The 53,844-nt window shown below is 62.6% G+C and carries 60 protein-coding genes and 4 pseudogenes (2 of these 64 only partly in view); 41 read left to right on the top strand and 23 right to left on the bottom strand.

The features are described 5' to 3' along the window. The 4 genes and pseudogenes from ACF8FB_RS19455 to ACF8FB_RS19440 all read left to right on the top strand — a co-directional run. Positions 1-239: pseudogene (locus ACF8FB_RS19455) on the top strand (excinuclease ABC subunit A); it begins 2,278 nt to the left of the window's first position. 88 nt (positions 240-327) lie between these two features. Then, complete coding sequence (locus ACF8FB_RS19450) at positions 328-834, top strand: sigma-70 family RNA polymerase sigma factor (RefSeq protein ID WP_010953984.1); 507 nt, start codon at positions 328-330, stop codon at positions 832-834. After that, the gene (locus ACF8FB_RS19445; RefSeq protein ID WP_392511692.1) at positions 834-1,796 is read left to right on the top strand and encodes a FecR domain-containing protein; all 963 of its coding nucleotides are present in this window, start codon (positions 834-836) and stop codon (positions 1,794-1,796) included. The genes ACF8FB_RS19450 and ACF8FB_RS19445 overlap by 1 nt, the downstream gene beginning before the upstream one ends. Positions 1,797-1,945: 149 nt before the next feature. Continuing rightward, entirely contained in the window at positions 1,946-4,363 is a 2,418-nt protein-coding gene (locus tag ACF8FB_RS19440; protein ID WP_392511691.1) for a TonB-dependent siderophore receptor, read from the top strand. 132 nt (positions 4,364-4,495) lie between these two features. On the opposite strand, the gene ACF8FB_RS19435 is transcribed toward ACF8FB_RS19440, so the two are convergent. Beyond that, a complete protein-coding gene (locus tag ACF8FB_RS19435; RefSeq protein ID WP_350297813.1) occupies positions 4,496-5,371 on the bottom strand; it encodes an AEC family transporter in 876 nt (291 codons plus the stop codon). Between the two features lie 426 nt (positions 5,372-5,797). Here ACF8FB_RS19435 and ACF8FB_RS19430 point away from each other — a divergent pair, with 426 nt between their 5' ends. From ACF8FB_RS19430 to ACF8FB_RS19360, 15 genes are all read left to right on the top strand, one after another. Continuing rightward, positions 5,798-7,096, top strand: a complete 1,299-nt coding sequence (locus ACF8FB_RS19430) for an MFS transporter (protein WP_020190937.1) — start codon at positions 5,798-5,800, stop codon at positions 7,094-7,096. Positions 7,097-7,177: 81 nt separating this feature from the next. Continuing rightward, positions 7,178-7,486 (top strand): hypothetical protein, encoded by a 309-nt coding sequence (locus ACF8FB_RS19425; RefSeq protein ID WP_019438461.1) that lies wholly within the window; start codon positions 7,178-7,180, stop codon positions 7,484-7,486. A 48-nt stretch (positions 7,487-7,534) separates the two neighbouring features. After that, the gene (locus tag ACF8FB_RS19420) at positions 7,535-8,086 is read left to right on the top strand and encodes a YbhB/YbcL family Raf kinase inhibitor-like protein (protein WP_350297812.1); all 552 of its coding nucleotides are present in this window, start codon (positions 7,535-7,537) and stop codon (positions 8,084-8,086) included. 554 nt (positions 8,087-8,640) lie between these two features. Further along, positions 8,641-9,702, top strand: a complete 1,062-nt coding sequence (locus tag ACF8FB_RS19415; RefSeq protein WP_392511690.1) for a 3-deoxy-7-phosphoheptulonate synthase — start codon at positions 8,641-8,643, stop codon at positions 9,700-9,702. An 80-nt stretch (positions 9,703-9,782) separates the two neighbouring features. Next, positions 9,783-10,064, top strand: coding sequence for a peptidylprolyl isomerase (locus ACF8FB_RS19410; protein ID WP_003248318.1), 282 nt, complete (start codon positions 9,783-9,785; stop codon positions 10,062-10,064). 142 nt (positions 10,065-10,206) lie between these two features. After that, complete coding sequence (locus ACF8FB_RS19405) at positions 10,207-12,006, top strand: extracellular solute-binding protein (protein ID WP_392510671.1); 1,800 nt, start codon at positions 10,207-10,209, stop codon at positions 12,004-12,006. Continuing rightward, positions 12,003-13,061 carry a microcin C ABC transporter permease YejB gene (locus ACF8FB_RS19400; RefSeq protein WP_064490558.1) on the top strand — a complete coding sequence of 353 codons (1,059 nt, stop codon included), beginning with the start codon at positions 12,003-12,005 and terminating at the stop codon, positions 13,059-13,061. The genes ACF8FB_RS19405 and ACF8FB_RS19400 overlap by 4 nt, the downstream gene beginning before the upstream one ends. Beyond that, a complete protein-coding gene (locus tag ACF8FB_RS19395; RefSeq protein WP_392511689.1) occupies positions 13,061-14,077 on the top strand; it encodes an ABC transporter permease in 1,017 nt (338 codons plus the stop codon). The genes ACF8FB_RS19400 and ACF8FB_RS19395 overlap by 1 nt, the downstream gene beginning before the upstream one ends. Positions 14,078-14,136: 59 nt before the next feature. Beyond that, on the top strand, positions 14,137-15,519 hold the full coding sequence (locus ACF8FB_RS19390; RefSeq protein ID WP_392510669.1) for a sigma-54 interaction domain-containing protein: 1,383 nt from the start codon (positions 14,137-14,139) through the stop codon (positions 15,517-15,519). A gap of 225 nt (positions 15,520-15,744) precedes the next feature. After that, entirely contained in the window at positions 15,745-17,136 is a 1,392-nt protein-coding gene (locus ACF8FB_RS19385) for a GntP family permease (protein ID WP_010953973.1), read from the top strand. Between the two features lie 10 nt (positions 17,137-17,146). After that, complete coding sequence (gene hbdH / locus ACF8FB_RS19380) at positions 17,147-17,917, top strand: 3-hydroxybutyrate dehydrogenase (protein ID WP_392511688.1); 771 nt, start codon at positions 17,147-17,149, stop codon at positions 17,915-17,917. 55 nt (positions 17,918-17,972) lie between these two features. Further along, entirely contained in the window at positions 17,973-18,452 is a 480-nt protein-coding gene (gene eco, locus ACF8FB_RS19375; protein WP_012052429.1) for a serine protease inhibitor ecotin, read from the top strand. Positions 18,453-18,544: 92 nt separating this feature from the next. Further along, positions 18,545-20,497, top strand: coding sequence for an acetoacetate--CoA ligase (locus ACF8FB_RS19370; protein ID WP_392511687.1), 1,953 nt, complete (start codon positions 18,545-18,547; stop codon positions 20,495-20,497). A 95-nt stretch (positions 20,498-20,592) separates the two neighbouring features. Continuing rightward, on the top strand, positions 20,593-20,868 hold the full coding sequence (locus ACF8FB_RS19365) for a peptidylprolyl isomerase (protein ID WP_004576651.1): 276 nt from the start codon (positions 20,593-20,595) through the stop codon (positions 20,866-20,868). Positions 20,869-20,980: 112 nt separating this feature from the next. Beyond that, positions 20,981-23,458 carry an autotransporter outer membrane beta-barrel domain-containing protein gene (locus tag ACF8FB_RS19360; RefSeq protein ID WP_392511686.1) on the top strand — a complete coding sequence of 826 codons (2,478 nt, stop codon included), beginning with the start codon at positions 20,981-20,983 and terminating at the stop codon, positions 23,456-23,458. Here the strand turns inward: ACF8FB_RS19360 and ACF8FB_RS19355 are convergent. Beyond that, positions 23,455-24,078: a LysE family translocator gene (locus tag ACF8FB_RS19355; RefSeq protein ID WP_012052432.1), complete on the bottom strand. Its 624-nt coding sequence runs from the start codon at positions 24,076-24,078 to the stop codon at positions 23,455-23,457. The two genes, ACF8FB_RS19360 and ACF8FB_RS19355, sit on opposite strands and share 4 nt — an antisense overlap. A 130-nt stretch (positions 24,079-24,208) precedes the next feature. On the opposite strand from ACF8FB_RS19355, the gene ACF8FB_RS19350 reads away from it, so the two are divergent. Beyond that, entirely contained in the window at positions 24,209-25,018 is an 810-nt protein-coding gene (locus tag ACF8FB_RS19350) for an AraC family transcriptional regulator (protein ID WP_392511685.1), read from the top strand. 83 nt (positions 25,019-25,101) lie between these two features. Further along, positions 25,102-25,716, top strand: a complete 615-nt coding sequence (locus ACF8FB_RS19345; protein ID WP_104887572.1) for a LysE family translocator — start codon at positions 25,102-25,104, stop codon at positions 25,714-25,716. Here the strand turns inward: ACF8FB_RS19345 and ACF8FB_RS19340 are convergent. Continuing rightward, positions 25,664-26,389 (bottom strand): serine/threonine protein phosphatase, encoded by a 726-nt coding sequence (locus ACF8FB_RS19340; protein WP_010953919.1) that lies wholly within the window; start codon positions 26,387-26,389, stop codon positions 25,664-25,666. The genes ACF8FB_RS19345 and ACF8FB_RS19340 overlap by 53 nt on opposite strands. A gap of 214 nt (positions 26,390-26,603) precedes the next feature. Here ACF8FB_RS19340 and ACF8FB_RS19335 point away from each other — a divergent pair, with 214 nt between their 5' ends. After that, the gene (locus tag ACF8FB_RS19335) at positions 26,604-27,347 is read left to right on the top strand and encodes a carbon-nitrogen hydrolase family protein (protein WP_010953918.1); all 744 of its coding nucleotides are present in this window, start codon (positions 26,604-26,606) and stop codon (positions 27,345-27,347) included. Continuing rightward, positions 27,344-27,586, top strand: coding sequence for a hypothetical protein (locus ACF8FB_RS19330; protein WP_010953917.1), 243 nt, complete (start codon positions 27,344-27,346; stop codon positions 27,584-27,586). The genes ACF8FB_RS19335 and ACF8FB_RS19330 overlap by 4 nt, the downstream gene beginning before the upstream one ends. A gap of 4 nt (positions 27,587-27,590) precedes the next feature. On the opposite strand, the gene ACF8FB_RS19325 is transcribed toward ACF8FB_RS19330, so the two are convergent. The 3 genes and pseudogenes from ACF8FB_RS19325 to ACF8FB_RS19315 form a co-directional block, all read right to left on the bottom strand. After that, complete coding sequence (locus tag ACF8FB_RS19325; protein WP_010953916.1) at positions 27,591-28,091, bottom strand: methylated-DNA--[protein]-cysteine S-methyltransferase; 501 nt, start codon at positions 28,089-28,091, stop codon at positions 27,591-27,593. A gap of 70 nt (positions 28,092-28,161) precedes the next feature. After that, positions 28,162-28,962, bottom strand: coding sequence for an LPS biosynthesis protein (locus ACF8FB_RS19320; protein WP_020192962.1), 801 nt, complete (start codon positions 28,960-28,962; stop codon positions 28,162-28,164). A 175-nt stretch (positions 28,963-29,137) separates the two neighbouring features. Further along, positions 29,138-29,296 (bottom strand): annotated as a pseudogene (locus tag ACF8FB_RS19315) (hypothetical protein); the annotation flags it as partial. Between the two features lie 157 nt (positions 29,297-29,453). Here ACF8FB_RS19315 and ACF8FB_RS19310 point away from each other — a divergent pair. Continuing rightward, a complete protein-coding gene (locus ACF8FB_RS19310) occupies positions 29,454-29,660 on the top strand; it encodes a hypothetical protein (RefSeq protein ID WP_020191128.1) in 207 nt (68 codons plus the stop codon). A gap of 42 nt (positions 29,661-29,702) precedes the next feature. Here ACF8FB_RS19310 and ACF8FB_RS19305 read toward each other — a convergent pair whose 3' ends face one another. After that, positions 29,703-30,062, bottom strand: a complete 360-nt coding sequence (locus ACF8FB_RS19305) for a hypothetical protein (RefSeq protein ID WP_010953913.1) — start codon at positions 30,060-30,062, stop codon at positions 29,703-29,705. A 169-nt stretch (positions 30,063-30,231) separates the two neighbouring features. Between ACF8FB_RS19305 and ACF8FB_RS19300 the strand changes: the two genes are divergently transcribed. Further along, positions 30,232-30,432, top strand: coding sequence for a hypothetical protein (locus tag ACF8FB_RS19300; RefSeq protein ID WP_049586128.1), 201 nt, complete (start codon positions 30,232-30,234; stop codon positions 30,430-30,432). A gap of 225 nt (positions 30,433-30,657) precedes the next feature. Here the strand turns inward: ACF8FB_RS19300 and ACF8FB_RS19295 are convergent, their stop codons facing one another. The 3 genes from ACF8FB_RS19295 to ACF8FB_RS19285 form a co-directional block, all read right to left on the bottom strand. Beyond that, a complete protein-coding gene (locus ACF8FB_RS19295) occupies positions 30,658-30,966 on the bottom strand; it encodes a hypothetical protein (protein ID WP_019438490.1) in 309 nt (102 codons plus the stop codon). A gap of 201 nt (positions 30,967-31,167) precedes the next feature. Continuing rightward, on the bottom strand, positions 31,168-31,536 hold the full coding sequence (locus ACF8FB_RS19290) for a hypothetical protein (RefSeq protein WP_350297806.1): 369 nt from the start codon (positions 31,534-31,536) through the stop codon (positions 31,168-31,170). Between the two features lie 402 nt (positions 31,537-31,938). Further along, positions 31,939-32,226, bottom strand: coding sequence for a hypothetical protein (locus ACF8FB_RS19285; RefSeq protein WP_392511684.1), 288 nt, complete (start codon positions 32,224-32,226; stop codon positions 31,939-31,941). 216 nt (positions 32,227-32,442) lie between these two features. On the opposite strand from ACF8FB_RS19285, the gene ACF8FB_RS19280 reads away from it, so the two are divergent. From ACF8FB_RS19280 to ACF8FB_RS19270, 3 genes are all read left to right on the top strand, one after another. Beyond that, entirely contained in the window at positions 32,443-32,970 is a 528-nt protein-coding gene (locus tag ACF8FB_RS19280; protein ID WP_392511683.1) for a DUF3455 domain-containing protein, read from the top strand. A gap of 103 nt (positions 32,971-33,073) precedes the next feature. Next, positions 33,074-33,622, top strand: a complete 549-nt coding sequence (locus ACF8FB_RS19275) for a sigma-70 family RNA polymerase sigma factor (protein ID WP_010953906.1) — start codon at positions 33,074-33,076, stop codon at positions 33,620-33,622. Beyond that, entirely contained in the window at positions 33,619-34,311 is a 693-nt protein-coding gene (locus ACF8FB_RS19270) for an anti-sigma factor domain-containing protein (RefSeq protein WP_350297805.1), read from the top strand. The genes ACF8FB_RS19275 and ACF8FB_RS19270 overlap by 4 nt, the downstream gene beginning before the upstream one ends. Before the next feature lie 52 nt (positions 34,312-34,363). Here the strand turns inward: ACF8FB_RS19270 and ACF8FB_RS19265 are convergent, their stop codons facing one another. The 7 genes from ACF8FB_RS19265 to ACF8FB_RS19235 form a co-directional block, all read right to left on the bottom strand. Next, on the bottom strand, positions 34,364-34,621 hold the full coding sequence (locus ACF8FB_RS19265; protein ID WP_014591103.1) for a hypothetical protein: 258 nt from the start codon (positions 34,619-34,621) through the stop codon (positions 34,364-34,366). A 241-nt stretch (positions 34,622-34,862) separates the two neighbouring features. After that, entirely contained in the window at positions 34,863-35,300 is a 438-nt protein-coding gene (gene aroQ / locus ACF8FB_RS19260; RefSeq protein ID WP_010953903.1) for a type II 3-dehydroquinate dehydratase, read from the bottom strand. Between the two features lie 4 nt (positions 35,301-35,304). After that, positions 35,305-36,123 carry a shikimate dehydrogenase gene (aroE, locus tag ACF8FB_RS19255; protein ID WP_010953902.1) on the bottom strand — a complete coding sequence of 273 codons (819 nt, stop codon included), beginning with the start codon at positions 36,121-36,123 and terminating at the stop codon, positions 35,305-35,307. After that, positions 36,120-37,352, bottom strand: coding sequence for a CaiB/BaiF CoA-transferase family protein (locus ACF8FB_RS19250; RefSeq protein WP_010953901.1), 1,233 nt, complete (start codon positions 37,350-37,352; stop codon positions 36,120-36,122). Before ACF8FB_RS19250 ends, aroE begins: the two co-directional genes overlap by 4 nt. Continuing rightward, on the bottom strand, positions 37,349-37,804 hold the full coding sequence (locus tag ACF8FB_RS19245; RefSeq protein WP_010953900.1) for a MaoC family dehydratase: 456 nt from the start codon (positions 37,802-37,804) through the stop codon (positions 37,349-37,351). Before ACF8FB_RS19245 ends, ACF8FB_RS19250 begins: the two co-directional genes overlap by 4 nt. Continuing rightward, the gene (locus ACF8FB_RS19240; protein WP_010953899.1) at positions 37,801-38,199 is read right to left on the bottom strand and encodes a VOC family protein; all 399 of its coding nucleotides are present in this window, start codon (positions 38,197-38,199) and stop codon (positions 37,801-37,803) included. Before ACF8FB_RS19240 ends, ACF8FB_RS19245 begins: the two co-directional genes overlap by 4 nt. Then, positions 38,196-39,143 (bottom strand): ketopantoate reductase family protein, encoded by a 948-nt coding sequence (locus ACF8FB_RS19235; protein ID WP_392511682.1) that lies wholly within the window; start codon positions 39,141-39,143, stop codon positions 38,196-38,198. Before ACF8FB_RS19235 ends, ACF8FB_RS19240 begins: the two co-directional genes overlap by 4 nt. Before the next feature lie 93 nt (positions 39,144-39,236). On the opposite strand from ACF8FB_RS19235, the gene ACF8FB_RS19230 reads away from it, so the two are divergent. Further along, positions 39,237-40,136, top strand: a complete 900-nt coding sequence (locus ACF8FB_RS19230) for a LysR family transcriptional regulator (RefSeq protein ID WP_392511681.1) — start codon at positions 39,237-39,239, stop codon at positions 40,134-40,136. Positions 40,137-40,459: 323 nt separating this feature from the next. Further along, the gene (locus tag ACF8FB_RS19225) at positions 40,460-40,939 is read left to right on the top strand and encodes a carboxymuconolactone decarboxylase family protein (RefSeq protein WP_392510661.1); all 480 of its coding nucleotides are present in this window, start codon (positions 40,460-40,462) and stop codon (positions 40,937-40,939) included. Here ACF8FB_RS19225 and ACF8FB_RS19220 read toward each other — a convergent pair. Beyond that, positions 40,932-42,365, bottom strand: coding sequence for a PLP-dependent aminotransferase family protein (locus tag ACF8FB_RS19220; protein WP_392510660.1), 1,434 nt, complete (start codon positions 42,363-42,365; stop codon positions 40,932-40,934). The genes ACF8FB_RS19225 and ACF8FB_RS19220 overlap by 8 nt on opposite strands. 91 nt (positions 42,366-42,456) lie before the next feature. Between ACF8FB_RS19220 and ACF8FB_RS19215 the strand changes: the two genes are divergently transcribed. The 3 genes from ACF8FB_RS19215 to ACF8FB_RS19205 are packed head-to-tail and all read left to right on the top strand — an operon-like array spanning position 42,457 to position 44,087. Beyond that, a complete protein-coding gene (locus ACF8FB_RS19215; RefSeq protein ID WP_392510659.1) occupies positions 42,457-42,939 on the top strand; it encodes a GNAT family N-acetyltransferase in 483 nt (160 codons plus the stop codon). A gap of 30 nt (positions 42,940-42,969) precedes the next feature. Beyond that, complete coding sequence (locus tag ACF8FB_RS19210; RefSeq protein WP_392511680.1) at positions 42,970-43,641, top strand: FMN-dependent NADH-azoreductase; 672 nt, start codon at positions 42,970-42,972, stop codon at positions 43,639-43,641. After that, positions 43,638-44,087 (top strand): carboxymuconolactone decarboxylase family protein, encoded by a 450-nt coding sequence (locus tag ACF8FB_RS19205; RefSeq protein WP_392510657.1) that lies wholly within the window; start codon positions 43,638-43,640, stop codon positions 44,085-44,087. Before ACF8FB_RS19210 ends, ACF8FB_RS19205 begins: the two co-directional genes overlap by 4 nt. A gap of 160 nt (positions 44,088-44,247) precedes the next feature. Here ACF8FB_RS19205 and ACF8FB_RS19200 read toward each other — a convergent pair. Beyond that, positions 44,248-44,676: pseudogene (locus ACF8FB_RS19200) on the bottom strand (diguanylate cyclase); the annotation flags it as partial. On the opposite strand from ACF8FB_RS19200, the pseudogene ACF8FB_RS19195 reads away from it, so the two are divergent. After that, a pseudogene (locus tag ACF8FB_RS19195) lies at positions 44,634-44,960 on the top strand (LysR substrate-binding domain-containing protein); the annotation flags it as partial. The pseudogenes ACF8FB_RS19200 and ACF8FB_RS19195 overlap by 43 nt on opposite strands. Positions 44,961-45,022: 62 nt before the next feature. On the opposite strand, the gene ACF8FB_RS19190 reads toward ACF8FB_RS19195, so the two are convergent. Further along, complete coding sequence (locus tag ACF8FB_RS19190) at positions 45,023-45,844, bottom strand: AraC family transcriptional regulator (protein WP_003248200.1); 822 nt, start codon at positions 45,842-45,844, stop codon at positions 45,023-45,025. 129 nt (positions 45,845-45,973) lie between these two features. Between ACF8FB_RS19190 and ACF8FB_RS19185 the strand changes: the two genes are divergently transcribed. Continuing rightward, positions 45,974-46,492 (top strand): carboxymuconolactone decarboxylase family protein, encoded by a 519-nt coding sequence (locus ACF8FB_RS19185; protein WP_010953859.1) that lies wholly within the window; start codon positions 45,974-45,976, stop codon positions 46,490-46,492. Between the two features lie 13 nt (positions 46,493-46,505). Further along, complete coding sequence (grxC, locus tag ACF8FB_RS19180) at positions 46,506-46,760, top strand: glutaredoxin 3 (RefSeq protein ID WP_010953858.1); 255 nt, start codon at positions 46,506-46,508, stop codon at positions 46,758-46,760. Between the two features lie 91 nt (positions 46,761-46,851). On the opposite strand, the gene ACF8FB_RS19175 is transcribed toward grxC, so the two are convergent. Beyond that, complete coding sequence (locus ACF8FB_RS19175; RefSeq protein ID WP_010953857.1) at positions 46,852-47,946, bottom strand: GNAT family N-acetyltransferase/peptidase C39 family protein; 1,095 nt, start codon at positions 47,944-47,946, stop codon at positions 46,852-46,854. A 94-nt stretch (positions 47,947-48,040) separates the two neighbouring features. On the opposite strand from ACF8FB_RS19175, the gene ACF8FB_RS19170 reads away from it, so the two are divergent. From ACF8FB_RS19170 to ACF8FB_RS19160, 3 genes are read left to right on the top strand one after another with little or no spacing between them, the layout of a single operon-like run. Further along, positions 48,041-49,621, top strand: a complete 1,581-nt coding sequence (locus ACF8FB_RS19170) for a RimK family alpha-L-glutamate ligase (protein ID WP_020190206.1) — start codon at positions 48,041-48,043, stop codon at positions 49,619-49,621. A 3-nt stretch (positions 49,622-49,624) separates the two neighbouring features. Next, positions 49,625-50,536 carry a magnesium transporter CorA family protein gene (locus ACF8FB_RS19165; RefSeq protein ID WP_392511679.1) on the top strand — a complete coding sequence of 304 codons (912 nt, stop codon included), beginning with the start codon at positions 49,625-49,627 and terminating at the stop codon, positions 50,534-50,536. A 56-nt stretch (positions 50,537-50,592) separates the two neighbouring features. After that, on the top strand, positions 50,593-50,736 hold the full coding sequence (locus ACF8FB_RS19160; RefSeq protein WP_061405635.1) for a hypothetical protein: 144 nt from the start codon (positions 50,593-50,595) through the stop codon (positions 50,734-50,736). 109 nt (positions 50,737-50,845) lie between these two features. On the opposite strand, the gene ACF8FB_RS19155 is transcribed toward ACF8FB_RS19160, so the two are convergent. Both ACF8FB_RS19155 and ACF8FB_RS19150 read right to left on the bottom strand, forming a co-directional pair. Next, on the bottom strand, positions 50,846-51,232 hold the full coding sequence (locus tag ACF8FB_RS19155) for a putative quinol monooxygenase (protein ID WP_010953854.1): 387 nt from the start codon (positions 51,230-51,232) through the stop codon (positions 50,846-50,848). A gap of 114 nt (positions 51,233-51,346) precedes the next feature. Next, entirely contained in the window at positions 51,347-52,354 is a 1,008-nt protein-coding gene (locus tag ACF8FB_RS19150) for a zinc-binding alcohol dehydrogenase family protein (protein ID WP_392511678.1), read from the bottom strand. Positions 52,355-52,459: 105 nt separating this feature from the next. On the opposite strand from ACF8FB_RS19150, the gene ACF8FB_RS19145 reads away from it, so the two are divergent. Both ACF8FB_RS19145 and ACF8FB_RS19140 read left to right on the top strand, forming a co-directional pair. Continuing rightward, positions 52,460-53,350 (top strand): LysR family transcriptional regulator, encoded by an 891-nt coding sequence (locus ACF8FB_RS19145; RefSeq protein ID WP_392511677.1) that lies wholly within the window; start codon positions 52,460-52,462, stop codon positions 53,348-53,350. Positions 53,351-53,475: 125 nt separating this feature from the next. After that, positions 53,476-53,844, top strand: the 5' portion of a protein-coding gene (locus tag ACF8FB_RS19140) for a TetR/AcrR family transcriptional regulator (RefSeq protein WP_010953851.1). 198 nt of this gene lie beyond the right edge of the window; 369 of the gene's 567 nt are visible here — the first part of the coding sequence; the start codon lies at positions 53,476-53,478; its stop codon lies off the right edge, out of view.

The following is a 53,844-nucleotide window of genomic DNA, read 5'->3' as shown; positions in this document are numbered from 1 at the left end:
GATTGCACCCGCAGGACATCGACCGGCTGCTGGTACAACTGAACCGCCTGGTAGAAAGCGGGCATAGCGTGGTGGTGGTCGAACACGACATGCGAGTGGTGGCGCAGAGCGACTGGGTGATCGATATCGGGCCGGGGGCTGGTGATGCCGGGGGCAAGGTGGTGGTCAGTGGCACGCCGCAGGTGGTGGCGGCATGTACCGACAGCCGCACGGCGACGTTTTTGGCAAAGGCCTTGTAACCCCTGCGCATTGCCAGTTTCCTGGGCCGCCGATTAGAATGCGATCAATTCTTGATTGCGCTCACGCTTCCGGAGCCTCGCGCCCGCCATGCCACCCGCCGAACCTAGCCTCAACCTGCAGGTCCAGACGCTGTACACCGAGCACCATGGCTGGCTGCAGGGTTGGCTGGGCCGTAAACTGGGCAATGCCTGCGATGCCGCCGACCTGGCTCACGACACGTTCGTGCGCCTGCTCAGCCGCCAAGGCAACCCCTACTTTGGCAACGAACCCCGGGCCTTGCTTACTCATATAGCCAAGGGCCTGGTGGTCGACCGCTGGCGCCGCCAGGATGTCGAGCGGGCCTACCTGGAGGCCATCGCCCATTTGCCGCAACCCGAGGTGCCTTCGCCGGAAACGCGCTGGCTGATCCTTGAAACCCTGTACCGCATCGACGCCATGCTGCGCGACATGCCGGCGCGGGTACGTCAGGTGTTCCTGCTGTCACAGCTGGACGGCCTGACCTACGCCCAAATCGCCGAACAGCTGCAGGTTTCGCTGATCACGATCAAGCGCGACATGCGTACGGCATTCCTTGCCTGCCTGAGCATCGAGTGATGGTGCAGCGCATTGACCCGCTGATCCTGGGCGAAGCGGCTGACTGGCTGGTGCAGCTACAATCGGGCACCGCCACTGAGGCCGACCACCGCGCCGTGCAGGCCTGGTGCAAGCGCAGTGCCCAGCACGCCCAGGCGTGGCAGCGTGCAGAGGCCATCCTCGGTGATTTCCGCCGCCTGCCCACACCGGTTACCGGTGAAACCCTGCGCCGTCTGAGCCGTAACGGCGCGGTAAGCCGTCGCCAAGCGCTGCATCGCCTGGGGCTGTGGCTGCTGGCAGCACCGGCAGCCTGGCTGGCCTGGCGCGAAACGCCGTGGCAGCAATGGACCGCCGATGCGCATACAGCGGTGGGCGAACAACGCACGTTGACGCTTGTCGACGGCAGCCAGGTGCTGCTTAACACTGACACCGCCATCGATATCACCTTTGACGCGCGACAGCGCCGCATTGACCTGCTGGCGGGCGAAATTCTACTGACCAGCGCCAAAGACCCTGCGACCCCGGCCCGGCCACTGTCAGTGCGCACCCCGCATGGGCAGGCAACTGCCAGGGGCACTCGCTTCAGCGTGCGTATCCATGGCCCGCTGACCCAGGTCGCCGTCCTGGAAGGCGCAGTCGACACTCGACCGCTGCATGCCGACAGCCTGTTGCTCAAGGCAGGCGAGCGCAGCGCTTTCGATGGGGACCGGGTGCTACCAGCCTCACCGCTGGAAACCGGTGACCTGGCCTGGGAGCACGGCATGCTGCTGGCTCGCGACATGCGCTTGGCCGACCTGCTGCAAGAGTTGGCCCGCTATCGCCCCGGCGTGCTGCGCTGCCACCCGGCAGTGCGAGAGCTGAAGGTGTCTGGCGCATTCCCGCTGGCCGACACCGATGCCAGCCTGCGGCTGCTGAGCGACACCCTGCCGGTGAACATTCAGGGCATGACCCGCTACTGGGTAACTGTGGAGCCACACGTGTGAAGCCCTGGCAACGCTCCCGGTGATCGCGCCAAGCTTCAACGTGTGAGCAGGACAGTTGTTCCCACGATGGGCAGCACGATTGATACCTTTTCCTGCGTCGTCCGGTGATGAGTGCAGAACCTTCATTTCTGCACCCACAGGACCCACGCATGACGCCTCGCCAGCCGTACCGCTTGCCTTTGAAGGCCCTGAGCCTAGCCATCGCCATGGCCGCCCTGGCCCCCACCGCGATGGCAGCCGACACCTCCGCGCGCACTTATCACCTGGCCGCAGGCCCGTTGGCCGATGTACTGGCGCGCTTTGCCGCCAACGCCGGGGTGGCGTTGTCATTCGACCCGGCCCTGCTCAGGGGCGTACAAAGCCAAGGCCTGGAGGGCAGCTACAGTATCGCGCAAGGCTTTGCCCGTCTGTTGGCCGGCAGTGGCTACAGCCTGATCACTACCGACAGTGGCGGTTATACCTTGGCGCCGACGGTCGACCTGGGCAATGCCGTGGAACTGGGCGCGACCACCATCAACAGCGACCTGGCCGCCAGCACCGATACCTGGCAAGGTGGCCAGGTAGCCCGTAGCGCCCGCCTGGGCGTGCTGGGCGACCAGGCAATCAGCGACGTGCCGTTCAGCGTTACCAGCTATACCGCCAAGACCATCGCCGACCAGCAGGCCCGTACCCTGGGTGACGTGCTGCTCAATGACGCGTCAGTGCGCCAGTCGGCGGGCTTTGGCAACTTTTCGCAGGTGTTCACCATTCGCGGTTTGCCGCTGAACACCGACGACATCAGCTATAACGGCCTGTACGGGGTGCTACCGAGGCAGATCGTGACGACCGAGGCACTCGAGCGGGTCGAAGTATTCAAGGGTTCCAGTGCTTTTCTCAATGGGGTCGCGCCACAGGGTAGCGGCATCGGAGGGGCGATCAACCTGGTGCCCAAGCGTGCCGAAGATAGCGCCACGCGGCATGTCACCCTCGACTACGCCACGGGCGACAACGTGGGTGGCCACCTCGACCTGGGCCAGCGTTTTGGTGAAGACAACCGTTTTGGCGCCCGCATCAACCTGGCTCAGCATGACGGTGGCAGCGGCGTCGATGACGAGGCCCAGCATTCCACCCTGCTTGCCGTAGCCCTTGACTACCGTGGTGAACGGCTGCGCCTGTCCACCGACCTGGGTTACCAGAAAGAGCGTATCAACCAGGGCCGTGCGGTGATCTACCCCACCGGCGACAAGATTCCCCGGGCGCCATCGGCGCGAGACAACTACTCGCAGGCCTGGAGCTGGTCGCAGCTGGAAGACACCTACGGCATGCTCAACGCCGAGTACGACCTGAACGACGCCTGGATGCTGTATGCCGGCGCCGGGGCCAAGCATACCCGTGAGAACGGCGAGTATTCCTCGCTCTATGTCAGTGACGGGAATGGCACTGCACGCGGCGGGTTCCTCTATGCGCCCCACGACGAAGACAACAAGAGCGCCGTCGCCGGCGTCAATGGCCGCTTTGCCACCGGCCCGGTCAGCCACCGGGTCAATTTTGGCCTGTCCGGCCTGTGGGGTGAGCAGCGCTCGGCCTACGAGGCGCTGGCGGCCAGCAAGCGTTATGACAGCAACCTTTACAACCCGGTCAAGGTGCCGCGCCCGACCGATACCTATTTCGGCAGCGATTTGCACGACCCGCGCATCGTCGGCAAGAACCGCAACAAGAGCGTCGCGTTGTCCGACACCCTGGGGCTGCTGGATGACCGCGTGCTGTTGACCGTGGGCGTGCGCCGGCAGTCGATCAGCGTCGACAGCTGGGCGACTGCCACAGGTGTGCGCAACACGCCTTACGATGAGTCGATCACAACCCCGGTGTATGGCCTGGTGATCAAACCCTGGGAGCATGTGTCGTTCTATGCCAACCGCATCGAGGGCCTGGCCCAGGGGCCAACGGCACCATCGAGTGTCAGCAATGCCAACGAAGTATTCCCGCCCAAGCGCAGCAAACAGGTAGAGGCCGGGGTGAAGCTGGACTGGAACAGCTTTGGTGCGAGCCTGGGCGTGTACCGTATCGAGCAGCCCAACAGCGTGACCTATCGCGCTCCCGGGGCAGCGCTGGACACGTTCAGCATGGACGGCGAGCAGGTCAACAAGGGGGTGGAGCTGAACCTGTTCGGTGAACCGCTAGACGGCTTGCGTCTGCTGACAGGCGCGGTGTTCATGCACACCGAACAGAAAAACACGGCCTATGGCAGCAACGACGGCAACCGTGCTGCTGGCGTGCCGCGCTTTCAGTACAACCTGGGCGCCGACTGGGATGTGCCCGGTATCGAAGGCGCCGCGCTCAGTGCCCGGCTGCTGCGCACGGGTGGCCAGTATGTGAATGCGGCCAACAGCCTGAGCATCCCCGCCTGGACCCGGGTGGACCTGGGCGGGCGCTACCGCTTCAAGCTCGACGACAAGCAGGTGACATTGCGCGCCAATGTGGAGAACGTGGCGAACAAGGCGTACTGGGCTTCGGCGTCGACCTCGAACAACTACCTGACGCAAGGTACGCCGCGGGTTTTGCGCTTGTCGGCCAGTGTAGACTTCTAAGACGCCTTGATGAGCAAGGCTGAACGCTGCAGCGTCTAAAGTTCCTGCAGGGTGCCCCGGGTGCATCCGCAGAACATGATGTGATTGCCACTGGCCTTTCACGGACAAGCCCGCGAAAAGGCCAGAACAGGCTTACATCCACCAAGCCAGCACCACCGGCAACCAGGCAAACGACAGCACCGTAGAACACATCACCAGGTTCGCCACCTGCTCTGGCTCACGGTTGGCCCGCACCGCCATCAGGTAGTTGAACACGGCTACCGGCATCGCCGACTGCACCATCAGCACCGCACGCTCCAGGCTGTCCATACCCAGTACCGCGCCCACTGCCCAGCCCACCGCAGCCCCCAAGCCAATGCGCAAGCCGCCCAGCAGCATGCCGCTGCCCACGTGACGCAGGCGAATGCTGGCCAGTGATACCCCCAGGGTCAGCAGCATGAGCGGAATGGTCATGCCGCCCAGCAGGTCTGCGGTGTTGGCCAGCCAACGCGGCAGTTGGAAATCGAGAAAAATGATGGGCATGGCGCCGGCCAGGCTGATGACGATAGGGTTGCGCAACAGCGCCTTGAGCGAAGCCGCCGTGCCGGAGATGGCCATGCCGATGGTGAACTGCACGATCGACAGGGTCAGGAAGAATGCCACGGCCAGGGCCAGGCCATGCTCCCCGAAGGCATACAGACTGATCGGCAGGCCCATGTTGCCGGTGTTAGGGAACATGAACGCCGGCAGCAGTACCCGCCAGTGCATGCCCGACGCGCGACACACCAGCAAAGCAGCCAAGGCCATCCCCAGAGTGCACAGCAAGCAGGCCACGGCCATGCTGGTAAAGGCATTCGGGTCCAGCTCGGTACGGCTGAGGGTGGACAGTACCAGCGAAGGTGTGCCGACGGTCATTACCACCCGGGCGATGAAGTCAGTGGGGTAATCCAGGCCCTTGCGGGCCCAGGCAAAACCAATTCCGGCGACGATGAAAACCGGGGCCAGGACTGCGAACAGCGACGCGAACATGGGGGCCTTCCTTGGTGGGGTTCAGCATTATGCAGCACTCAGTGAGATTACCGGGCCGATTTCAACGCACGCAGGAGCCGCCATCGAAAATGTCTGTGGAAGACATGTTCATGTCGCGCTGAGACTGCGGCGTCTCGTCGCACACCCGAGCCCCTTGGGCAAAAGCGTCCAAGCCCGTAGAATCCCGCTTCCTTTTCGCCCGTCGCCTTGAACGGTGGCAACCAGCAGCAATGACAGAGTCAGCGCCTGAACACATGAACGCACATGTGAAGTAGGCTCAACCCTCCCCGCCCGGCCCATCTCCCATAGCGCCCAGCGGTTGAGTCTTGCCCAGGTCGCATCCGTGTCGCCACTCGCCCCTTGCCGGGTCGAGCCGGTGTGCGCGCCGAGAAGGTGCTCATTCCGCTCATCCAACTAGAGGTACGTATGTCTCCGCGTTTGCTGGCCATGGCGCTGGCGCCCCTGCTCGGGCTGTTCATCATTGCCCTGGGCAACGGCTTCATGTCTTCCCTGACCACCCTGCGCCTGGGCGCCGCCGGTGAGTCTGCAACCACCATTGGTATCGTCTCGTCGACCTACTTCATCGGCCTGACCCTCGGCGCCATCTTCAACGACCGGCTGATCCTGCGCATCGGCCACATCCGCGCCTACACCAGCTTCGCCTCGCTGATCGCCGTGACCATCCTGCTGCAAGGGTTGTTCTACGAGGTCACCTGGTGGTCGGTGCTACGCCTGATCAACGGCTGGGCCGCAGTGGGCGTGTTCCTGGTGATCGAAAGCTGGCTGTTGCTGGCCGGTGACGCAAAGATCCGCGGCCGCTTGCTGGCGCTGTACATGATCGCCTTCTACGGCGCCGGGGTGATCGCCCAGGCTGGCCTTGGCGAAATCACCCAGCTGGGCGATACCGCCCCGTTCATGCTGGCCGGCGTGCTGGCCGCCCTGTCGGTGTTGCCGATCGTGATCCTGCCGCGGGTGTCGCCGCTGCTGGACCAAGTCGAACCCCTCAAGCCCCGCCAGTTGCTGGGCGTGGCACCGTCGGGCCTGGTCGGCTGCTTCGGCTCGGGTGTAGCGATTGCCGGCATTTATGCGCTACTGCCACTGTACTTGCAGCGCATCGGCCTGGAGGTGGGTGAGGTCGGCAACATGATGGCCTGGGTGATCCTTGGCGCGATGCTGCTGCAATACCCGGTCGGGCGCTGGTCCGACCGCAAGGACCGCCTCGATGTGCTGCTCGCGCTGGCCGCGTTGTGCGTTGTCCTGTCGCTTGTAACGGTGTTCCTGCCATCGGACTCGTTCCTGCTGCCGGCCATGCTGTTCCTGCTGGGTGGTGGCGTGTTCACCCTGTACCCGGTGGCGGTCAGCCATGCGGCCGACCGCGCGCCGTCCGATGCGCTGGTGCCGATGATCCAGGGCCTGCTGCTGATCAACTCGCTGGGCTCGGCCATGGCACCGGTGGCCATTTCGCCGATGATGACCGAGTTTGGCGAGGCTGGGCTGTTCTGGGCGTTTGCCGTGGTCAACCTGGCCATGGTGTGCTTCTTCATGTGGCGCCGCGGCAAGCGCCCGGCGGCAGAGCACCCGGCGCCGTTCACCGCTTCGACCACCTTCTCGCCAACCGGTGCCGAGTTGCGGGTGACCGAAGACCTGATGCATGCGGCGCAGGAGCATCCGCCGCTGGAGCCGGTCGAAACCCCGGCGACCGCACAGCGCTCGGAATCCTGTTGATTGCCACTCGTCGCCCAGAAGGCACCCCGCCAGCAGCTGCCAGCCAAACGAATGACAGATCTTGCACAAAGGAGAAGTCCCATGATCCGCATTCGCCCGCTGTCCCTGAGCCTGGCGCTGGCCCTGACCAGCCTCACCGGCGCTGCCTTCGCCGCCACCGACACCCATACCGACAGCCATCCGCAAACTGACCAATCCGGCGGCAAGACCGCCGGTGAAGGCAGCAGCGTCAACAGCCCCGGTAGCAGCAAAGGTAACGACAGCAGTGACACCGGCAGCAACGCCGATGCCGCCGACGGTGCCTCTGGCGGCTCCAACAGCACCGGCGAAGCCACCGGCTCTGGTGCCGGAGCCAGCGGAGGCACTGCCGAGGACCAGGACAGCCGCTGAAGCAGACCTGGGCTAGACTGAGCCGTGACGCCCTGCCAAGGATTGACCATGCACCTCAGACACTGGCTGTTCGCTGCTTTGCTGCCCTGCACAGCGTTGGCCGCCGCAGGCGGCCAAGGCGCGATGTCGGTCAGTTCCTCGTCTTTCACCGATGGCGGCGTCATTGCCCTGCAACAGGTCGGCCAGGACCCGGCATGCGGTGCCGGTGAAGAGCGGACCCCGCAACTGAGCTGGGACAACCTGCCCGCAGGTACGCGGTCGCTGGCCCTGATCATGTTCGACCCGGACGGTGGCAAGGGTGTGGGTGTGGTGCACTGGGTGGCCTACAACATCGATCCCGAACACGATGGGCTCAAGGAAGGCACGGCGGGGTTGAGCGGGCCCTACGTGACAGTGGGCCGCAACTCCCGTGGCACCCAGAGCTACCGCGGCCCCTGTCCTCCCGCCGGCGACAACCCCCATCATTACGCCCTGACCCTGATTGCCACCGACCTGCCCTTGGGTACCTTGCCCGAGGGGCTGGACCGCAGCGGCCTGCTGCAACTGCTGCAAGGCCACGCCCTGGGGGCGCAGAGCCTGGTCGGGCGCTACGGCCATTGAACCAGTCAGTACAAAAATAAATGATCGGCCCCATAGCATTTATCCATTGAATGGCCCGCACGAACTGAAGTAAGCTCGGGCTCATTCACTGGAGAGCAACATGCCGAAACACACCCGCAACCACGCCAACCACACCGGTCGCAGCCTGCGCCCTGTGCTGGCCGTTGCCGGCTGCGTGGCACCTGCCAGCTATTACTTTGGGTATTGGTTTAGCCACTAGGCGCCGATACCCACCCGGCGTCCACCTTCGAGGGGCCGCCGAACATGAGAATACTCAAACCCCCGGTCGGCCTCCCGACCGGGGGTTTTGTTTTTCAGGCCTTTGACCAACACAGATTCACTTTGAGGACAGATTCATGAACTACGCCACTTATTACTACGCAAACACCTGCGCCTGGCGATTTAGCCAATCCCGTTCGGGCCAGCCTGCCGCCTCCGATCGGTCTTCTACAGGTGGCAATGCAGCAGCCAATACGAATTCAACGATCTGTCGAACACCTCGATAGGGCCGACCATGCGGGCTTGAACCCGCTGTCCGCCCAGGGAAAAACGCCATGCACGCTTCCAGCCTCGCCCTGCCCCTGACCCAGCCGCAAGCGGCCAACACCACTGTCAGCAAACGCCTGCCCAGCCCGCACCTGCTCAAGCAGCAGATGCCACTGCCCAGCGAACTGGCCCAGCAAGTCCAGGCCCATCGCCAGGCCATCCGCAACATCCTCGAAGGCCGCGACCCGCGCCTGCTGGTCATCGTCGGCCCCTGCTCGATTCATGACCCACGCTCGGCCCTGGAATACGCCGACCGCCTGGCCGCCCTTGGCCGCGAAGTCAACGACAAGCTGCTGCTGGTGATGCGCGCCTACGTCGAAAAACCGCGTACTACAGTGGGCTGGAAAGGCCTGGCCTACGACCCGCACCTCGATGGCAGTGACGACATGCACTCGGGTATCGCCTTGTCTCGCGGGCTGATGCTGAGCATGATCGAACGCGGCCTGCCGATCGCTACCGAGTTGCTGCAACCGATGGCCGCCGGCTACTTCGACGACCTGTTGGCCTGGGCGGCGATCGGCGCACGCACCACCGAATCGCAAATCCACCGCGAAATGGTCAGTGGCCTGGAGCTGCCGGTCGGCTTCAAGAACGGTACGGACGGCGGCATCGCCATCGCCAGCGACGCCATGCGCAGCGCGGCCCACCCGCACCGCCACTTCGGTATGGATGCTCAGGGCCACCCGGCGATCATCGAGACCTTGGGCAACCCGGACACACACCTTGTACTGCGCGGCGGCCACAAAGGCCCGAACCATGATGCCAATAGCATCGCCATGGCCCGCCAGGCGTTGGCCAAGGCCGGCCTGCAGGCACGGATCATGGTCGACTGCAGCCACGCCAACAGCGGCAAGGACCCGGCGCGCCAGCCAGCGGTCTTCAATGATGTGCTGGAACAGCGCCTGGCCGGCGACCGTTCGCTGGTCGGCGTCATGATCGAAGGGCACTTGTTCGATGGCTGCCAGGCGCTAGGCAAGGGCACACTGAAATACGGTGTGTCGATTACCGACGGCTGCCTGGGCTGGGGCTCGACCGAAACCCTGTTGCGTGAGGCGGCACAAAAACTGTAGGCCGAAGGTTGTAAGCCTGGCGAGACATACCCCGGACAAGTGCGCTAGGCTTGCCTTTTTACCCCCAAGGAGCAGTACCCATGGCCCGTGCAACCGCCCGCCACATTCTGGTCAGCAGCGAAGACAAGTGCAACGAACTCAAAGCCCAGATCGAAGCAGGCGCCGACTTCGCTGAAATCGCCAAAGCCAACTCCACCTGCCCGTCCAGCCGTCAGGGCGGTGACCTGGGCTCGTTCGGCCCAGGCCAGATGGTCAAGGAATTCGACACCGTGGTCTTCAGCGCACCGGTCAACACCGTGCAAGGCCCGGTGAAGACCCAGTTCGGCTACCACCTGCTGGAAGTGACCAGCCGCCAGGACTGATTCACCCCTCCCGGTGATCAGCCCCCCTGTGGGAGCGGGTTTACCCGCGAAGAGGCCAGACCAGACAACCTCGTTGCCTGCTCCGACGCATTCGCGGGTAAACCCGCTCCCACAAGTATTGTGGGGGCTTGTATTTTCGTGCATGGGCTTTACGGTCCAGGCCGCTCCCACCCACGCCCTCACGGTCTACGGCGAAGCCCCCCGCTACGCCGCCAGCTTCAGGCATTTCGACTATGTAAACCCCGACGCCCCCAAGGGCGGCATCTTGCGCCGTTCGGCCATCGAGATCGGCCAGTTCGACCATATCCTTCCCTATATCGACAAAGGCATCGGTGTCAGCGAAGTCGATGGCCTGCTGTACGCGCCACTGGCGGTACGCTCTTACGATGAACCCTATACCGTTTACGGCCTGATCGCCCGGCGCATGGAGCGCGGCCCCAATGATGAGTGGCTGCGTTTCGACATCGACCCACGCGCCACCTTCGCCGATGGCAGGCCGGTGCGCGCCGAAGACGTGCGTTTCACCTTCGACCTGCTGATGAGCAAGGGCAGCCTGAAGTACCGGACCCAGTTCGCCGACGTGGCCCGCGTGACCGTAGAACGCCTGCACAGCGTGCGATTCGACTTGAAGCCCGAGCACGGCCGCACCCTGGCGCTGGACCTCGCCAGCCTGCCGGTAATGCCCGAGCACGACCTGCAGCAGCGCGACTTTGCCAACGGTGCCGGCTTCGACAAGCCAGTCGGCAGCGGGCCATACCGCATTGGGCGCATCGACAACGGCCGCAGCATCACCTTCGAACGCGACCCGTCATGGTGGGCACGTGACCTGCCCGCCAGCCGTGGCCGCTACAATTTCGACAAGCTGCGCATCGAGTACTTCGGCGACACCGAAGTGGCGCGCCAGGTACTCAAAGGCGGTGGCTACGACTACAACCGCGAGTTCTCCGCCACGGCCTACACCTTGGGCTACAACGGTGCGCAACTGGACGACGGCCGCCTGCAGCGCGCCCACCTGGGCCCGGCCAAACCGCAGGTGGCCCAGGGTTTCGTGTTCAACCTCGACCAGCCGCAGTTCAAGGACCGCCGTGTGCGGCAGGCGCTGGGTATGTTATGGGACTTCGAGTGGAGCAACCGGCAGATGATGCGCAACCTGTACATCCGCCAGCAAAGCGTGTTCTCCAATACGCCGTTGGCCGCTCGCCAGTTGCCGGATGCGGGCGAGTTGAAGCTGCTCGCCCCCTTGCGCGGCCAAGTGCCAGATGAAGTGTTCACCACGGTGTTCACTGCCCCGGTCACCGATGGCTCGGGGATCGTCCGTCAACAGCAGTTGCAGGCCCTGGCCCTGCTCGAACAAGCCGGCTGGCACCCCGAAGGCGACCGCCTGGTCAATAGCCAGGGCACGCCGCTGGCGTTCACGTTCCTCAATGGCCAGGCGGGCCTTGAACGCCTGCTGCTGCCGTGGAAGCGCAACCTGGCCCAGATCGGCGTGACCCTGAATATCCGCAACGTCGACTCGGCCCAGTACGTCAACCGGCTGATGGCGCGCGATTACGACATGATCGTCACCGGCTACCCGGTCACCCTGTCGCCGGGCGCCGAGTTGTACAACTACTTTGGTTCGGCGGCCGCTCACGACCCCGGCTCGAACAACCTGATGGTTTTGCAGGACCCGGCCGTAGACCACCTGATCGACGGCCTGGTCCGCGCCGACACCCAGGCCGACATGCTGCGCCACGCCCATGCCCTGGACCGCGTGCTGCAATGGAATTACTACTGGATCCCCAACTATTACCCGCCGGGCAGCTCCACCGTCTGGTGGAACCGCTTCGGTCTGCCCAAGGTCCAGGCCACCTATGACGAGGGCCTGGACACCTGGTGGGAGGTAAGCCCTACCCCGCTGACCAACGCGCAGATGGCCGAACGCCGGAAGGCCTCGCCATGACCGCTTATATCCTGCGCCGTCTGTTGCTGATCATCCCGACGCTGCTGGCAATCCTGCTGGTCAATTTCGCCATCGTCCAGGCCGCGCCGGGTGGGCCGGTGGAGCAAGCCGTGGCGCGCCTGCAGGGCATCGGTGGCGGCGCACCCGGCGCGCGAGCCGAAGTGGTCCATGGCGAATCCCGGGCCACACGCGGCCTGGACCCGAAACTGATCGAAGAAATCAAGCGCCAGTATGGCTTCGACAAATCCGCCCCCGAGCGGCTTTGGTTGATGCTCGGCCAATATGCCCGGCTGGATTTTGGCAACAGCTTCTTCCGCGGCGCCAAAGTCACCGACCTGATTCTCGACAAGTTGCCGGTCACCCTCTCGCTGGGCTTCTGGGCCACGCTGATCACCTACCTGGTGTCGATTCCGCTGGGCATCCGCAAGGCGATGCGCCACGGCAGCCGCTTCGATGCCTGGAGCAGCGCGTTGATCGTGATCGGTTACGCCCTGCCTTCGTTCCTGTTCGCCCTGCTGCTGATCGTCCTGTTTGCCGGCGGCACTTCGCTCAACTGGTTCCCGGTGCGCGGCCTGGTCTCGGACAATTTCGACGAGCTCAGCCTGCTGGGCAAGGTCGCCGACTACTTCTGGCACCTGGTGCTGCCGGTTGCGGCCCTGGTGATCGGTGGGTTCGCCACCCTCACGCTGTTGACCAAGAATGCCTTCCTCGACGAGGTTTCCCGCCAATACGTGGTCACTGCCCGGGCCAAGGGCCTCAGCGAACGCCGCGTGCTGTATGGCCATGTGTTGCGCAACGCCATGCTGCTGGTGGTGGCCGGGCTGCCACAGGCGCTGATCACCGTGTTCTTTGCCGGCTCGTTGCTGATCGAGGTGATCTTCTCGCTCGATGGCCTGGGCCGCATGAGCTATGAGGCCGCCGTGTCGCGGGATTACCCGGTGGTGTTCGGCACGCTGTTCATCTTTACCCTGGCGGGCCTGCTGATTCGCCTGATCGGGGACCTGTCTTACACCCTGCTCGACCCGCGCATCGACTTCGATACGAGGGCGCACTGATGCTATCGCCCCTGTCGCGCCGTCGCCTGCAACGTTTTCGCCGCCACCGCCTGGGCTGGGTGTCGCTGTGGTTGTTTGCCGGCCTTCTGCTGCTCAGCCTTTGCGCCGAACTGGTGGCCAACGACAAGCCACTGCTGCTGGGCTACAAGGGCAATGTGTACGTTCCGGCGCTCAAACGCTACACCGAGCAGCAGTTCGGCGGGCAACTGCCGTTTCAGCCCGACTACCGCAGCGCCTATGTGCGCCAACTGATCGCTGAACAGGGTGGCTGGATGCTGTTCGCACCTATCCCGTTCAGTGCCGACACACCTAATTACGACCTGCAGGTGCCCACCCCCAGCCCGCCCAGTGCCAGCAACTGGTTAGGCACCGACGACCAAGGCCGTGACGTGCTGGCGCGGGTGCTTTATGGCACGCGGGTATCGCTGCTGTTCGCCTTTGCCCTGACCGTGGTCAGTGTGCTCATTGGCGTGGCGGCGGGCGCCCTGCAAGGCTACCACGGGGGCTGGGTCGACCTGCTCGGCCAGCGCTTGCTGGAAGTATGGTCGGGGTTGCCAGTGTTGTATCTGTTGATCATCCTCAGCGGTTTCGTCGAGCCGGATTTCTGGTGGCTGCTGGGGATCATGGCGCTGTTCTCCTGGCTGACCCTGGTCGACGTCGTGCGCGCCGAGTTCCTGCGTGGGCGCAACCTGGAGTATGTAAAGGCAGCGCGGGCGTTGGGGTTACCGGACAGTCAGGTGATGTTGCGGCATATCTTGCCCAATGCCATGAATGCCACGCTGACCTATGTGCCGTTCATGCTGACCGGGGCGATCACCACACTGACCGCGCTGGACTTTCTGGGCTTTGGCATGCCAGCGGGCAGCGCCTCGCTGGGCGAGCTGGTGACCCAGGGCAAGCAGCACCTGGAGGCGCCGTGGCTGGGCTTTACCGCGTTCTTTGCGCTGGCGGTGATCCTGTCACTGCTGGTGTTTATCGGGGATGCCTTGCGTGAGGCGTTTGACCCCCGACGATGAGTTTTCAGGCCTGCCCTTTTCGCGGGCTTGTGCCAATACATGATTCAGGATGTTCACCCATGCACGACAGCGACAGCCTCAAGGACTACCCCCAGGTACGGCAACTGGCGATCCGCTCACTGTTCGAGATCATCGAGCAGTCCAGCGAGGGCACGGTGATCGTCGACCGCCAGGCACGCATCGTCTGGATGAACGAACGCTACGCCCGACGCTTTGGCCTGGCCGACGCTGCCAGTGCCATCGGCCAGCCGTGTGAAACGGTGATCCCCGGCAGCCTGATGCGCGACGTGGTGAGCAATGGCCGGCCCATCCTGCTGGACATGCTCGACACGCCGAACGAACCATTGGTGGTCATGCGCCTGCCCATCCACGATGACCAGGGCGCGCTGATCGGCGCCATCGGCTTTGCCCTGTTCGACGAACTGCGCAGCCTGTCGCCGCTGCTCAAGCGCTACGCCAGCATGCAGCAGGAACTGGCCTCGACCCGCTCGCAACTGCGCGCCCGCCAGGCCAAATACAGCTTCGCCCAGTTCGTCGGCAGCAGCGCGCCCAGTCTGGAAGCCAAGCGACGCGCCCGGCGTGGCGCCGGCAGTGATTCGCCCGTATTGCTGCTGGGCGAAACCGGCACCGGCAAGGAGCTGCTGGCCCACGCCATTCACGCAGCATCAGCACGGGCACACAAAGCTTTTGTCAGCATCAACAGCGCAGCCATCCCGGAGACGCTGCTGGAAGCCGAATTCTTCGGTACTGCGCCGGGTGCCTTTACCGGTGCCGACCGCAAGGGCCGCAGCGGCAAGCTGCAACTGGCCGAAGGCGGCACGCTGTTCCTCGACGAGATCGGCGACATGCCGCTGGCCCTGCAGAGCAAGCTGCTGCGGGTGCTGCAGGAAAAGGAATACGAACCGGTCGGGTCGAACCAGATGCTGCGCAGCGATGTGCGCATCATTGCCGCCACCTCCATCGACCTGCAGGCTGCCATGGCCCGCGGGGCCTTCCGCGCCGACCTGTATTACCGGCTGAATGTGCTGCCGATCGATGTTCCGCCGTTGCGGCAACGGCTGGAGGACCTGCCCGCGCTGTGCGAGGCCATATTGGCTGAGCTGGGCAGCCAGTACGAGCTGGAAGCTGAAGCGCAGCAACTGCTGGCCAGGCATGCGTGGCCGGGGAACATTCGCGAGCTGCGCAATGTGCTGGAGCGCGCGACCCTGCTGGCGGATCAGCCCCGGCTGGGGGTTGCGGACCTGCGTGCGGCATTGGGGCCATTGAGCCCGCTGGCTGAAGCGCCCGTGCGGCAGAGCTACCGTGAGGCCTGCGAGGCCTTTGAACGCGGCCTGATTGCCGGGGCGCTGGCCGAACAGGGAGGAAAAGTGCCAGAGGCAGCGGCAGCCTTAGGGCTGGGACGGTCGACGCTGTACAAGAAGATGGCGGCACTTGGTCTCTGATTGGAGACTTTTGTTTCTGATTTGAGATTACCGCCAGAGCTGCGCCCTTTAACACAGGAAAGCCATCGATGGGCTGTAAGGCAGCCCATGGCGTCTCTGATTGTAGACACAGACTTCTAACAAAACCCTTTAACCCTTACAAATCAGCCAGTTACATACTTGGCACGATTCCCGCTATCTCCTGCTCAACGATAAAAACAAGACTCACCCAGGAGACCCACCCCGATGACCGTGCTCATCGCACTCGCTGCTTTGGCCTTGCTGATGCTGGCCGCCTACCGCGGTTACAGCGTAATCCTCTTCGCCCCCATCGCCGCCCTCGGCGCTGTCCTGCTCACCGACCCTGCCGCCGTCGCCCCTGCGTTCACGGGGGTGTTCATGGAAAAAATGGTCGGTTTCATCAAACTGTACTTCCCGGTATTCCTGCTGGGGGCGGTGTTCGGCAAGCTGATCGAGCTGTCCGGTTTCTCCCGCTCGATCGTCGCCGCGGCCATCCGCCTGCTCGGCACCCGCCAGGCGATGCTGGTCATCGTACTGGTCTGTGCCCTGCTTACTTACGGCGGTGTTTCGCTGTTCGTGGTGGTGTTCGCGGTGTACCCGTTCGCCGCCGAAATGTTCCGTCAGAGCAATATCCCCAAACGCCTGATCCCGGCCACCATCGCCCTGGGCGCATTCTCGTTCACCATGGACGCCCTGCCCGGCACCCCACAGATCCAGAACATCATCCCCAGCACCTTCTTCAACACCACCGCCTGGGCCGCACCGTGGCTGGGCCTGATCGGCACGCTGTTCGTGTTCTTTACCGGCATGGCCTACCTGCAGCGCCAGCGCAACAAGGCCCAGCGCGCCGGTGAAGGTTATGGCACCGACTTGCGCAACGAACCGGAAACCGCTGCCGACCTGAGCCTGCCCAACCCTTGGCTGGCGCTGTCGCCGCTGATACTGGTGGGGGTGATGAACCTGGTGTTCACCCACTGGATACCGCATTGGTACGGCCCCAGTCACAGCCTGCAATTGCCAGGCATGAGTGCACCGGTACAAAGCGACGTGACCAAGCTGACGGCCATCTGGGCTGTGCAGGCCGCGTTGCTGGTGGGCATCCTGATGGTCCTGGTGTGCGCCTTTGGCGCCATTCGTACACGCCTGGCCGAAGGCACCAAAAGCGCGGTGGGGGGTGCCTTGCTGGCGGCCATGAACACCGCTTCGGAATACGGCTTTGGCGCGGTAATCGCCTCTCTGCCGGGTTTTCTGGTGCTGGCCGATGCCCTGCGCAGCATCCCCAACCCCTTGGTGAACGAAGCCATCACCGTGACCTTGCTGGCCGGCATCACTGGCTCCGCTTCGGGCGGCATGAGCATCGCCCTGGCAGCCATGGGCGACACGTTCATCGCCGCCGCCCACGCGGCCGATATCCCGCTGGAAGTGCTACACCGGGTAGCCGCCATGGCCAGCGGTGGCATGGACACCCTGCCGCACAATGGCGCGGTGATCACCTTGCTGGCGGTGACCGGCCTCACCCACCGCGAGGCCTACAAGGACATTTTTGGTATTACCCTGATCAAGACCCTGGCGGTGTTCGTGGTCATCGCCACGTTCTACGCCACTGGCATCGTCTAAGGAGCATTGCATGACCCTTGAAGGCAAAACTGCACTCGTCACCGGTTCCACCAGCGGCATTGGCCTGGGCATCGCCCAGGTATTGGCCCGGGCTGGCGCCAACATCGTGCTCAACGGCTTTGGTGACCCGGGCCCCGCCATGGCGGAAATTGCCCGGCACGGGGTGAAGGTTGTGCACCACCCGGCCGACCTGTCGGATGTGGTCCAGATCGAGGCTTTGTTCAACCTGGCCGAACGCGAGTTCGGCGGCGTCGACATCCTGGTCAACAACGCCGGTATCCAGCATGTGGCACCGGTTGAGCAGTTCCCGCCAGAAAGCTGGGACAAGATCATCGCCCTGAACCTGTCGGCCGTATTCCATGGCACGCGCCTGGCGCTGCCGGGCATGCGCACGCGCAACTGGGGGCGCATCATCAATATCGCTTCGGTGCATGGCCTGGTCGGCTCGATGGGCAAGGCAGCCTACGTGGCAGCCAAGCATGGCGTGATCGGCCTGACCAAGGTGGTCGGCCTGGAAACCGCCACCAGTCATGTCACCTGCAATGCCATATGCCCGGGCTGGGTGCTGACACCGCTGGTGCAAAAGCAGATCGACGATCGTGCGGCCAAGGGTGGCGATCGGCTGCAAGCGCAGCACGATCTGCTGGCAGAAAAGCAACCGTCGCTGGCTTTCGTCACCCCCGAACACCTCGGTGAGCTGGTACTCTTTCTGTGCAGCGAGGCCGGTAGCCAGGTTCGCGGCGCCGCCTGGAACGTCGATGGTGGCTGGTTGGCCCAGTGACGGGCGGCCTGGGCCTGGCGACGGTCGCGCATTCGTTTATCAGCAAGGAGGCCTTATGCGCCCTACCCCAATGACCGCGATTCTGGCCCTGAGCCTGGCCGCCGCCGCACCTGCGATGGCCGCCAGCCTGAAGGACATCGCGCCCTACCCCGAGGCGGAAAAAGGCTTCACCCGGCAGGTTATCCACCTGCCGGCCCAGGCCGACGAGTCGGCCTATAAACTGGAAATCCTCGCTGGCAAGACGCTGCAGGTCGACTGCAATCGTCAGCGCCTGGGCGGCAACCTGGAAGCACGCACCCTGGAAGGCTGGGGCTACAATTACTACCGCCTGGACAACGTCAGCGGCCCGGCCAGCACGCTGATGGCCTGCCCGGACGGCAAGAAGACCGAGGCCTTCGTGCCGGTGGTCGGCGATGGCTTCCTGCTGCGCTACAACAGCAAGCTGCCGGTGGTGGTGTATGTGCCCAAGGATGTCGAAGTGCGCTACCGCGTGTGGTCGGCATCGCAGGATGTGCAGAAGGCTAAAGTAGAGTAGGCAGGACCGCTTTCTCTGCAGGGTCAGCCTCTTCGCAACACGAGGCTGATCCTGCCCTGAGCCTGCTTTTGTTCCGGTAAAGGAGATTCGGCATGAACGATGTGCTCTGGCGACCGTCCACAACGCAGATCGAGGCCAGCCGGATGGATGCCTTCCGCCGCCGGGTCAACCTGCGCTACAACCTGCAACTCAACGACTACCAGGCCCTGCACGGCTGGAGTATCGAGCAGCGCCCCGCCTTCTGGCAAACCCTTGCCGAGTACTTCAACGTGCATTGGCATACCCCACCCAGCCAGGTGCTCAGCGAAGGGCCGCAAATGCCCGATGCACAGTGGTTCGCCAATGCCACCCTGAACTTTGCCGAACACCTGCTGCGCCGCCGTGACGACCGCCCGGCCGTGGTCGCCGTACGCGAAGATGGCCAGCGCGAAGTATTCACCCATGCCGAACTGGCCGCACAGGTGGCCGGGCTGCAAACGGCATTCAAGGCTGCAGGTATCGTCCCGGGCGACCGGGTAGCCGCCATCATGCCCAATACCTGGCAAACACTGGTGGCCATGCTCGCCTGCACCAGCCTTGGCGCGGTCTGGTCTACCTCCTCGCCCGAGTTCGGCGTGCACGGCATCATCGACCGCTTCGGCCAGATCGAACCCAAGCTGCTGATCGTCTGCGCCGGTTACCAGTATGCGGGCAAGGCCATCGACCAGGTGACCAAGGTCAACCAGGTGTGCGCGCAGTTGCCTGGCCTGGAGCAGCTGATCGTGGTGCCCCATACCCGCAAAGGCACGCGTGCCGATGAATTCCAGGCAGCCAACGTCAGCCTGTGGAATGACTTCTTCCAGCCCGGCGGCGAGCCCCGTTTCACCCCGCTGCCGTTCGACCACCCGCTGTACATCCTCTATTCCAGTGGCACCACCGGCGTGCCCAAGTGCATTGTCCATCGCGCCGGAGGCGTGCTGTTGCAACACCTCAAGGAACACGGCCTGCACAACGACCTGAAGGCCGATGACGTGCTGTTCTACTACACCACCTGCGGCTGGATGATGTGGAACTGGCTGGCCAGCGGCCTGGCGGTGGGTGCCACGCTGGTGCTGTACGACGGCTCGCCGTTCCACCCAGGCCCCGGGCGCCTTCTGGACCTGATAGAGGCCGAAGGCATCCACGCCTTCGGCACCAGCGCCAAGTACCTGGCGGCACTGGAGCAGGCAGGCCTGGAACCTGCCAACAGCCACTGCCTGACCAGCCTGCGGCTGCTGCTGTCCACCGGTTCGCCGCTGTCACCGCACAGCTATGACTATGTATACGACAAGATCAAGGCCGACCTGTGGCTCGTGTCCATGTCGGGCGGCACGGACATTGTCTCCTGCTTCGTGCTGGGCAACCCGACCCTGCCTGTGCGTCGCGGCGAAATCCAGTGCAAGGGCCTGGGTATGGCGGTGGAGGTGTGGAACGAGCAGGGTCAGCCCGTGGTGGACGAAAAAGGCGAGCTGGTGTGCACGCGCAACTTCCCCTCGATGCCACTCGGTTTCTGGAACGACCCGGACGGTCGCCGTTACCACGATGCCTACTTCAGCCAGTTTCCGGGGGTGTGGGCCCAGGGCGACTACGCCGAGCAGCGTGCCAGCGGGGGCATGGTGATCCACGGTCGCTCCGACGCCGTGCTCAACCCGGGCGGTGTGCGCATTGGCACGGCGGAGATCTACCGCCAGGTGGAAAAGGTCGAACAGGTTGTGGAAAGCGTGGCCATCGGCCAGGACTGGAACGGGGATGTGCGGGTGGTGCTGTTCGTGCGCCTGCAAGACGGCCTGCAGCTGGATGAAGCCTTGCGCCAGCACATCCGCCAGGTGATACGCCAGTACACCACGCCCCGCCATGTGCCGGCGGTGATCGCCCAGGTCAGCGACATACCGCGCACCATCAGTGGCAAGCTGGTGGAACTGGCGATTCGCGATGTGGTGCATGGGCTGCCAGTTAAGAACACCGATGCCCTGGCCAACCCGGCGGCGCTGGAGCAGTTTCGCGATCGCGCAGAGCTGAAGAGCTGAAGAGCTGACATTCATCGCGGCCATTTAGGCGCGATCGCTACAACAGGACTCAATCAGGCATAATGCCGCCTTTGTCCCCGATGCACAGGTAGCCCATGAAAGCCCAAGCCCGCCACATTCTGGTCAAGACCGCTGACGAAGCCGAAAAGCTCAAGCAGCGCATCGCCAACGGCGAGGCTTTCGACGTGCTCGCGAAAAAGTGCTCTCTTTGCCCATCGGGCAAGCGCGGTGGTGACCTGGGCGAAATTCGCCCGGGGCAGATGGTCGGCGCCATCGACCAGGTGATCTTCAAGAAGCCTCTGCGTGTGGTACACGGGCCGATCAAGAGCAAATTCGGCTACCACCTGGTGCAAACGTTCTACCGCGACTAACGCGCTAGCCCTTTGCCACCTGACATTTTTGCCAGTTGTGGTCGTGACGCACTCCTCTATACAACCCCGGTAACCCTGTGCACCACGCGTGGTGCGCAGGTCTCCCTGGAGAATGGAGGATTTCCTGATGCGTCTACGCCTGATGCTGACCCTGGGTTCGCTCCCGCTGCTGGGCATGGCCTCGCCCGCTGCACACGCGGCTTGTACCTTCTCACCCGGCCCGGGTAACGACACCTACACCTGTGACAGCGGCACTGCGCCCTCGCTGGTGGACACCAGCGGTGATAACCGCCTGGTATTCCCGGCATCCGGTAGCGGCGCCATCACCGGCGACGTAACCTTCGGCGCCGGCAAAGACAGCATCGACATGGCCTCTGGCAGCGTCGGCGGGAACGTCAACCAAGGCGCTGGCATCGATGACTTCGTCATGAGCGGCGGCGTCATCGAAGGCAACCTCAACCAGGGTGATGGCCTGGACACCTTTCACATGAGCGGCGGCTGGATCAAGGGCACGTTCGACAGCGGCGACTATGCCGAAATGGACGACGGGCGTATCGGCAACGTCAACATGCGGCTGGACGAGAACACCTTCATCATGCGTGGCGGCAGCGTCGACCGGAACGTCATCACGGCCTTCGACAAGGACTACATCGAAGTCTTCGAGGGCAACATCGGTGGCAACATCAGCGTCAGCGGTGGCGACGACCAGGTGCTGGTGCACGGTGGCCAGGTTGGCGGCGATGTGTTGCTGAGCACTGGCAACGACCGCTTCACCTGGGACGGTGGCCGTATTGGCGGGCGCGTGGATGCCGGGCCAGGTGATGACACGGCACTGCTCAAAGGCCTTACGCCCGAGGTGCTGAATATCACGTTGGACGGCGGCGAAGGTAACGACAGCCTGACGTTCGATGCCAGCCAGCCGGCAGGCGGTGCCCACTATGTGAACTGGGAGCGCGTGGCGCTGAACAACGGCAGCCGGCTGGCACTGGATGACACGCTGGTACTGGGCGACAGCAACAGCAGCACGGGCAGCCTCGCCCTCGACGCCAGCAGCAGCATCACGTCACGCCAAGGGGTGATCACTGCGTTTGCCCCTGGCCAGCGCGCCGCAATCAGCAACGCAGGCACACTTGACCTCACCGCCGGCAATGATGCCATGGGCCACTTGCGCATCGAGGGCGATTACACCGGCAACAACGGCACCCTGCGCCTGAACAGCGTGCTGGCCGGCGATGGCGCTGCTTCCGATCGCCTGGTGGTCAGCCGCGGCGCCATCGCCGGCTCTACCCAGGTGCTCATCAACAACCTCAACGGCGCAGGTGCGGCGACTGCCCAGAACGGCATCCAGGTGGTCGAAGCCCGTGACGGCGCCACCAGCACGGCCACCGCCTTTGTTCAGACCCAAAGGCTATCGGCCGGTGCCTACGACTATCGGTTGTTCAAAGGGGGCGTCACTGCCGGCAGTGAAAACAGCTGGTACCTGCGCTCGACGCTGGTTGCGCCACCCGCTCCAGCCCCTGTGCCGGCACCGGGCGAGCCGCCGGTGATCGCCCCGGCCGTCACCCCGCCCGTCGCTGCTCCTGCGCCCGGCCAGGCCGAGCTGCCTGCGCCGGTGCAGGGCCAAAGCCTGCCGCTGTACCGCCCCGAGGTCCCGGTGTATGCCGCAGCGCCGCGGGGGGCCGCGATCATCGCCCGCCAGGCACTGGGCACCTTCCACCAACGCCAGGGCGACCAGCTGTTATTGCAGGGTGAAAGCGCCCTCCCCGCCAGCTGGGGGCAAGCCTACGGCGGCACGCTGCGCCAGCAATGGAGCGGCACGGTCAGCCCGAGCCTGGATGGCGACCTGTACGGTTTCAAGGTGGGCCAGGACCTGTATGCCAAGGTTGGCGACAACGGTTACCGCCAGCATGTTGGTATCTACGTAAGCCATAGCCGCCTGGACGCCGACGTCAAAGGGTTTGCCCTGGCCGTTCACGACCGCAGCGTGGGCGACCTGAAGCTCGATGGCGATAGCGTGGGCACCTACTGGACGCTGGTCGGGCCACAGGGCGCGTACCTGGACGCGGTGTTGCAGTACACCCGCCTGGATGGCCGCGCCCGCTCCGAGCGTGGCGACACGCTGAACCTCGACGGCCACGCCTGGACAGCTTCACTGGAATCGGGCTACCCCATCACCCTGTCCGAGCACTGGCGCGTGGAACCGCAAGCTCAGCTGATTGCGCAAAAGGTCGCGCTGGAAAGCGCCCGCGACAGCGTCTCGCGCATCAGTCATGACGCCCAGGTCGAGCTGACCGGCCGCCTGGGCCTGCGCCTGGAGGGTGCGTTCACGGGGAGCAGCGGGCGCCTGTTGCAGCCTTTTGCGCAGGTCAACCTGTGGCACGGCGACGGTGGGCGCGACACCTTGACCTTCGATGACGCTGACAAGATCAAGACCGATTACCGCTATACCTCAGTGCAACTGGAAAGCGGTGTGGTAGCGCAGGTCAACGAAGCGCTGAGCCTGCATGGCGGCGTGCAGTACACCGCCAACCTGGACAGCCGCCAGCAGGAAGCCAGCGGCGTGAACCTGGGCGTGCGCTGGCAGTTCTAGCGGCGCGCCGCCAGCAGACCCAGACCTGCGCAGCCCAGCAAGGACGCGCTGACCCGGTTGAACATTCGGCGTGGGCCGGGCTGGCTGAACCAGCGCTGCATGTAGGCGCCCAGGCCTGAGTAGATGGCGATGGCCGCCCATTCCAGCAGCAGGAACAACACACCCAGCCAAAGGAACTGCTCACTCACCGGGGTGCTGCTACCGACCGAGACGAACTGCGGCAGGAAGGCGGTAAAGATCAGGATGGCCTTGGGGTTGCCGGCCGCCACCCAGAACTCCTGGCGCGCCAGGCGCCAAGTGCCGCCTGGGTGATCGCTTGCCACCACGGTCTCGCTCACGGGTGCGCGCCACAGTTGCCAGGCGATGTAGAACAGGTAGGCCGCGCCCACCACCTTGATAGCCAGGAACAGGTATTCGCTGGTATGCAACACCACTGCCAGGCCCATCGCTGCCAAGGCGATCATGCCGCAGAAGGCAAGGATACGGCCGGCGCCGGCCACGCAGGCGGTGCGCAGGCCGTAACGGCTGGCGTTGTGCAGTGACAACAGGTTGTTGGGCCCAGGCGCCATGTTCAAGGCGAAGCAGGCGGGGATGAAAAGCAGCAGGCTTGAAAGGTCCATTCTCGTTTCCTCTGACAACAGCCCTCTATTTCGGCGCGTTCCGGGCCCTGCGGTCAAGTAACAGCCAGCGATAAAAACTGTACGGGTTCACGGTACCTGTTACCCTGCCGGCAATACCGAGGAGCCTGTAATGCCCCGTTCCCACGCCGACCTGTGGCGCGATCCGGCCCTGGCACATGTCGAAAGCCGGCGCGCCTGCCACAGCCGGGCCTGCTACAAGGCCCACAGCCACCCGACGTTTTCCATCGGTGCGGTGGATGCTGGCCGCAGCCATTTCACCGGGGCTGCCGACGGGCAGCAACACTTGGCGCCCGGCACGCTGGTACTGGTTCCGGCCCACTGCGTGCATGCGTGCAACCCGGCCCCCGGCCTGGCGTGGAGCTATCAGATGCTGCATGTGGATGCCGACTGGCTGACGCAGTTACGCCTGGAGTCGGGCCTTGGCGGTATCGAAGCCGGCGAACCGGTGCGTATCTGCAGGGAGGCCGAGGTATATCGGCAGTTCTGCGCGCTGAACAGGTTGCTGTTTTCCAGTGCCTGCAATGGCGAGAAAGATGCGGCGCTGATTGCCTTTTTGGGGGACCTGGATTTTTCCGCGCACCCACCGCTGGCAGCGGCCCCCGGCCTGCAAGCCGCCACCTTGAGCGGGTTGCTTGCACGCATCGAACACCAGGACCCTGCGCAATTGAGCCTGGAGGTGTTGGCGCGGGAGGCCGGGCTTGGGCGCTATCAACTGATCCGCGCGTTTCGAGCGGCTACCGGGTTTACCCCGCATGCCTACCTGCTCAATGCCCGGGTCAATCGCGGGCGGCAACTGTTGAGTGAAGGGCTGGCCCTGGCGGAAGTGGCCTACCAGCTTGGCTTTGCTGACCAGAGCCATTTCCAGCGGGTGTTCAAGGCCCATGTGGGGGTTACGCCGGGGCAGTACCGCGGAAACTGAAGGCTGCTGCAGGTGCAATATTGTTCAATACGCCAGAACGGGCCCGGCAGCAGACTGCGGTTTTTTCCGTAGAGCAGCCCCCAATGCAACAATTCATGATCATCGCCCTGGCCCACTTCCTTGCCCTGCTCTCACCTGGCCCGGACTTTTTCCTGGTCGCACGCAACGCGATCAGCAGCGGCTGGCGCATCGCCAGCGGCGCCTGCCTGGGCATAGCGCTGGCCAATGGCGCGTTCATCGTCATCGCCTTCACCGGGCTTTCGGTACTGCAGCAGGGCAGCCTGCTGTTCAGCGCCCTGCAACTGGCCGGCGCCAGCTACCTGCTGTACATCGGCGTGCTGTTCCTGCGCCATGCCGGGCAAACCAGCCTGGGCACAGTCGCCGGCAGCCAGCGGGTGCATGGCTGGTGGCGCAGTTTGGGCATGGGCTTCTTGTCTGGCATCCTCAACCCCAAGAACGCGCTGTTCTATGCCAGCCTGGCCAGCATGGTCGCCAGCGTCAGCCCCGGCTGGAAAACGGCCTACGCGCTATGGATGTTCAGCATCGTCCTGCTCTGGGACTTGCTGGTCGCCGTGGCCATCGGCAACCAGCGGGTACTGCGGCGCTTCGCCCGCAGCCTGGCGTGGCTGGAGCGGGCCTCGGGGGTCATGCTGGTGATGTTGGCGGGGGCGTTGTTGCTGCATCTGGCCCGGGGCTGACTTGTTGCAAGGTGCGCATGTCGACCAAGGTGAAATGGCCGCTGGCCCAGCCCCCCGTGTCCAGGTGCCACACATTGCCCAGCAGCTTGGCCTCCAGCACCGGGGTGTGGCCGACCAGCAGGGCTCGCAGGCCCTGCACCGGTTGGGTGTCCCCCTCTTTCAGGCGCCGACGCGACCACTGGCACACTTGGCGCACTTCAGGGTCGTCATCCAGTTCCAGCCAGGAGCGTAAGTCTGTCCAGTCGGCAAACGGGCTGTCTGCATGCAGCAGGCCTACCAGACCGTCTGCACTCTCCACTTCCATGGCAATCGGCAACTGCTCGAAACGCTCCACGAAACGCAGTTGCTCGCGCCGCGGCAAGTCAAGGAACCAACCACCCCCGGCGGCGCGGTACATGCCCAGGTCGAGCCGCCCACCGCGCACGCGGGTGATTGCCAAGGCCTCATGATTGCCCTGGACGGCATGGAACCAAGGCTGGGCCAGCCATTCCAACGCTGCCTCGCTGTGCGGCCCACGGTCGACCAGGTCACCCACGCTGAACAGGCGGTCCACCGCCGGATCGAACCCTACCGCATCCAGGCATTGTTGCAGGCGCTGGAAGTGGCCATGGATATCGCCCACGGCCAGATCCCGTCCCCGGATATTGGCGATCATCCGCCGAAACCGTGCCATTACAGTGTTCCTCCGCTGGTAGCACCCTGCCCGGCTTCGCGCGGGCCGTGCGCATGGCGCTGTCACTGGACAGCATGGCACAAGGTACCGTGGCTGCGCAGGTTGGGAGGCGTTTTGCTGCGCACCCCAGGCTTCCTGAAAAACCCTTCACTGGAATAGGCGTTGGTGCCGGTAGTATGCTCGGCCCGTCAATCTTCACCAGGGAATGGTTCTGATGAAACTGTGCGCCGTACAACTGGCGTCGCTCAAGGGCGATTTGCCAGGCAACCTCCAGCGCCATCTGGTTTGCATCGAGCAGGCTGCGGCCCTGGGTGCCGAACTGGTGGTGTTCCCCGAGCTGTCGCTGACCGGCTATGAGCCGAGTGTGGCGCGCCAGGCCGCCCTGCCCGTCACCTCCGCGCGCCTGGACCCGCTGCAGGCAGCCTGCGACCGCTTGGGCATTACCGTTGCCGTGGGCCTGCCATTGCCGACGCCCGACGGCCTACGCATCGGCATGCCCATCTTCTGCCCTGAGGCGCCGCGCCAGGTCTATGCCAAGCAGCGCTTGCATGATGATGAGCTGCCTTACTTCACCCCAGGTGATCAGGCATTGCTGCTGGAGGTGGGTGAACACCGGGTGGCGCCGGCGATCTGCTACGAATCGATGTTCCTGGCGCATGCCGCCGTTGCCCGCGAGCGCGGTGCCGACCTGTACCTGGTCAGCGTTGCGAAAACCGCCAAGGGTATCCGCGAGGGATATGCGCACTACCCAGAGGTGGCACGCGAACTGGGCATGCCGGTATTGATGGCCAACTGCGTGGGGCCGGCCGACACTTTCATTGGTGCTGGCGGTTCTGCAGCATGGGACAGCCAGGGGCACTTGCTGGCCAGCCTGGATGACCACAGTGAAGGGCTGATCGTACTCGACACCCGCAGTGCCAGCGCGATCACCCTGCCCTTGAACCCGTACCTTGCATGATCTATCTGTTTCTAGCGTTGCTGAGTTACGCCTGCACCTACTGCCTGGTCGGTTTGCTGATTCAGGGTCAACTTGCCGATGTGGCCGAGGGTTTGCGCCATCGGCCCGATGCGCCTACGCCCGGCGAGTACCTGCGTGAGGTCGGGCCCCGCGCACGTCAGGCCCGGCGGCAATACACCCTGATCGCCGGTTCGGTGCTGGCCGTGCTGGCCTGCCTGATCGCCAGCGGGTTCGGTTGACGCCTTACAGGTCCAGCGCCAGGCTTTGCCGCCCTTCCAGCGCCAACAGATACTGCTTGGCCGCCAGGCCACCGGCAAAGCCGGTCAGGCTGCCCGACGCGCCGATTACCCGGTGACAGGGAGCAACGATCGAAATCGGGTTGCGGCCATTGGCAGCGCCAACCGCGCGTACCGCCCTGGGGTTGCCGAGCTGCCGTGCAATGTCGCTGTAGCTGCGGGTTTCGCCGAACGGTATCGCCAGCAATGCGGCCCACACCTGGCGCTGGAACTCAGTACCGGCAAAGTCCAGTGCCAGCTCGAAACGCTGGCGCTTGCCGTCAAAGTACTCGCCCAGCTGGCGAGCGGTTTCCCGCAATACCGGGCACTGGTCGTCCCGGTGCAGTGCGCCCAGGCGTACGCGGTTTTCCCGCTCCTCTTCCCACAATACGGCTGCCAGGCAATTGCCACGGGCCACAAGGGTCAGCATGCCGACGGGCGATGGCATGATCGTGAATGCGCTGGACATAGCGGGCTCCTGCAAGTTGCGATCGGCCCACTGTACGCATCCACAGTCTTTCATGCACCCGCTTTCTTGCTCAGTTCATTGCGCAGCCGGCAATGTGCCGCGCCTGGCTGAGCGTGACCTTGGGTATCAGCTCAGCGGGAATACGTGATGTTGCCGACAGGTTGTAGACGTGGAAATGCTCGCTGACCACTTCCCTGGCCATCAGCTTCAACGACGGCAGGATGCGGCTGTCCCAATGCTGGTCGAGTCCGCACGGCGAAGACGGGCCCTGGCCGTCCTCGTAAAAGCGCCCGACGCTCTGGTCGAGGTCTACCCCCACCAGCAACACTTGCTCGAAGCCCAGGTGATAGGCCAACTGCAAGGCCACATAAGCCACCGTGCGGGCATCGAAAAAGCCATGGGCCATGTCTTTACTGAAGGCGATCGAGCGGCTGCGTTTGCTCCACAGTGCCCGGTTGCACACGCAACTGTCACCATGGCCGCGCAAACCGTCCAGCAGGCTCGGCATATCGGCTTTGTGCAAGGCATAACACTGGGTGTGGGCTGGCACATCGGCACGCGCATACTGCTCAGGCCACAGGGCCAGGCGTTCGCTGTCGCGCACGGCAGTGGCGAACAAGGCCGGCTGTTGCTGGCAAAAGCTTTTGTCGGTGCACACGTAGAAGAAGGGTTTGATGCCGTGTTCGGCGGTCATGGCGACCGACCCGTTCATGGCGATGATGGGCAAGTGCGCAAACTCGCCCAGCGGAAAATGTTTGGCAGAAGCGCCGGAGGCAAGGATCACCACGGGGCCCTGCTGGGAATTGCGACACGCCTCGAAACCGGAGAACGCCCCGCGTTCAGCGCTTGGCTGCGAGGGAAGTGTGTTCATCAATGGCATCTTCAACTGGACAGTACAAACCACACTACTGATCCGTGTATATGCCGTGGCCGCTTTTACCTAACTTTACGTCGGTGAACTTAAGTCAACCGCCATTCCCTTGTTTGGCGGGGTTTTGGGGCTGCACACTAGCAAAGATCACGCCAGCAACAAGATGGGGCTAAGGGTGCCTGGCCAATGCAGGCTGGTCCAACTGCACACCTTCATGACAGACCACCAAGGCCAAAGGTTGTTCCCCCCACTGTGGATCAGGAATACCGATCACCGCGACCGAGGCGACGGACGGGTGCTGGCTGATCAGGTTTTCCAGCGCCACCGAACTGACCTGCGGGGTGCTTCGCATCGGACGACAGCGGGTTTTCATTTGATGACAGTACTGTCGACCCACCGGCGTTCGGACCAGCGCCTTTATTCATGAGGCTGCTTGATGGTTACCTCTTGCGAGACTAATACTTAAATCTCTGCCTGGGGAGGCACGAAAAATGCAACCAAGATTCGTTATCGTTCCCGCTGTGCCGATCGAAAAGGAATCGTTCCGCGTTGGCAGCCGCTACTACGCCGCTACCGTGTGTGGAGGGTTCGACATTTATGACAATCAGGCAAAGGAGCGGCTCAAACCCAGCTATCCGAGCCGAATGGAAGCGCAGGTGAAGTGCGAACATTTGAACAAGCGGGATGAGTTGGGGTAACTGCAGGCGATCGGGGCGGCACAACCCGCTCGGGTCACTGATTCAATCCAGGCATTGCCTGACAGCCTGGCGTAACTTGTCGCCAGACAGAAAGCTGCCCTTGTAGAAGGTCGCGCGGCTGCCCTCGTGAGCGTCAACCACATCAAGCACATCGTCGCTTGCCACGGCGCTTGGCGCCGTGAGCCGGTAGCCGTGGGCTATCGACTTCTGCGTGGCCTGTGGCGCCAGCGCCTGCCATTTCGGCAGGACACAGGCGGCGTACTGCTGCGGCGATTTCCTGGTCAGTTGGCTGGCAGTGGGTTTGCCGGGGGTTGCGCAACCGGCGAGGCAGGCAACCAACACAGTAGCGATAAAAATACGAAAGTCAGGCATTTGCAATCGGCCGTTATGGATAGGCTGCATTTTAACGGGGGTGACGTCGCGTTACCAATCAACCAAAGTCTTGCTGCAGGACGGCGCCCAAGCGGGATCCGTGCAGCGCACCTGATATTTCTGCCAGTAGCAAGGTCACGCTGCAACAGTGAAACTGCCCATGGCACATCACACCACGACTCGGCAGGGGCTTCAGACTATGCAAACCAACGCCAACAACACTCAGTTCTTCTATCAGAATGGCAAACTCGTCACCCTTAAAACCGGTGAACAAGGCCGTAGCATCTTTCGCTCGCCGGACGTACCACTTGCCGAGCGACAATCAGACGACACCGACGCCGGCGGATTGCTGGCAACTGACGACAAGGGTTCGGTGCTGCAGGTACAGCAGAAAAGCTGAAGTCCTCATGATGCTCCGGCACCATTGCGAACCAAATGCGGGCTCAGGGCTTGGCTCCCCTGTACAAAACGATGGCTGCTATATCCAGGGCCAGCACACTGCCGACAATCACGAACATGATGTACAGATCTTCAGAGAGCATTGCCGTATCCCCCAGATGCACCGGTTTCAAAAGGGGTAAGCAAATACTGATCCAGTCAGTGCATCAGGAATGCGAGCTGGGACTCAGCTGAACTTCAACTTGACCACTTTGCTCAGCGCCCAGCCACTGAAGACATAGAACGCATCCAGGTAGAAGCGCCCTGCATAGTTGGGCAACGGTGATTGATTCAACAGCACATCCGGCTCGGGCGCGGGAGGAAACAGTGCATAAAAGCCGTTGGGCAGAACGGCCAGTACCAGCAATAACAGGTAAGTCGAGGCTTGTAGCAGGGTGGCACGATTACTGGATCTGGCGGACCACTTCAGCCCGTAGTAGGCAACCAGGCCGGCAACAGGCAAAACCCAGAAATGCGTCGGAATCCCAATGAACATTTCGGCAACTACGCTTCTTGCTTCCACCTGCGACTCTCCATCCAAATACAACGAATATTACGGGCGGGGCCGGCAAATGCAAAGCAACGCTGCTCAGGCCATACCGGCTCCACCCGCCCTTTTTTGAACGTTGCCGGGCAGGCGATGGGCACACAAAAAGCCCGCTCTCGACGGCGGGCTATTGGTGTGGGGGTTGGATGATTACGCTTTTGAACACATCAGTGCAGCATCCAGCAACCTGCCATGGTCGTACCAGGCATCACGTTGATAGGCCGTGAAGTGGCGCTCGCTTCCCGTGCCCCGCAACTCTACAAGACCTTCTGCCTTGTCGGGGTCAGTGCTTTCGACGAAAAGCCTGACCGCGTTATCACCCTCGACTTCATAGGTTTTCACATTCCCTTGTAGCTCGCCTTTGACGCAGCCCAGATAAGCGGGTGGGCTTTTCACGGTGGTGCCAGCGGTATAATCGTGGCTGTCACGCACATCAGGGTTTTGTGCGCAGCCTGCCGTGAACAACGTGGCTACCCCGGACACAAGTAGTGCGCCTGCTAGCGATCTTGAGTTTCTCATGCGACACGCTCCTGCAGCCCCATCGAAAACTGGGAAATGTTGCCAAGCAGCCTGCCCTTTTTTTGGTTTTGGTGTGCCCATGTTACTGCTCAACTACAACAGGGCATCAGGTTTGTTTGCTATATAGGGTTCGGGGCGTTTCCCTCACGCCCTGCCTTGCCCCCGATTACGAGTAAGGCCTACCCATTACCGGGGTCAGGGGATGGCGTTGAGAAACACATAAGTCGCCGCCAGATCGAGTACCAGCACAGCAACCACGCTGAAAATCATGTAATAGCGGTCATCCTGAGTCATTTCTGCGTACTCCGCATGATCAATGTCTCAGGGGTCACAGCAATTCCCGTTCCAGCGCCCTGATGCAGCCCGCTGACACTGCGCCAGCCCAACCGCGCAATCGCGCAGTCAGTCCTTGATCTGGCATACGCCATTGGCTTTGTTCTTACCGGTATACGAGACGTCAGGCGAGCCGTCCGGGTTGATCGACAACGATACCGTTACCCCGCCACCTTTGGCCTCGAAATAGTTGTCATTGAATTTCTTCAGCGTGGCTTCCTTGCCGTTGATGTAAACAGGCCCACCTTTATCGGCCTGGACCTCGATATTGCCGGGGCATGTAGCGTTCAACAGCGGAATACCGGCGTGGGCAGTGCCCGATGCGGCAAGCAACAGGCCTAGTAACAAACGCTTCATTTGCAGTGTCCTCGTGGGGTTGTCGGGGTGCGCGCGTTAAAGCAGTCCTGCGATGACGAAGAGTCTCATCGCTCGTTCGAGATGGTAGGCAAGCACATGCAGGGTCATCTCGCTACGCATTTTTTTTCATTCCGTGCATCCAGTCCACCCGTTGGCGGGTATTGCTAGTGGGCGGCCTTTGACTGCCCGGCCCAATGACTTTCAGGAGCACTGCCCATGAACTTCAAATACTCCGCCTGCCTGCTTGCCTGCAGCCTCGCCCTTGCGCTGCCGCCCGCCCTCGCCCAGACCGCGCTGCCAGACGCAGTCAAAGTCCCTGATGGCCATCGCGTCCTGCTCGAAACCGTCGGCGTCGGCGAGATCACCTACGAGTGCCGCGACAAGGCCAACACCCCCGGTCAGACCGAATGGACTTTCGTCGGCCCCAAGGCAGTGCTCAATGACCGTACCGGTAAACAGGTGGGCGACTACTTTGGCCCACCCGCTACCTGGCAGGCCAAGGATGGCTCGAAAGTCACAGGCACCCAGCTGGCAGTGGCACCGGCGGACAAAGGCGCCATACCCTATCAACTGGTCAAGGCCAACCCGGCCGAAGGCAAAGGCGCCATGCAAGGTGTCAGCTATATCCAGCGCCTGGCCACCCGCGGCGGTGTGGCGCCGTCAGTCGATTGCACGACGCAGAACAAAGGTGCCAGGCAGGTCGTCCAGTACCAGGCTGACTATGTGTTCTGGACAGCCAAGTGACACGCACCTGACCCAACGCCCTGCGAGTGATGATCTACGCTCGATGGCAAGCCCCCCGGCTGGATGGCCGGGGTACTTGCCTTACACAAGGAAGCCACACACGTTGAACTCGCCGGCCGCCCCCTTCGACTTCCACCGCTGCCTGTTAGCCTGTGCACAGGGTGACCGGCGGGCCCTGCAGGCGCTCTACGATCACGAAGGCGCGCGCCTGCTGGGCGTTGCCCGGCGTATCGCACGTGACGACGCCACCGCAGAAGATATCGTCCACGATGCGATCATCCGCATCTGGACCCGCGCAGCCAGCTACGACCCGGCGCGCGGCTCGGCTCGAGGCTGGATCTACAGCATTACCCGCCACCTGGCGCTGAATTCGATACGCGATACCCGCCGTGAAACTGTACTGACCGATGCCGACACCGAAACTGCATCAACATTGCACGGGAGGGTTGATGACCTTGACCTCTGGTCCGGCTCAGCAAAGATTTACCGTTGCCTGGAACAACTGCAGCCCGCACCGCAACGCTGCATCCTGCACGCCTACGTGGACGGCTGCAGCCACGCCGAGATAGCCGGTTTATTGGGTGCGCCACTGGGCACCGTCAAGGCCTGGATCAAACGCAGCCTCAAAGCGCTACGGGAGTGTCTGGAATGAAGCCCGATTCTGCCGAAGAACTGGACAGCCTCGCCGGGGAATACGTGCTGGGGACCTTGTCGCCGGAGCAATATGCCGCAACGGCCGAACGCCTGCGTACCGACCCCGCGCTTCGCGCCGCCGTGGATGCCTGGGAGGCCCGGCTGCTGGAGCTGACCGCGCTGTCTACCCCGCAGCCCCCTAGCCCCCGCCTGTGGCGCCGTATCCAGCGCAGCCTCGACGAGCTACCCGCACCGCGCATGCAGGCTCGCTGGTGGCAACGCCTCGGCCTGTGGCAAGGGCTCAGCGCCGCGGGGCTGGCGGCAAGCCTGCTGCTGGCGTTTACCTTGCTGACCACGCCCCCCTCTACCACGGAATATCTGGTGGTGCTGGTGGCGCCGAACAGCCAGGCCCCCGGCTGGGTGGTGCAGGCCAGCGACAGCCACATGATCGAACTGCTGCCGCTGGGTAAGGACAAGGTCCCCGACGGCATGGCCCTGCAGTTCTGGACCAAGGGCGAGCAATGGCGTGCCCCGGTTTCGCTTGGTCTGGTCAAACCGGGCGAACCCTATCGAGTTCCGCTGGAAAGTTTGCCACCCCTGGAGGCCAATCAACTGTTCGAGCTGACGCTGGAGAAAGCCGGTGGCTCGCCGACCGGTCTGCCGACAGGGCCGGTGAAGTTCATTGGTCGCGCGGTGAAAGTGATATGACACGACAGGGCCGCAGAACGCGACTGCGGCCTTCGCAAGGCTGGACCTATGGTCAGGCGCGGATCACCTCAAGGCGATCCCGCCCAGCCTCTGTGATGGCGTTCTCTCCTTCATCGCTGATGCGATAACGTCCTGACACCATTTTGGTAATTGAGAACCGGACCAGCCCACTTTGGGACAAGGCTTGGCCTGCTTCGAAGCTCATTGCCTGCTCCAGGTCGAAGATCTTGATTTCTCCGATTTTGTAGCGTGCAAACGCGACCAAGGCGTTATCCAGTTCTTGTTGACTGATCGTTGTAGCGACGTCCATTCGACCTCCCAGGTCATGAGAGCCCCGGTCCGTGGGGTTGGAGGCAACGAACCGGGTGGCTTGTTGAAGGCGGACCGTACTATGCAGTCACGGAAGTTGCTACTGGCTTTCCATCCATGCTGGATGGGTAGGCAGCACGACATCCACCACACCTACGGTCACTTCAGGCGCCGTCGCCGCATGCCCCGCGCCACCTGCTTCGCGGGTAGACGCGCTCGGAGATCCGACCCCTGCGCCCTGCTCAGACCATGCTCATCGCCGCACGCAGCGCCAGCAGGTAGGTTTCGACACCAAACCCGCAGATCTGCCCGCGCACCACCTCGGCAAATACCGAGTGATGGCGGAATGGCTCCCTGGCATGAATGTTGGACATGTGCACTTCAACCACCGGCACTTCGATAATGGCCAACGCATCACGAATGCCGTAGCTGTAATGGGTCCAGGCACCGGCATTGATCAGCACGGCATCCACCCGGTCCTCATAGGCCTGATGGATGCGCTCGCACATGGCGCCCTCGAAGTTGCTCTGGAAGCTCTCGACCTGCGCCCCCAGCTCCTCGCCCAGGGCCTGTAACGCCTGGTCGATGTCGGCCAGGGTCGCTGTGCCGTACTGGCGCGGGTCGCGCTTGCCGAACATGTTGTGGTTGATGCCATGCAGCATCAGTACATTGGCGACCATCGACCTACTCCAAGGGAATCGTCAGCTGATTGATCACCGCACGTGTGTCGGGCCGCACCCCGCGCCACCAGGCAAACGCCTCGGCGGCCTGCTCCACCAGCATGCCGACGCCATCGGCCAGGCGCGCCTGGCCCTGCTCGCGAGCCAGGCGCAGGAAAGGCGTGAGGCCTTTGCCATAGGCCAGCTCGTAGGCCAAGGCCGCCTCGCCCAGCACATCAGCCGGCAGGGGCGGCAAGTCCGCGGTCAGGCTCGCCGAGGTGGCGTTGACGACGATGTCGAACGATTGCCCTTCCAGCGCTTCGTAGCGGCTGATGCGCAGACGCGAGTGATCGAGCTCGTTACGCAGCGCCAGCGCCTTGGCCATGTCCCGGTTGGCGATCACCAGCTCGCTAGGCCCCGCCTGCAGGAACGGCAGCAACGCCCCGCGCACCGCGCCGCCAGCACCCAGCAGCAGCACACGGCGGTTGCGCAGCGGCTCGCCAAGGTTCTCCTCGATGTCCCGCAGCAAACCGATGCCATCGAAGTTTTCGGCGACGATGCGGCCATCCTCGAACTTCAGCGCATTGGCCGCCCGTGCCAATTGCGCCCGCTCGCTGCGCCGGTCGGCCAGCTCGAAGGCACGCAGCTTGAACGGGGCGGTGATGTTCATGCCCTTCCCGCCTTCGCTACGAAACTGCAGTACCTGGGCTTCGAAGTCGTCCAGCGAGCCTTCGATAGCCCCGTATTCCAGCTGCTGGTTGCTGGCCTGGGCGAACAGGCCATGAATCAGCGGGGACTTGGTGTGGTTGATCGGTCGGCCGATCACTGCGTAGCGGTCGCTCATCGTGCATCTCCGTGGGTAAACAACACGCCATCCGCCTGCAAGGCAGTGATTTCTTCAGGGCTGAAGCCAAGCCCGGCGGCCACTTCGGCGTTGTGCTGGCCAAGGTCCGGGGCTACTTGGTGAATCGTGGTATCGCAGTCGGAAAAGCGGAACGGCAGGTTGGCCAGGCGCAGCGTGCCGTAGCGTGGGTGCTGCTGCTCGATGACCATGTTGCGTGCCTGGATCTGCGGGTCGGCCAGCACTTCATCGATGCGTTGAACCTTGGCACTGGGGATGTCGATGCCATCGAGCAACGCCAGGATCTCGGCCACCCGACGCGCGCCAACCCAATCGCGGACCACCGCCAGGATCGCCTCGCGGTGGGCGTTGCGGCCGTTGAGGCCGTGGTAGCGGCGGTCGCTGCCGAACCCGGGCGGGCCGCCGTTGGCTTCGAGCATGGCCGCGAAGCGCTGCCAGGCATCGTCGACCTGGGCGGCGATCACCAGGTCGCCGTCGGTGGCGCGGAACACGCCGTACAGGGTCGAGGTGGGCATGTCGTGGCCGGTCTGCTGGGGCAACACAGTGCCACCGGACAGCGTGTAACACTGCACTGCGTATTCGTGCATCGACACCAGGGTGTCGTACAGCGCCATGTCGATGTGCTGGCCACGGCCACTGCTCACCCGGCCGAGCAGCGCGGCATTGATCGCCGCCACCGCGTGGATGCCGGTGTACATGTCGCCCAGGGAAATACGCAGCAGCGGCGGTGCCTCGCCCGGCACGCCCACCATCTGCATGATCCCGCTCTTGGCCTCGGCGATCAGGCCGAAGCCGGCGCGGTGGGCGTCCGGCCCGGTATGGCCGTAGGCGGAAATCGAGCAGTACACCAGGCGCGGGTTGCGCGCCGACAGCTCGGCGTAGCCCAGGCCCAGCTTGTCCAGGGCGCCGGGGCGGTAGTTCTCGATGAACACGTCGGCCGAATCGGTCAGGCGCTGCATGAACGCCTTGCCGCGCGGGTCCTTCATGTTGACGCTGACGCCCTGCTTGCCCATGTTCAGCTGCAGGAAATAGCCGCTCTGCTGGTCGTCCAGGGTGAACGCATGCTGGCGGCCAGCGTCGCCGCTACCCGGCCGCTCGACCTTGATCACCTCTGCGCCAAGCGCCGCCAGGCAACGGCCGACATAGGGGCCGGCGAGGAAGTGGCTGTAGTCAACGACGCGGATACCCGCCAATGGCAATGTCTGGCTCATGCTAATGCCCTGCGCGGCACCATCAACCGGTGCTCGCCACGTTGCACGACTTCGCCGTGCTGGTTGATCAGTTCCGAAGGCAGCACCACGATGCCCCAGCCAGGTCGGCTGTTGCTCGGGCGCATCGCACCCACCCGCATGCGCACATGGAGCACGTCGTTGACCTTGATCGGCAGCACGAAGTCCCAGGTCCAGCCCAGCGACATGCCCGGCAGGAAGCGGTACTCGCACTGGGTCTTCAGGCCGTCGGCGATCGACAGCCCGAACAGGCCGTGGGCGACCAGGCAGCCAAAGTGGCTGGCGTTGGCGTAGGCCTCATCGACATGCACCGGGGTGTGGTCGCCGGTGAGGTCGGCGTAGGCCAGGATGCGTTCGCGGGTCACGGTGTAGGTCGGGCTGATGCACTCATCGCCTTCGCGGGCATCGTCCCAGTACTTTTCAATCACGCTCATGCCTGCACCTCCGCGCGCGGGTCGATGGCCAGTGCCTGGGCTACGCATTTGGCCGGCAGCGCCTGGATGAACTCCACCGCCAGGCCATCAGGCAGGCGCAGCCAGTTGCGGCCCTGGGGCATTTCGCTGACGCCAAAGCGTTGGGCGGCGGCCAGCGCCGCTTCCAGGTCTTCGCACATGATGCCCAGGTGCGCCAGGCGCCCTTCCGGGCCAGCGAAGTCCGGCTGGTGAATGAACTGCAGGCCGCCGAGTGTCCAGTACTGCGCCGGTTGCTCGACGTCACCCTGTACTTCACGCATGGTCATGCCACACACCTCGCTGAAAAAGCGGATATGCCACTGAATGTCCTGCACCCAGAACGCCACGTGTTCGAGGTAGGCTTTTGGCTGGCTCATGGGGTTTCTCCCTTCTGATGATCGGCCATGGCGCGCTCGATACCCTTGATGCAGGCCACCAGGGTCGCGTTGACCGGCGTGGCCACGCCATGGCGCTGGCCCCAGCGCACGACGGAGCCGTTGATGAAGTCGATTTCGGTGATCGAGTTTTTTTCCAGGCTCTGCAGCATCGAGGTGCGGAAGCTCGCCGGCAGGCCTTCGGCGGCCAGTGACCAGGCAGCCTCGGGGCTGGTCAGGCTCAAGCGGATGCCGGCGCGCTCGGCCACGGCGATGGCCTCGGCCACGGCGGCCTTGGCGGTGCTTTCCAGCAGCGGCTCGCTGTACAGCTGGCCGTAGCTGAGCCTGGTGATGCCGCTCAACGCACCGGTGGCGACGTTGACCAGCAGCTTGTCCCACATGGTGCCGAGGATGTTGTCGCTGACCGTGGTCGCCAGCCCGGCATTGTTGAACGCTTCGGCGATGGCCTGCACGCGGGGCGTCAGCTGGCCGTCGAGCTCGCCGATGAAAGTCTGTTTGCCGGCCACACCGGCGCGGATCGAGCCCGGCGCGAGGAGCACGCCGCCGACATAGGTCTTGCCAGCCAGCACCCGCTGGCGACCCACCACTTCGGCCAGGATGTCCTCGTGGCCGAGCCCGTTCTGCAGCGACAGCACCAGCGTCTGTGGGCCTATCAGCCCGTGGGCACCGGCGATGGCCTCGGCAGTGTGAAACGACTTCACCAGCACCACCACCAAATCGGTCACGCCAACGTCTACGGCTTCGATGGCCGCCTTGACCGGTACATGGCGCTCGCCCCGTTCGTCCTGCACCCGCAGCCCATGCTGGTTCATCGCCTCGACATGCGCGCGGCCGCGGTTCAGCAGCCAGGTTTCATGCCCTGCCTCGCTCAAGGCCGCGCCGATGGCGCAACCCAGTGCACCGGCGCCCAGAATGCAGATTTTCACGTCGCAGACCTCCTGTGATTTGCGATCACCTTATGCAGCGGGGTTTATTTGCGCTATACAATGCCCTCAATACCGCTATTGAGAATTCCAATAATGACTAGCCTGGAGGCCCTGCCCGAACCCAAGCTGCTGCAGCTGTTCGACGTGCTGTACCAATGCCGCAGCGTGACCCGTGCCGCCGAACAGCTGGGGCAGAGCCAGCCGACCATCAGCATCTGGCTGGCGCGCTTGCGCGAGCAATTGAACGACCCGCTGTTCGTACGCACGCCGGGCGGCATGGCCCCTACCCCGCGCACCGATCAGCTGATAGGGCCGTGCCGCGAGGTGCTGGAATCGCTGCGCCGGCTGACCGCCTGGGAGCCGCAGTTCATCGCCGCCACAGCGCAGCGGCGTTTTCGCCTGTGTGTCAGCGATGCCAGCCACATCACCTTGCTGCCCAGCATCCTCAACCATCTGCGCAGCCATGCGCCGGGCATCCGCCTGGAGGCGGCGCGGATCGACGGCAATACCGAGAGCGCGCTGGAATCGGGCGAAGCGGACCTGGCCATCGGCTTCGTGCCCTGGTTGGGCGGGGGGATGTATCAACAGGTGCTGTTCGAGCAGGACTGGGTGTGCCTGAGCAACCCGCAGCATCCGCGCCTGGGCGATGGCATGAGCCTGGAGCGGTATCGGGCCGAGGGGCATGTGCAGATCAGTTTCGGCACCGGGCAGAAGCTGCTGGAAGCGGGATTGGCGCGGGCCGGGATCGAACGGCGGATCATGCTCGAGCTGCCAGCGTTTCTCGGGCTGGGGAAGATAATCGGGACTACCGACCTACTGGGCACCTTGCCGCGGCATATCGGGCAGACACTGGCCGATATGCATGGGCTACAGGTGCATGACTGCCCGTTCGAAGTGGAGGGATTCACGGTCAAACAGCATTGGCATGCCCGATACCATCAGGACAATGGAAATCGATGGTTGAGGGAAGTCGTTCGCGGATTGTTTCAGTAAGCCAGCCAAGCAGGATCACGTTTCGACTTAGATAGCAGAGCTGATTCAAGCCGACCGCGCAGGCCGCAAGGCTACCTTGGCGATGGACGGTTTTGGGTCGTGAATGGGCATTCACGACCGGCCGCCTTCGGTCCATAGCTGACATTCGCGGATGCCAATCAACGGCTAGGATCGCCCTCCAAAGTCAGCGCTACTCAGGACGGGTCCAATATCCGTCGAGCCAATATGGCCTAGTTCGAAGTCGCAATCTTGGTTCTGTCAGGCAGGGCCATGCATAACTACAGTGGGCACCGACAACACCTTTCCACTGCGAGCAACCACCCATGAAAAGCCGTATTGATTACTTCAAACTGTCCCCTCAGGCCTCCAACAAGCTGGTGGAGCTTACCCTGCACCTGAGCAAGAAGCCGCTGCTGGCCGAGCTTGCTCACCTCGTCATGCTTCGGGCTTCCCAGCTTAATGGCTGTGCGTTCTGCGTGGATATGCATGTGAAAGAGGCCAAGATTCATGGCGAGCGCGAGTTGCGTCTTCACCACGTTGCCGTCTGGCGTGAGTCGCAGCTGTTCTCGCCTGTCGAGCGCGCCGCGTTGGAGTGGGCCGAAGCCCTGACCCAGTTGCCACCCCATGGCATTCCTGAAAGCGTGTATGCGAAAGTGCGTGAACACTTTGCCGAACAGGATTTGTCGGATCTGACGTTCCTGATCGTCGCGATCAATGGTTGGAATCGCCTGAATGTGGCCTTTCAGACGATCCCGGGTTCGTCCGATGAGGCATTCGGGTTGACCAAGGCCAACCTCAACTGAGCATCCTGCTGATCAAAGCGCCAAGCTGCTCGCTTTGGGCAGCCGTGGCGCAGTTTGTAAAGCTCAGCAGCAACCCCGAATGACGTTGAGACGATAAGTACCAGCGCGACAATGCCTGTACTGACATGCCCCTTGCCAACAATTGCTCGGCCAGGGCAATGTCGTTTGTATCTTCCGGTAAACGCAACAGCAAATGCATGCCGCCTGGGGAGCGATCTACCTGAACGCCCTTCGGCAGAGTCCGCTCCAGCGCTTCAATGGTTATCACCCTGCGCTCGTTATAGAGCCGGCGCATGCGCTGAATATGGCGGGTGAAATGACCCTCTGCGATGAACGCCGCCACCAGGGCCTGGGTAATGGAGGGTGAACCGGCGGAAAATAACGTCCGACCCACGCGTTCAAACGCCGCTACCTGCGCCTGGGGCACCACCAAGTACGCCAGGCGGATACCGGGAAACAGCACCTTGCTGAAGGTGCCGGCATACAGAACCCTCCCATTGCGATCCAGACTGGCGAGCGCTGGAAGCGGACGACTGACATAGCGATACTCGCTGTCGTAGTCGTCCTCGACAATCCAGGCGCCGGTGCGGGCCGCCCAATCCAGGAGCAGCTGCCGTCTAGGCAGCGATAAGGCCATCGACAGCGGGCTCTGATGCCCCGGTGTCACCGTGGCTACCTGCGCAGGCTTGGATGTAGCGATAGCCTGTTCCACATTCATCCCATCACCATCCACTGGGACTGCCTCCAAGCCCATCCCGAACTGGCGAAGTACCTGGCGTGTAGTGGGATAACCCGGGTCTTCCACCCAGGCGCACTCGCATGACTGCAACAACGTCTGGGCGACGAAGGACAGGCTGTGTCGCCAACCACTCGTGATAAAGACCTGATGGGCACCGCAATCGATACCTCGGGACATCTGCAAATACGAGGCGATGGCGCTGCGCAATGCCGGCAGGCCGTGGGGCGCCGGATAGTCCAGATCGCCCAGACGCATGCCGCGTAGATATCGAGCACCGAGACGTGCCCATATTTTTCGCGGAAATGCATCCAGTGCTGGCACACCCATCTGGAACGGCAAAAGCTGTAGCGGTCGACGTATGACGTCAGAATCCTCTATCACTTCCAGCATTGGGGTCACTGCGCTGACCGACCGTTCAGGCGTGCGCAACTCGGGATTGACCACCGTGCCTCTCTGTCCGAGCGCCAGGAGGTAGCCCTCACTGGCAAGTAAGGAATAGGCAAGCTCGACGGTGCCGCGCGCAACGCCTAATTCCTTTGACATGGCGCGCGCTGATGGCAAGCGATCACCAGGAGATAGCGTGCCGGCAGCGATGGCGGTCAGCACTCGGTGGTAGAGCTGACGATACAAAGGAGAGTTGGATCGCTCATCCAGAGGGGCAAAAGAAGGCGAAGATGAAGTCGTCATGGCCTAGTTTATATTCCATTTCTTGGCTCAATCAAGTGGGCTAATCCTAGTTCAAGATAGCGCCAACACCTACTCACGGAGGCTGGCGTTCATGACACTCACTCCTCACCCATTCATACCCAGCGTGCTAGATCTGGCTGACGCCAACCTGCGCCCTCTGGATACCTCTCACGACCTGCATGCCGCGTTCCCGGTGATGCAGCAATTGCGCCCCCACCTGGCTAGCGAAGCCGACTTCATCAGCCGTGTCGAGCGTATGCGCACCGAGGGATATCTTCTGGTTGGTGCCTTCGACGCAGGCAGCTTGGTGGCACTAGCCGGTTACCGCCTCCAGGAGAATCTGGTCTACGGCACATTCCTGTATGTCGACGACCTCATAACTGCTGAAACCCAGCGAGGTCATCAATGGGGAGCGCGGTTATTGCAGGCCTTGGAGCGGTTGGCGCGCGCCAGTGGCTGCGCCCGCCTTGTGCTTGATACCGGGTTGGCCAACGCCGGAGCCCAACGCTTCTACTCCCGTGAAGGCATGCACAACAGTGCACTGCGCTTTCAAAAACAGTTCGATGCGCCATGACGCTCGCCGTTATCAAATTGAGGCAATTACATGACTTTGCACAAGCAGCCCATTGTTCCGTTGAGCGTTCTTCGCCTTGCCGCCAGCCCCAATGGTGACCGTTCGGAAAGTCTCAAACTGTCCCAGCAAATTCTGTTTGCCTTGGCCCTCCATGCAGGCAGACGCGGTATCGAAGTGACGGATTTCGATCTTCACACGTTAGCTCCAGTCGATGCCTCATACGCGCAGACTCTGGCCAATCCAAGAGCGGTCTCAGCGGAAGAGCAAGAGGGGACGCTGAACCGTTCGAACACACTCATCGGCCAATTGCAGGCGTGCGACGTACTGCTGATTGCCACGCCAATGCACAACTACAGCGTGCCCGCCCCGCTCAAGGCCTGGATTGATCATGTAGTGCGCGTGGGCAAGACTTTCCTGAGCACCGATAAAGGGAAGGTCGGTACGTTGGTGGATCGACCGGTCTATGTCGCTATTGCTTGCGGGGGCTACATCAATGGCCCGAGTGCCCGACAGCCCGATTTTCTGCGCCCCTACCTGACTGCCGTCCTTGCGACCATCGGCCTCAACCAAGTGCATTACTTCAACGTTGAAGGTACTGCCAAGGGGAAAGCGTCCCTGGATGCTGCGAGAGAGCGTGGATACGGTGAGGTACAGGCCTTCTTCTCCAATGTCACTGACACTTTGCAAGGACAACACCTATGAGTCGCCTCAATTGGTTTGCAGCATCGTCCGGCGCCGCCAAGGCCCTCGGGGGACTGCATCATTTCGTAATCACTGGGACAGACCTGCCATCCTCACTGATCCATCTGGTTTTTCTCAGGGTTTCTCAACTCAACGGTTGCGCACACTGTATTGATCTGCATTCACGCGATCTGATCAAAGAAGGCATGTCGGTGGACAAATTGCTGCTGATACCGGTGTGGCATGAAGCACAGTATCTGTTCTCGGAGCAAGAGCGCTCGGCATTGGCCTGGGCCGAGGAAGTTACGCGGGTAAGTGAGACTCACGTCTCTGATGAAGCCTATGCAGCCGCATCGGCGGCATTTGCAGAAAAGGATCTGGTCGACCTGACAACGGCGATTGCCGCAATGAACGCTTTCAACCGTATGGGTGTCAGTTTCCGGGTACGGCCTGCCGCCAAGGCTTGATGGCTATGTTGGGGCCGCGCAGCGGCCTTGACTACAGATGTCCGGTCATCTACGACCGGCAGCTGTCGGCGCCATACCTGCACTTCGTCAAGGGCGGCCCCCCTGATACTGGACCTTGGGCAATTGGCTTTGCGGTTGACCGCTACACCTGTCATTGGCTTTACACATGCGCCCGGTCGACATGCAGGCGATTGCGGCCCGCTTGCTTGGCGATATAGAGCGCCCGGTCAGCGCGTCCAATTAGCGATAGCGGGCTGTCGAGGGTCGCTCCATCATAGCAGGCGATGCCGATACTGGCGGTCACATGCCCAAAAGGGCTGCCTTCATGAGGGACAGGTTGCAAGGCCAGGCGCTCAAGCATCAACCGGGCAACGACAGCTGCTCCGTCGATGTCGGTATCGGGCAGGATCACGGCCATTTCCTCCCCCCCGTAGCGCGCCAGCAGGTCGCGAGGGCGGCGGATGCAGGAACTGAGCAGGTAAGCCATCTGCTGCAGGCAGGCGTCGCCAGCCGGATGCCCATAGGTGTCGTTGTAGCGTTTGAAGTGGTCGATGTCGATCATCAGCAAAGCCAGCGGGGTCCCGTTGCGACCGCTGGCACTTCACCCATCGTGGCGAAGCACTTGAGGTTGCAATCAAAGGCAACGTCACCAGCAACAACAGCGAGGCCATTCGTGAAATGGTCCTCGGTGGCCTGGGCATCTCCCTGTCTGCGCAATGGCTGTTTGCTGCGGACTTCGAGCAGGGTGGCGTGTGTAGCCTGCTCGACGAATACCAGACGACCGCGCTGCCGGTCAGCGCCGTGTTCAGCCGTGAGCGGCGCCGCTCGGCAAGGACGATGGCGTTCATCGATTTTCTTCGGGAGAACGTGTAGGCCACCCCGATGAGGCGCAGGACCTTGCTCATTCCCTGGCGTGCAAGTCGGTCGACCAGGCGTCACACCGTTCCCTGCTGCAGCCATTGCTTCGGGCTCGCACCCACCTTGCGGCGAAAGGTTCGGGCTAGCGCAGAAGGACTTTCGTAGCCGACCTCATCGGCGATCAGGGCAATGGGGCGCCCTTCGCGAAGGCGTTTTTGCGTCAGACTGATGCGCCAGTTCGCCAGGTAGTCCGCAGGCGTAATACCCACGATCTCGCGAAAGTGCGAAGCGAAGCTTGCCCGCGACATGCCCGAAAGATTCGCCAGTTCCGCCACGGACCAATTGCGCTGCGGCTCATCGTGGATCCCCACAAGCGCGCGAGACAGCTGAGCGTTGGCCAGACCTGCCATCATTCCCGAGGCGATGCTGCGGCTGGCGATGAGGTGGCGAAGCAGCTGAATGATCATCAGCTCGAACAAGCGATTGAGAATGACATCACGACCACACTCATCTCCAAAGGCTTCTTCGAACAGCCAGTCAAGGGTGCCATCAAGGCCTTGCAATTCGCCGAGGGGCTTGATGATGAAGTCCGGCAAAGCCAGGGTCAGCGGATTGTTGGCGCCGCCATCGAATTGCAGGGTGGCGCAGACTAACTCCGCTTCATCGGCGTCGGTGGCCAGCAAGTGATGCTCCTGCGGGCGCACCGCCAGAATCAGGGTGGGTTCGGTCAACTCGATACGCTGCCCACGCTTGTCCTTGAAGGCCAGACGCCCCGAGCGCAACAGATGGGCGTGCCCGACACTGTGTTGCCCAAGGTGGGTCGTTCCACAGAACCCACCCTGGTGAAACGCACTAGCGTGCAGGTTGAAGTGCTTAAGTAGTGTCGACAGTCGGTCCATAGCGCACTCAGGTTTAGACGATCTGTTGCATAACTTCGACGATCTGAAGCCGAAAGAAAAGTCTGCCTCTCTAGTATGGACCCCAAGCTTGATAGACAAGCCGGTTACTCAACCTATTGGAGAACGACCATGACTCGTATTACCGCTCTCTCGCTGGACCAGGCGCCTACTGGCTCGCGCGCAGCTCTCGAAGGCATTCAAAAAGGTCTCGGCTTCATTCCCAACGCATTCAGGACCCTGGCGCACGCTCCGGTCGCGCTCAATGGTTACCTGGGCCTCGCCCAAGCGTTGGGTAAAAGCTCACTGAGCGCCGCCGAGCGTGAAGTCGTTGCCCTCGCCACCTCGGAAATCAACGGGTGCGACTACTGTCTGGCCGCACACACCTTCTTCGGCGGCAAGGCGGGTTTGAGCGATGAGGCCGTAAGCCAAGCCCGAGCCGGCACACTCAGCGCGGTTGCCGCACTGGCGCAGCAGATCACGGCAAGGCGCGGCCAGTTGAGTGACGAGCAGATCGCTGCCGCGCGTGAGGCAGGGCTTACTGATAGCAAGATCGTGGAGGTGGTGGCACAGGTCACGCTGTTAACCCTGACCAACTACCTGAACAACATCGCCGCTACCGATATCGACTTTCCGCCATCGGCAAACTAGGAGGGTAACCGCCATGAGCCCTGTGACTATCTATACCACCCCGCACTGCCCATACTGCCTGAGCGCCAAGCGACTGCTGTCGAGCAAGGGCATCACCCCTGACGAAATCAACGTTGAAACGTCACCCCTGCACCTGGCGGAAATGATGCAGCGATCCCAGCGCCGAACTGTCCCACAGATATTTGTTGGCAAGGTGCATGTCGGCGGCTTCGATGACTTGGCGCGTCTTGACCGCAAGGGCCAGCTCGAGGCATTGCTTCACGCTTGAAGCGCAAAGTGCTCCGGCATGTGAGCCCATCCGGAGCACTATTCATGTTCACTCCATGCCCATGCCATACGTACCCACCTGCACAGCCGTTCTATCGCCCGCGCAACAGCACAGCGGCCCTTACCCGCTGCCTGCCGAAACTGCTCATGCGCTGAAATTCGGCATGGCTTACTGGCAGATGCTGGCAGTCCAGGATGCGTTTTTGGCGGCTGTGATCCACATCAGGATCATGCAGGTACACGAATTCGTCATCGCAACCCGTGACCAAGATCCAGTGCGGGGCTTTCAGACGAGTGAAACGGTAGCTGCTAATCAGCACCACCGGCCTGAACCCGTCTTGCAACGCTGACCGCACATCAAGGCCGGGCGCCAGCACCTGATGCACGTCGGTTTCGGCCAACGCCCCGGCAAAGCCGTCCTCGACCAATTGCATTACGTCTTTTTTCTGCGTGCTGCGTACTCCATCGAGGAACAGCGATCCAGGCTGGCTGACCACCATGCACACCTCGAACCCGCGGCGCCAGGCCGCCAGTGCAAGCCCCTGCGGGCTGCAACCGCCGTGCCCTGCCGTCATGAAGATGGTGGTCGCTTCTCGCCACAGTTGAATTTCCTCGCTGCGGTGCATGGCCCGCGCCCGTTCGACCGCAGCCATGGCCATCAAAAGGCAGGCCGCTCCGCAGGTGAACTCGGTCGTTTGCGCGTAGTACGGCACTTGCCGTGCAGGGGGCGGAGCGCTGCGCAGGATACGCTTCTCGAAACGCAGCGCCTGGCTGTGGTCTTCGTAGTAGTTCTCAACCACGGCGAAGCGTTGATAGCCATTGCTTTCGTACAAGCTGATGGCCGCAGGGTTGTCCGCGCGCACCTCCAGGCGCAGCCAGGCGCAATTACGCTCAAGCGCACTTGCCTGGGCCTGCTCCAGCAACTGCTGGCCCAACCCATGGCCGCGCCAGGCAGGGCTTACGGCAATTGAATACAGACGGGCAAGTGACGTGCCGCGATGGAACAGCAGCAGCGCGTAGCCCGCCAGATGCCCCTGTTGTTCAGCGACAATAAGGCTGGCATTGGCGCGTCGCACCATCCAGTTGAAATTACGCGGGCTCAGGCGGTCGAGGGTGAAACAGTCCTGCTCCAGGGCAACCAGCGCATCGATATCGGCCACCGATGCAAAGCGAAAATCAAAAGCCATGGCAACACCGTAATGTTTGAGTAACGAACCGGGACAGGTCGGGAAACCCGTGATTTATTGAAGGGGCGTCTTCTTCAACAGGGATCGAATACTCATGTCAGCGGTGCAAGCCAACGTGGCCGAAGTATTGGCCAAAACCGAAGTTTCCACAATAACCCTCTCCGAGGAGCCACCCAGTAAGCGGAGCGCCGGTAACCGCTTGCTGATCGTGGTGGAGCGCAAGGAAGACTGGGCCAGCTACTTTCCCAGCGAGAGCCTGATGCTGGCCCAGGATTACTTTGAACACAGCGACGACGTTGCGAGGCGTACGCAGGTAATCAACCTGTGCCGCAGCTACAAGTATCTGGGGCAAGGCTACTACTGCTCGCTGCTCGCCGAGGCACGGGGCCACAAGGTGTTCCCGTCGGTGCGAACCATCAGCGAGCTCACCCGCAAGGCGCTCTATGGCGTGGGGCTGGATGACCTGGAACGCACGCTGGAGCGAGCCCTGGCCGATCACCCCTATGGCAGCACCGAGGCTTTCACCCTCACCTTGTATTTCGGGCGGACCGCCATTGAACCCCTTCAGGATATCGGTCGACAGCTGTTCGAGTCGTTCCCCTGCCCTGTCTTGCTGGTGGAGTTTCGCAGGCGTGATACCTGGCAGATCGATGGGATCAAGGCCGGCGCGCTGCACAAACTGCGGGATGAGCAGCAGTACTTGTTTGCCAACGCGCTGGATGCCTTCAACCGCCGGACGTGGCGTCAGCCCGCCTCCAAACGCCTGGCGCGGTTCGACCTGGCGATTCTGCATGACCCGGCCGAGGCGCTGCCACCGTCCAATCCTGAGGCGCTGGAGCAATTCATCGAAAACGGTAAACAGCTGGGCATCGATGTAGAGCTGATCGAAAAGAAGGACTATGCACGCCTGGCCGAATTTGACGCCTTGTTCATTCGGGAGACCACGCGGGTGGACGACCATACCTATCGCTTTGCCAAAAAGGCCGAAAGCGAAGGCCTGGTGGTGATCGACGACCCCTCCTCCATCCTGCGCTGCACCAACAAGGTGTACCTCGCCGATCTGCTCAAACGCCACAACCTCGGCGCACCGGCCACGGAGATCCTGTACAAGGACCGCCCGCAGGAACTCGAACTCGTGGGCCGGCGCCTCGGTTTTCCGCTGGTGTTGAAGATTCCCGACGGCTGCTTCTCGAAAGGCGTGATCAAGGTCGCCGACGCCCAGGCACTGGCCTCGGCGGCACAGGAGCTGTTCGAACACTCGGTACTGCTGCTGGCCCAGGAGTACTGCTACACCGAATACGACTGGCGTATCGGCGTACTCAACGGTGAGGCGCTTTACGCCTGCCAGTACTTCATGTCCAAGGGCCACTGGCAAATCTACAACCACAAGGCCCAGGCCGGCGAAGTCAACGGCCTGTGCCGCGCGGTCCCGGTGGAACAGGCACCACCCGAAGTCGTAAAGCTGGCCGTCGACACTGCCAGGCTCATCGGGCAAGGGCTGTACGGTGTGGACCTGAAGCAGACCGGCGACCGTGTACTGGTGATCGAAGTCAACGACAACCCCAACCTCGATGCCGGCACCGAAGACGCCGTGCTGGGTAACGCGCTTTACCAGCGAGTGCTGCAGGCTTTCGTGCAGCGGCTTGAACGTAAACACCTCGGCCAGGCCTGGTAAACGATGATCGAATACTACCTCGCCGTAGACGGTGCCCTCCTGGAAGCCCCCGAGGAACGAGCCAGCGTCTGGTTGTGTGTCGCGCCGGACGCAACGGAGCAATCCCGGTTGTGCGAGTGCCTGGGGGTCAGTGCCCAGTCGCTGGAGTCCTCCCTGGACCCGGATGAAGTGGCGCGTATCGAGATCAAGCCAGATCACCTGTTCCTGATCTGGAAGCGCCCGGAAAGCTTCGATGGCCGGGTATTCAATGTCTCGTCATTCGGCGTTGTACTCAGCGAAAAGCGCCTGGTGGTGATCTGCGCCGCCAACTCGCTACTCGCCGGGGTAGACCGGCAGGCCGGCATGAGTACTCCACTGGATGTGCTGATGGCGATGCTGGCTGAAAGCGTGCATCACTACCTGGGCCACCTGCGGGTGGTAAAGCAGGTGGCCCGCGAAATCCAGCTGCAGTTCGATCGGTCCATGGACAACCAGCACCTGGTGCAGATGTACAGCCTTAGCGAAAGCCTGGTGTATTACGTCAACGCCATTCAAAGCAATGGCGCCGTGCTAGCCCTGCTGCGCGGCCATGGCCAGAAACACGGCTTCGGGCCCGAGCAACTGGAAATGCTGAATGACCTGATCATCGAAAACGAGCAAAGCTACCAGCAGGCGAAGATCCATGCCCAGGTCTTTACCAACCTGATCGAGGCCCGCGGCAACCTGGCCAACAACGGCATGAACCACGCGCTGCGCAACCTGACCATGATCAATGTGGTGTTCCTGCCCTTGAACCTGCTCGCCAGCATCGGCGGCATGTCGGAGTTCAGCATGATGACCGCCGGCATGCCCTGGTGGTTGACGTTCCCCACGCTGCTGCTGGCCATGGCGGTACTTGGCGGGGCCATGGCCGTGGCTTTACGGCGTATGGCATGACCCGCCGTGCCAAGAAATAGTGTCAACCTGTACCCATCAACCCGCAGGACGAGACCATGGAAAATTCGGACATCGGATTATTTATGCTGGCGCTGATTGCAATCACAGGCACCCTGATAAGCCTGTTTGAACACCGCGCCGTACGCTCAGAGGAACCCAGCATCAAGCAGCCGGCAACCAAAGTTCAGCGGCGTCCTTGAAAGTGAAATGGCGACCCACTCGCAAACTGGCGCCAACGTGCTCGAGAACAGCCATCCACATCGGTCGAGGTAACAGTGCCCCAGGGCGGGTCGCATTGCCTGGCCTGCCTCAGGGACAGGGCGCAACGACAGATGACACCGGGTCAAGGAAGATCAGTTGCAAGGGCTCCGCCAACAGCTGTTCGGCCTGCTCGGCAAACCGCTGGAAATGAGCGGTGGTCAGGTGCGCGTCCAGGGCCTGCTGGTGGTCGAACGCCTCGCGCATGTAGAACGTCCCAGGCTCGTCGCTGCGTTCGAACAACATGTAGTCGCGGTTGCCGGGCTCCGCCCGAGTCGGTTCGATCAATGCCAGCAAGGCCGCTTTCAGCTTTGGTGCCTGGCCTGGCTTGGCCTTGAGGATGGCGAGGGAAACGAGGGGGTAGTCTTGTCGGTTCACATAAAGCTCCTGATCAGTGGCAAAGAGCAGGCGCGGTATTGCCTGCTTCAATGTGTGCATGAGTTTCACCGGGCGTAGCGCCGGGAATGTGCGCGGCGCGGAGAAACACGGTTCGTTCAAGCATGCTCATGGCAGACCGGATCAACCGGTCCGCCGTTGTCTGTCAAACAGGTTTCAGAAGCCTTCCAGGACGATCTTGCCGCGCGCCTTGCCACTCTCGACCAGCGCATGGGCACGGCGCATGTTGGCGGCATTGATGGCGCCGAAATGCTCGCCCAAGGTGGTACGCAGGATGCCTTGATCGATCAGCCCGGCCACGCGCTCGAGCAGCTCGTGCTGGCGCACCATGTCGTCGGTTTCGTAAAGCGAGCGGGTGAACATCAGCTCCCAGTGCAGCGACAGCGACTTGCGCTTGAGCGGCATGACGTCCAGGGTCTGCGGGTCGTCGATCACGCCCAGGCGACCTTGTGGTCGCAGCACTTCAACCAGTTGCGCAAAGTGTTGATCAGTATGGGTAAGGCTGGCGACATGGCTGACCGACTCGATCCCCAAGGCCTGCAGCTGCCCTTGCAGCGGCGCACTGTGATCGATGACGTGATGGGCGCCCAGTTCGCGTACCCAGTTGCTGGTCTCGGCGCGGGAGGCCGTGCCGATAACCGTCAGGCGGGTCAGTTGCCGGGCCAACTGCACCAGCATCGAACCGACGCCACCGGCAGCGCCAACGATCAGCAGGGCATCGCCCTCCCCGCCGCCCTCCGCGATCCCCAGGCGATCGAACAGCAGTTCCCAGGCGGTGATGGCCGTCAGCGGCAGCGCGGCTGCCTGCGCCACACCCAGGCTGCGCGGTTGATGCCCGACGATGCGTTCGTCAACCAGGTGATATTCACTGTAGCTGCCGGGCCTGGCGATGGAGCCGGCGTAGTACACCTGGTCTCCGGGCTTGAACAGGGTCACCTGGCGCCCGACTTCGCGGACGACACCGGCCGCGTCCCAGCCGAGTATTTTCGGCTCTCCCGTGAAAGTTCCCGCGCGTACCTTGGTGTCTACGGGGTTGACCGACACGGCTTTGACCTCGACCAGAAGGTCCCTGGGCCCAGGGCTGGGCTTGGGCATGAAGATGTCCTGGAGAGACGCAGGGTCTTCGATAGGCAAGCCTTTGTGGATGAAACTGATCGCTTTCATAGGCACTCACTGCTGAATGTGGTTTGATTTGGCATCGAGTCTGGCGTGCCAGGCGTCCGGGAAAAACGGGCCCTGCCCGTCAACACTTTCATTGCAGGAGTGATAATGATCCGTCTCGACGACCTGGGTATCTTCGTTCGCAGCGCTGCGCTGGGCAGCTTTACCGCGGCAGCCCACGAGGCCGACCTGCTACCTGGCCAGGCAGCCGAGGCAGTCAAGCGCCTGGAGCGTGAACTGGATGTGCGATTGTTTGCCCGCACCACGCGCAGCTTGCGCCTCACAGCCGAAGGCGAGCAGTACCTGCCCTCGGCCCTGATCGCCCTGGAAGCCCTCAGGCACGGGCGCGACAACCTGCGTCAGGAAAGCGCCCAGCTCAGCGGAACGTTGCAGGTGGCCGCGCCCTCCGATCTGGGGCGCAACGTGCTGCTGCCCTGGCTCACGGCGTTTCGCCGAGAGCATCCACAGTTGAACCTGCGCTTGTTTCTCTCCGACCAGATCGCCGATCTTTTTCGCGATCCGGTAGATATCGCCATCCGCTATGGCCTGAACGCCGACGCCAACTATATAGCCCTGCCACTGGCACCTTGGAACCGCAAGGTGCTGGTGGCCTCGCCCGAGTACCTGGCGCGGCAAGGCACCGTCCAAGCCCCTGAAGATCTGCTCGAACACCAGTGCCTGCTGTACATGCAGCAGGGGCGGGTCTACGACAAGTGGCAACTGGGAACGCAGACCGTCCAAGTGCGTGGCGCCCTGCTCTGCGACGACGCCGATATCGCCCGGCGCTGGGCCGTGGCCGGCGAAGGGATAACCTACAAGTCCTGGCTGGATGTGAGCGACGATGTGCTGGCGGGAAGACTTGTCGTGCTCATGCAGGATCACCCCGGGCCCGCCATGCCACTGAGCCTGGTGTGCCCGCACCGCAAGCAGCTGTCGCCTGCGGTAAGGCACCTGCACGCCTGGTTGTCCAGCCGCTTCGCCGAACTGGAGCGCGACTGATCAGCGCGAAGCCAGCCACTCTGATCGAAAGCACGCCGGCGCCCCGCTTGCACGCAATCGAATAATTTCAAGCGCTGCTTGACCAGGGAGAACGATCGTTCTACTCTGGCTACATGGATAAGCCAATGACCGATACACGCGAAAAAATCCTGGCGACTGCCGAGAAGCTTATTTACGAAAACGGGATTCACGCCACGGGCATGGACCTCTTGGTAAAGACCTCGGGCGTCGCCCGTAAGAGTATTTATCGCTATTTTGCGAATAAAGACGACGTAGCAGCGGCGGCACTCAATGCACGCGATATACGCTGGATGACGTGGTTCAGAAGTGAATGCGAAAAAGCGCAAACACCAGAAGCACGCATCCTTGGCATTTTTGATGCCCTCAAAAGTTGGTTCGAGTCAGACGGTTTTCGCGGATGTGCTTTTATCAACACCGCCGGAGAGGTGGGTAACGCAGACGATCCTGTTCGACAGATCGCAAAACTGCATAAA

Origin of the sequence: Pseudomonas sp. yb_2, assembly GCF_043103905.1 — a bacterium.
Lineage (GTDB): Bacteria > Pseudomonadota > Gammaproteobacteria > Pseudomonadales > Pseudomonadaceae > Aquipseudomonas > Aquipseudomonas alloputida.
Note: the sequence above shows the minus strand (reverse complement) of the source record. Positions and strands in the feature narration are given on the sequence as shown.

Excerpts from the sequence above, each read along its gene's own strand:
- ACF8FB_RS19450 (WP_010953984.1), top strand. The coding sequence starts at position 328 with ATGCCACCCGCCGAACCTAGCCTCAACCTGCAGGTCCAGACGCTGTAC.
- ACF8FB_RS19445 (WP_392511692.1), top strand. The coding sequence starts at position 834 with ATGGTGCAGCGCATTGACCCGCTGATCCTGGGCGAAGCGGCTGACTGG.
- ACF8FB_RS19440 (WP_392511691.1), top strand. The coding sequence starts at position 1,946 with ATGACGCCTCGCCAGCCGTACCGCTTGCCTTTGAAGGCCCTGAGCCTA.
- ACF8FB_RS19435 (WP_350297813.1), bottom strand. The coding sequence starts at position 5,371 with ATGTTCGCGTCGCTGTTCGCAGTCCTGGCCCCGGTTTTCATCGTCGCC.
- ACF8FB_RS19430 (WP_020190937.1), top strand. The coding sequence starts at position 5,798 with ATGTCTCCGCGTTTGCTGGCCATGGCGCTGGCGCCCCTGCTCGGGCTG.
- ACF8FB_RS19425 (WP_019438461.1), top strand. The coding sequence starts at position 7,178 with ATGATCCGCATTCGCCCGCTGTCCCTGAGCCTGGCGCTGGCCCTGACC.
- ACF8FB_RS19420 (WP_350297812.1), top strand. The coding sequence starts at position 7,535 with ATGCACCTCAGACACTGGCTGTTCGCTGCTTTGCTGCCCTGCACAGCG.
- ACF8FB_RS19415 (WP_392511690.1), top strand. The coding sequence starts at position 8,641 with ATGCACGCTTCCAGCCTCGCCCTGCCCCTGACCCAGCCGCAAGCGGCC.
- ACF8FB_RS19410 (WP_003248318.1), top strand. The coding sequence starts at position 9,783 with ATGGCCCGTGCAACCGCCCGCCACATTCTGGTCAGCAGCGAAGACAAG.
- ACF8FB_RS19405 (WP_392510671.1), top strand. The coding sequence starts at position 10,207 with ATGGGCTTTACGGTCCAGGCCGCTCCCACCCACGCCCTCACGGTCTAC.
- ACF8FB_RS19400 (WP_064490558.1), top strand. The coding sequence starts at position 12,003 with ATGACCGCTTATATCCTGCGCCGTCTGTTGCTGATCATCCCGACGCTG.
- ACF8FB_RS19395 (WP_392511689.1), top strand. The coding sequence starts at position 13,061 with ATGCTATCGCCCCTGTCGCGCCGTCGCCTGCAACGTTTTCGCCGCCAC.
- ACF8FB_RS19390 (WP_392510669.1), top strand. The coding sequence starts at position 14,137 with ATGCACGACAGCGACAGCCTCAAGGACTACCCCCAGGTACGGCAACTG.
- ACF8FB_RS19385 (WP_010953973.1), top strand. The coding sequence starts at position 15,745 with ATGACCGTGCTCATCGCACTCGCTGCTTTGGCCTTGCTGATGCTGGCC.
- hbdH (WP_392511688.1), top strand. The coding sequence starts at position 17,147 with ATGACCCTTGAAGGCAAAACTGCACTCGTCACCGGTTCCACCAGCGGC.
- eco (WP_012052429.1), top strand. The coding sequence starts at position 17,973 with ATGCGCCCTACCCCAATGACCGCGATTCTGGCCCTGAGCCTGGCCGCC.
- ACF8FB_RS19370 (WP_392511687.1), top strand. The coding sequence starts at position 18,545 with ATGAACGATGTGCTCTGGCGACCGTCCACAACGCAGATCGAGGCCAGC.
- ACF8FB_RS19365 (WP_004576651.1), top strand. The coding sequence starts at position 20,593 with ATGAAAGCCCAAGCCCGCCACATTCTGGTCAAGACCGCTGACGAAGCC.
- ACF8FB_RS19360 (WP_392511686.1), top strand. The coding sequence starts at position 20,981 with ATGGAGGATTTCCTGATGCGTCTACGCCTGATGCTGACCCTGGGTTCG.
- ACF8FB_RS19355 (WP_012052432.1), bottom strand. The coding sequence starts at position 24,078 with ATGGACCTTTCAAGCCTGCTGCTTTTCATCCCCGCCTGCTTCGCCTTG.
- ACF8FB_RS19350 (WP_392511685.1), top strand. The coding sequence starts at position 24,209 with ATGCCCCGTTCCCACGCCGACCTGTGGCGCGATCCGGCCCTGGCACAT.
- ACF8FB_RS19345 (WP_104887572.1), top strand. The coding sequence starts at position 25,102 with ATGCAACAATTCATGATCATCGCCCTGGCCCACTTCCTTGCCCTGCTC.
- ACF8FB_RS19340 (WP_010953919.1), bottom strand. The coding sequence starts at position 26,389 with ATGGCACGGTTTCGGCGGATGATCGCCAATATCCGGGGACGGGATCTG.
- ACF8FB_RS19335 (WP_010953918.1), top strand. The coding sequence starts at position 26,604 with ATGAAACTGTGCGCCGTACAACTGGCGTCGCTCAAGGGCGATTTGCCA.
- ACF8FB_RS19330 (WP_010953917.1), top strand. The coding sequence starts at position 27,344 with ATGATCTATCTGTTTCTAGCGTTGCTGAGTTACGCCTGCACCTACTGC.
- ACF8FB_RS19325 (WP_010953916.1), bottom strand. The coding sequence starts at position 28,091 with ATGTCCAGCGCATTCACGATCATGCCATCGCCCGTCGGCATGCTGACC.
- ACF8FB_RS19320 (WP_020192962.1), bottom strand. The coding sequence starts at position 28,962 with ATGAACACACTTCCCTCGCAGCCAAGCGCTGAACGCGGGGCGTTCTCC.
- ACF8FB_RS19310 (WP_020191128.1), top strand. The coding sequence starts at position 29,454 with ATGCAACCAAGATTCGTTATCGTTCCCGCTGTGCCGATCGAAAAGGAA.
- ACF8FB_RS19305 (WP_010953913.1), bottom strand. The coding sequence starts at position 30,062 with ATGCAGCCTATCCATAACGGCCGATTGCAAATGCCTGACTTTCGTATT.
- ACF8FB_RS19300 (WP_049586128.1), top strand. The coding sequence starts at position 30,232 with ATGCAAACCAACGCCAACAACACTCAGTTCTTCTATCAGAATGGCAAA.
- ACF8FB_RS19295 (WP_019438490.1), bottom strand. The coding sequence starts at position 30,966 with ATGTTCATTGGGATTCCGACGCATTTCTGGGTTTTGCCTGTTGCCGGC.
- ACF8FB_RS19290 (WP_350297806.1), bottom strand. The coding sequence starts at position 31,536 with ATGAGAAACTCAAGATCGCTAGCAGGCGCACTACTTGTGTCCGGGGTA.
- ACF8FB_RS19285 (WP_392511684.1), bottom strand. The coding sequence starts at position 32,226 with ATGAAGCGTTTGTTACTAGGCCTGTTGCTTGCCGCATCGGGCACTGCC.
- ACF8FB_RS19280 (WP_392511683.1), top strand. The coding sequence starts at position 32,443 with ATGAACTTCAAATACTCCGCCTGCCTGCTTGCCTGCAGCCTCGCCCTT.
- ACF8FB_RS19270 (WP_350297805.1), top strand. The coding sequence starts at position 33,619 with ATGAAGCCCGATTCTGCCGAAGAACTGGACAGCCTCGCCGGGGAATAC.
- ACF8FB_RS19265 (WP_014591103.1), bottom strand. The coding sequence starts at position 34,621 with ATGGACGTCGCTACAACGATCAGTCAACAAGAACTGGATAACGCCTTG.
- aroQ (WP_010953903.1), bottom strand. The coding sequence starts at position 35,300 with ATGGTCGCCAATGTACTGATGCTGCATGGCATCAACCACAACATGTTC.
- aroE (WP_010953902.1), bottom strand. The coding sequence starts at position 36,123 with ATGAGCGACCGCTACGCAGTGATCGGCCGACCGATCAACCACACCAAG.
- ACF8FB_RS19250 (WP_010953901.1), bottom strand. The coding sequence starts at position 37,352 with ATGAGCCAGACATTGCCATTGGCGGGTATCCGCGTCGTTGACTACAGC.
- ACF8FB_RS19245 (WP_010953900.1), bottom strand. The coding sequence starts at position 37,804 with ATGAGCGTGATTGAAAAGTACTGGGACGATGCCCGCGAAGGCGATGAG.
- ACF8FB_RS19240 (WP_010953899.1), bottom strand. The coding sequence starts at position 38,199 with ATGAGCCAGCCAAAAGCCTACCTCGAACACGTGGCGTTCTGGGTGCAG.
- ACF8FB_RS19230 (WP_392511681.1), top strand. The coding sequence starts at position 39,237 with ATGACTAGCCTGGAGGCCCTGCCCGAACCCAAGCTGCTGCAGCTGTTC.
- ACF8FB_RS19225 (WP_392510661.1), top strand. The coding sequence starts at position 40,460 with ATGAAAAGCCGTATTGATTACTTCAAACTGTCCCCTCAGGCCTCCAAC.
- ACF8FB_RS19220 (WP_392510660.1), bottom strand. The coding sequence starts at position 42,365 with ATGACGACTTCATCTTCGCCTTCTTTTGCCCCTCTGGATGAGCGATCC.
- ACF8FB_RS19215 (WP_392510659.1), top strand. The coding sequence starts at position 42,457 with ATGACACTCACTCCTCACCCATTCATACCCAGCGTGCTAGATCTGGCT.
- ACF8FB_RS19210 (WP_392511680.1), top strand. The coding sequence starts at position 42,970 with ATGACTTTGCACAAGCAGCCCATTGTTCCGTTGAGCGTTCTTCGCCTT.
- ACF8FB_RS19205 (WP_392510657.1), top strand. The coding sequence starts at position 43,638 with ATGAGTCGCCTCAATTGGTTTGCAGCATCGTCCGGCGCCGCCAAGGCC.
- ACF8FB_RS19190 (WP_003248200.1), bottom strand. The coding sequence starts at position 45,844 with ATGGACCGACTGTCGACACTACTTAAGCACTTCAACCTGCACGCTAGT.
- ACF8FB_RS19185 (WP_010953859.1), top strand. The coding sequence starts at position 45,974 with ATGACTCGTATTACCGCTCTCTCGCTGGACCAGGCGCCTACTGGCTCG.
- grxC (WP_010953858.1), top strand. The coding sequence starts at position 46,506 with ATGAGCCCTGTGACTATCTATACCACCCCGCACTGCCCATACTGCCTG.
- ACF8FB_RS19175 (WP_010953857.1), bottom strand. The coding sequence starts at position 47,946 with ATGGCTTTTGATTTTCGCTTTGCATCGGTGGCCGATATCGATGCGCTG.
- ACF8FB_RS19170 (WP_020190206.1), top strand. The coding sequence starts at position 48,041 with ATGTCAGCGGTGCAAGCCAACGTGGCCGAAGTATTGGCCAAAACCGAA.
- ACF8FB_RS19165 (WP_392511679.1), top strand. The coding sequence starts at position 49,625 with ATGATCGAATACTACCTCGCCGTAGACGGTGCCCTCCTGGAAGCCCCC.
- ACF8FB_RS19160 (WP_061405635.1), top strand. The coding sequence starts at position 50,593 with ATGGAAAATTCGGACATCGGATTATTTATGCTGGCGCTGATTGCAATC.
- ACF8FB_RS19155 (WP_010953854.1), bottom strand. The coding sequence starts at position 51,232 with ATGCACACATTGAAGCAGGCAATACCGCGCCTGCTCTTTGCCACTGAT.
- ACF8FB_RS19150 (WP_392511678.1), bottom strand. The coding sequence starts at position 52,354 with ATGAAAGCGATCAGTTTCATCCACAAAGGCTTGCCTATCGAAGACCCT.
- ACF8FB_RS19145 (WP_392511677.1), top strand. The coding sequence starts at position 52,460 with ATGATCCGTCTCGACGACCTGGGTATCTTCGTTCGCAGCGCTGCGCTG.